Annotated in this window: 50 protein-coding genes and 1 riboswitch (1 of these 51 running past the window's edge); of the genes, 36 read left to right on the top strand and 14 right to left on the bottom strand. The window is 43.8% G+C overall.

Going from position 1 to position 57671, the window contains the following annotated elements:
* From BMX44_RS01635 to BMX44_RS01620, 4 genes are all read left to right on the top strand, one after another.
* Positions 1-371 carry the 3' portion of a PepSY-associated TM helix domain-containing protein gene (locus BMX44_RS01635; RefSeq protein ID WP_090627347.1) on the top strand. The gene continues 805 nt to the left of window position 1, outside the view, so only the last 371 of its 1176 coding nucleotides appear in the window; its start codon lies beyond the left edge, outside the window; the stop codon is at positions 369-371.
* Positions 372-622: 251 nt separating this feature from the next.
* Complete coding sequence (locus tag BMX44_RS01630) at positions 623-2695, top strand: TonB-dependent receptor (protein ID WP_090627345.1); 2073 nt, start codon at positions 623-625, stop codon at positions 2693-2695.
* 97 nt (positions 2696-2792) lie between these two features.
* Positions 2793-3563 carry a PEP-CTERM sorting domain-containing protein gene (locus BMX44_RS01625; protein ID WP_090627344.1) on the top strand — a complete coding sequence of 257 codons (771 nt, stop codon included), beginning with the start codon at positions 2793-2795 and terminating at the stop codon, positions 3561-3563.
* Between the two features lie 539 nt (positions 3564-4102).
* Positions 4103-4930, top strand: coding sequence for a calcium-binding protein (locus tag BMX44_RS01620; RefSeq protein WP_090627342.1), 828 nt, complete (start codon positions 4103-4105; stop codon positions 4928-4930).
* Positions 4931-5128: 198 nt separating this feature from the next.
* Here BMX44_RS01620 and BMX44_RS01615 read toward each other — a convergent pair whose 3' ends face one another.
* Complete coding sequence (locus BMX44_RS01615; protein ID WP_090627340.1) at positions 5129-6322, bottom strand: MFS transporter; 1194 nt, start codon at positions 6320-6322, stop codon at positions 5129-5131.
* A gap of 181 nt (positions 6323-6503) precedes the next feature.
* On the opposite strand from BMX44_RS01615, the gene BMX44_RS01610 reads away from it, so the two are divergent.
* From BMX44_RS01610 to BMX44_RS01590, 5 genes are all read left to right on the top strand, one after another.
* Complete coding sequence (locus BMX44_RS01610) at positions 6504-8213, top strand: IucA/IucC family protein (RefSeq protein ID WP_090627339.1); 1710 nt, start codon at positions 6504-6506, stop codon at positions 8211-8213.
* A 10-nt stretch (positions 8214-8223) separates the two neighbouring features.
* Positions 8224-9021, top strand: coding sequence for a GNAT family N-acetyltransferase (locus BMX44_RS01605; protein WP_218143905.1), 798 nt, complete (start codon positions 8224-8226; stop codon positions 9019-9021).
* Positions 9018-10754 carry an IucA/IucC family protein gene (locus tag BMX44_RS01600; protein ID WP_090627337.1) on the top strand — a complete coding sequence of 579 codons (1737 nt, stop codon included), beginning with the start codon at positions 9018-9020 and terminating at the stop codon, positions 10752-10754. Before BMX44_RS01605 ends, BMX44_RS01600 begins: the two co-directional genes overlap by 4 nt.
* Positions 10747-12030 carry a lysine N(6)-hydroxylase/L-ornithine N(5)-oxygenase family protein gene (locus BMX44_RS01595; protein ID WP_090627336.1) on the top strand — a complete coding sequence of 428 codons (1284 nt, stop codon included), beginning with the start codon at positions 10747-10749 and terminating at the stop codon, positions 12028-12030. The genes BMX44_RS01600 and BMX44_RS01595 overlap by 8 nt, the downstream gene beginning before the upstream one ends.
* Before the next feature lie 92 nt (positions 12031-12122).
* Positions 12123-12626, top strand: coding sequence for a low molecular weight protein-tyrosine-phosphatase (locus tag BMX44_RS01590; RefSeq protein ID WP_090627334.1), 504 nt, complete (start codon positions 12123-12125; stop codon positions 12624-12626).
* Between the two features lie 87 nt (positions 12627-12713).
* Here BMX44_RS01590 and BMX44_RS01585 read toward each other — a convergent pair whose 3' ends face one another.
* The 4 genes from BMX44_RS01585 to BMX44_RS01570 all read right to left on the bottom strand — a co-directional run bounded on the left by BMX44_RS01585 (position 12714) and on the right by BMX44_RS01570 (position 16815).
* Positions 12714-13493 carry a glutaminyl-peptide cyclotransferase gene (locus BMX44_RS01585; RefSeq protein ID WP_090627332.1) on the bottom strand — a complete coding sequence of 260 codons (780 nt, stop codon included), beginning with the start codon at positions 13491-13493 and terminating at the stop codon, positions 12714-12716.
* A gap of 74 nt (positions 13494-13567) precedes the next feature.
* Positions 13568-14734, bottom strand: coding sequence for a GNAT family N-acetyltransferase (locus BMX44_RS01580; protein WP_090627331.1), 1167 nt, complete (start codon positions 14732-14734; stop codon positions 13568-13570).
* A 25-nt stretch (positions 14735-14759) separates the two neighbouring features.
* Positions 14760-15938, bottom strand: coding sequence for a GNAT family N-acetyltransferase (locus BMX44_RS01575; RefSeq protein WP_090627329.1), 1179 nt, complete (start codon positions 15936-15938; stop codon positions 14760-14762).
* A gap of 163 nt (positions 15939-16101) precedes the next feature.
* Positions 16102-16815, bottom strand: a complete 714-nt coding sequence (locus tag BMX44_RS01570) for a DUF502 domain-containing protein (RefSeq protein ID WP_090627328.1) — start codon at positions 16813-16815, stop codon at positions 16102-16104.
* Between the two features lie 456 nt (positions 16816-17271).
* On the opposite strand from BMX44_RS01570, the gene BMX44_RS01565 reads away from it, so the two are divergent.
* From BMX44_RS01565 to ppk2, 5 genes are all read left to right on the top strand, one after another.
* A complete protein-coding gene (locus BMX44_RS01565; protein ID WP_090627326.1) occupies positions 17272-18750 on the top strand; it encodes a dynamin family protein in 1479 nt (492 codons plus the stop codon).
* Positions 18751-19001: 251 nt separating this feature from the next.
* Positions 19002-19271, top strand: coding sequence for a 30S ribosomal protein S15 (gene rpsO, locus BMX44_RS01560; protein WP_090627325.1), 270 nt, complete (start codon positions 19002-19004; stop codon positions 19269-19271).
* 91 nt (positions 19272-19362) lie between these two features.
* Complete coding sequence (gene pnp / locus BMX44_RS01555) at positions 19363-21507, top strand: polyribonucleotide nucleotidyltransferase (RefSeq protein WP_090627323.1); 2145 nt, start codon at positions 19363-19365, stop codon at positions 21505-21507.
* 391 nt (positions 21508-21898) lie between these two features.
* Positions 21899-22294, top strand: coding sequence for a YchJ family protein (locus BMX44_RS01550; RefSeq protein ID WP_090627322.1), 396 nt, complete (start codon positions 21899-21901; stop codon positions 22292-22294).
* A gap of 16 nt (positions 22295-22310) precedes the next feature.
* Complete coding sequence (gene ppk2 / locus BMX44_RS01545; RefSeq protein WP_090627320.1) at positions 22311-23069, top strand: polyphosphate kinase 2; 759 nt, start codon at positions 22311-22313, stop codon at positions 23067-23069.
* 24 nt (positions 23070-23093) lie between these two features.
* Here the strand turns inward: ppk2 and BMX44_RS01540 are convergent, their stop codons facing one another.
* Entirely contained in the window at positions 23094-24332 is a 1239-nt protein-coding gene (locus BMX44_RS01540; RefSeq protein ID WP_090627318.1) for a BaiN/RdsA family NAD(P)/FAD-dependent oxidoreductase, read from the bottom strand.
* A gap of 77 nt (positions 24333-24409) precedes the next feature.
* Entirely contained in the window at positions 24410-24595 is a 186-nt protein-coding gene (locus BMX44_RS01535) for a twin transmembrane helix small protein (protein ID WP_090627317.1), read from the bottom strand.
* 312 nt (positions 24596-24907) lie between these two features.
* Between BMX44_RS01535 and flhB the strand changes: the two genes are divergently transcribed.
* The 7 genes from flhB (at position 24908) to motD (ending at position 32731) form a co-directional block, all read left to right on the top strand.
* Positions 24908-26050, top strand: coding sequence for a flagellar biosynthesis protein FlhB (gene flhB / locus BMX44_RS01530; RefSeq protein ID WP_090627315.1), 1143 nt, complete (start codon positions 24908-24910; stop codon positions 26048-26050).
* 69 nt (positions 26051-26119) lie between these two features.
* Positions 26120-28204, top strand: a complete 2085-nt coding sequence (gene flhA / locus BMX44_RS01525) for a flagellar biosynthesis protein FlhA (protein WP_090627313.1) — start codon at positions 26120-26122, stop codon at positions 28202-28204.
* Positions 28201-29493 (top strand): flagellar biosynthesis GTPase FlhF, encoded by a 1293-nt coding sequence (gene flhF, locus BMX44_RS01520; RefSeq protein ID WP_090627312.1) that lies wholly within the window; start codon positions 28201-28203, stop codon positions 29491-29493. The genes flhA and flhF overlap by 4 nt, the downstream gene beginning before the upstream one ends.
* On the top strand, positions 29486-30379 hold the full coding sequence (locus BMX44_RS01515; protein ID WP_090627310.1) for an AAA family ATPase: 894 nt from the start codon (positions 29486-29488) through the stop codon (positions 30377-30379). The genes flhF and BMX44_RS01515 overlap by 8 nt, the downstream gene beginning before the upstream one ends.
* A gap of 5 nt (positions 30380-30384) precedes the next feature.
* The gene (locus tag BMX44_RS01510) at positions 30385-31095 is read left to right on the top strand and encodes an RNA polymerase sigma factor FliA (RefSeq protein ID WP_090627309.1); all 711 of its coding nucleotides are present in this window, start codon (positions 30385-30387) and stop codon (positions 31093-31095) included.
* A 41-nt stretch (positions 31096-31136) separates the two neighbouring features.
* The gene (locus BMX44_RS01505; protein ID WP_218143903.1) at positions 31137-31901 is read left to right on the top strand and encodes a flagellar motor protein; all 765 of its coding nucleotides are present in this window, start codon (positions 31137-31139) and stop codon (positions 31899-31901) included.
* Between the two features lie 38 nt (positions 31902-31939).
* Positions 31940-32731 carry a flagellar motor protein MotD gene (gene motD / locus BMX44_RS01500; RefSeq protein ID WP_090627307.1) on the top strand — a complete coding sequence of 264 codons (792 nt, stop codon included), beginning with the start codon at positions 31940-31942 and terminating at the stop codon, positions 32729-32731.
* A 9-nt stretch (positions 32732-32740) separates the two neighbouring features.
* On the opposite strand, the gene BMX44_RS01495 is transcribed toward motD, so the two are convergent.
* Both BMX44_RS01495 and BMX44_RS01490 read right to left on the bottom strand, forming a co-directional pair.
* A complete protein-coding gene (locus tag BMX44_RS01495) occupies positions 32741-33676 on the bottom strand; it encodes a GIDE domain-containing protein (protein ID WP_090627306.1) in 936 nt (311 codons plus the stop codon).
* Positions 33673-34245 carry a LemA family protein gene (locus BMX44_RS01490; RefSeq protein WP_090627305.1) on the bottom strand — a complete coding sequence of 191 codons (573 nt, stop codon included), beginning with the start codon at positions 34243-34245 and terminating at the stop codon, positions 33673-33675. Before BMX44_RS01490 ends, BMX44_RS01495 begins: the two co-directional genes overlap by 4 nt.
* 361 nt (positions 34246-34606) lie before the next feature.
* Here BMX44_RS01490 and flgM point away from each other — a divergent pair, with 361 nt between their 5' ends.
* The 13 genes from flgM to BMX44_RS01425 all read left to right on the top strand — a co-directional run bounded on the left by flgM (position 34607) and on the right by BMX44_RS01425 (position 48513).
* Positions 34607-34921: a flagellar biosynthesis anti-sigma factor FlgM gene (flgM, locus tag BMX44_RS01485; RefSeq protein WP_245738786.1), complete on the top strand. Its 315-nt coding sequence runs from the start codon at positions 34607-34609 to the stop codon at positions 34919-34921.
* Positions 34921-35370: a flagella synthesis protein FlgN gene (locus tag BMX44_RS01480; protein ID WP_090627303.1), complete on the top strand. Its 450-nt coding sequence runs from the start codon at positions 34921-34923 to the stop codon at positions 35368-35370. The genes flgM and BMX44_RS01480 overlap by 1 nt, the downstream gene beginning before the upstream one ends.
* Positions 35371-35833: 463 nt before the next feature.
* Positions 35834-36997: a methionine adenosyltransferase gene (metK, locus tag BMX44_RS01475; protein ID WP_090627302.1), complete on the top strand. Its 1164-nt coding sequence runs from the start codon at positions 35834-35836 to the stop codon at positions 36995-36997.
* 36 nt (positions 36998-37033) lie between these two features.
* Positions 37034-37111, top strand: a riboswitch (S-adenosyl-L-homocysteine riboswitch).
* Between the two features lie 17 nt (positions 37112-37128).
* Positions 37129-38562 carry an adenosylhomocysteinase gene (gene ahcY / locus BMX44_RS01470; protein WP_090627301.1) on the top strand — a complete coding sequence of 478 codons (1434 nt, stop codon included), beginning with the start codon at positions 37129-37131 and terminating at the stop codon, positions 38560-38562.
* Positions 38563-38945: 383 nt separating this feature from the next.
* On the top strand, positions 38946-39791 hold the full coding sequence (gene metF, locus BMX44_RS01465) for a methylenetetrahydrofolate reductase [NAD(P)H] (RefSeq protein ID WP_090627299.1): 846 nt from the start codon (positions 38946-38948) through the stop codon (positions 39789-39791).
* Between the two features lie 121 nt (positions 39792-39912).
* On the top strand, positions 39913-40587 hold the full coding sequence (locus BMX44_RS01460; protein WP_090627298.1) for a hypothetical protein: 675 nt from the start codon (positions 39913-39915) through the stop codon (positions 40585-40587).
* A gap of 24 nt (positions 40588-40611) precedes the next feature.
* A complete protein-coding gene (gene folD / locus BMX44_RS01455; protein WP_090627296.1) occupies positions 40612-41472 on the top strand; it encodes a bifunctional methylenetetrahydrofolate dehydrogenase/methenyltetrahydrofolate cyclohydrolase FolD in 861 nt (286 codons plus the stop codon).
* Positions 41473-41499: 27 nt separating this feature from the next.
* Positions 41500-44160, top strand: a complete 2661-nt coding sequence (gene aceE / locus BMX44_RS01450; protein WP_090627295.1) for a pyruvate dehydrogenase (acetyl-transferring), homodimeric type — start codon at positions 41500-41502, stop codon at positions 44158-44160.
* Between the two features lie 104 nt (positions 44161-44264).
* A complete protein-coding gene (gene aceF / locus BMX44_RS01445; protein WP_090627293.1) occupies positions 44265-45668 on the top strand; it encodes a dihydrolipoyllysine-residue acetyltransferase in 1404 nt (467 codons plus the stop codon).
* 12 nt (positions 45669-45680) lie between these two features.
* The gene (gene nadD, locus BMX44_RS01440) at positions 45681-46394 is read left to right on the top strand and encodes a nicotinate-nucleotide adenylyltransferase (RefSeq protein WP_090627291.1); all 714 of its coding nucleotides are present in this window, start codon (positions 45681-45683) and stop codon (positions 46392-46394) included.
* Entirely contained in the window at positions 46381-46701 is a 321-nt protein-coding gene (rsfS, locus tag BMX44_RS01435) for a ribosome silencing factor (protein WP_090627290.1), read from the top strand. The genes nadD and rsfS overlap by 14 nt, the downstream gene beginning before the upstream one ends.
* Positions 46702-46797: 96 nt before the next feature.
* Positions 46798-47622, top strand: coding sequence for an HDOD domain-containing protein (locus BMX44_RS01430; RefSeq protein WP_090627288.1), 825 nt, complete (start codon positions 46798-46800; stop codon positions 47620-47622).
* Positions 47623-48045: 423 nt separating this feature from the next.
* A complete protein-coding gene (locus BMX44_RS01425) occupies positions 48046-48513 on the top strand; it encodes a GNAT family N-acetyltransferase (protein ID WP_245738785.1) in 468 nt (155 codons plus the stop codon).
* A 129-nt stretch (positions 48514-48642) separates the two neighbouring features.
* Here BMX44_RS01425 and purD read toward each other — a convergent pair whose 3' ends face one another.
* The 4 genes from purD to dusB are packed head-to-tail and all read right to left on the bottom strand — an operon-like array spanning position 48643 to position 52795.
* Positions 48643-49953, bottom strand: coding sequence for a phosphoribosylamine--glycine ligase (purD, locus tag BMX44_RS01420; protein ID WP_090627286.1), 1311 nt, complete (start codon positions 49951-49953; stop codon positions 48643-48645).
* An 18-nt stretch (positions 49954-49971) separates the two neighbouring features.
* A complete protein-coding gene (purH, locus tag BMX44_RS01415) occupies positions 49972-51531 on the bottom strand; it encodes a bifunctional phosphoribosylaminoimidazolecarboxamide formyltransferase/IMP cyclohydrolase (protein WP_090627285.1) in 1560 nt (519 codons plus the stop codon).
* Positions 51531-51782, bottom strand: coding sequence for a helix-turn-helix domain-containing protein (locus BMX44_RS01410; RefSeq protein WP_090627283.1), 252 nt, complete (start codon positions 51780-51782; stop codon positions 51531-51533). The genes purH and BMX44_RS01410 overlap by 1 nt, the downstream gene beginning before the upstream one ends.
* On the bottom strand, positions 51779-52795 hold the full coding sequence (gene dusB / locus BMX44_RS01405) for a tRNA dihydrouridine synthase DusB (protein WP_090627281.1): 1017 nt from the start codon (positions 52793-52795) through the stop codon (positions 51779-51781). The genes BMX44_RS01410 and dusB overlap by 4 nt, the downstream gene beginning before the upstream one ends.
* Before the next feature lie 331 nt (positions 52796-53126).
* Here dusB and BMX44_RS01400 point away from each other — a divergent pair, with 331 nt between their 5' ends.
* Positions 53127-53852 (top strand): glycosyltransferase, encoded by a 726-nt coding sequence (locus BMX44_RS01400; RefSeq protein WP_090627280.1) that lies wholly within the window; start codon positions 53127-53129, stop codon positions 53850-53852.
* Between the two features lie 110 nt (positions 53853-53962).
* Positions 53963-54991, top strand: coding sequence for a sodium:calcium antiporter (locus BMX44_RS01395; RefSeq protein ID WP_090627278.1), 1029 nt, complete (start codon positions 53963-53965; stop codon positions 54989-54991).
* 64 nt (positions 54992-55055) lie between these two features.
* Here BMX44_RS01395 and BMX44_RS01390 read toward each other — a convergent pair.
* A partial coding sequence (locus BMX44_RS01390) for an Ig-like domain-containing protein (RefSeq protein ID WP_090627276.1) occupies positions 55056-57671 on the bottom strand: 2616 nt, incomplete at its 5' end.

Genomic DNA, 57671 nt, shown 5'->3' with positions numbered 1-57671 from the left:
TCAGATTGAAGTATCCAGGTGATTCACACCCTAATGGTACCAGTTATGTCGCATTGGACAGCTTTTCAGGTGAAGTATTGATGGCGCACGATGCTAAAAGCAGCGGGACAGGGCAGCAGATTGCTGACATGAAATATCCACTGCATATCGGAACGGCTGCCGGTGTGCCGGGGCGTCTGTTAATTTTCGTGACAGGATTTATACCAGCAATTCTTTTTGTTACCGGCATATATACATGGTGGTGTCGTCGCAAACAGACCCAGATTAAAACGGCGTCTTTTTCACGATCAGTCTCATTTGATTCAAATCTAACATCAGCGGAAAAGGAAAGTACTGTAATGACTGAGCACAATAGAGAAAATCAATCATGAAAGTAACTGTTCACAGCGCAAAATGACATTTGTTAAGGGTGGGTCAATTAACGCTGATTTTTCGTTTGGCGTCTGTTTGTTATGACGAAGAATTAAACCGAAGATCGGTTGAGCGCATTTCAGCGTTTTTCACATTAACAAAAAACTATCTTCAATAGTTTATCAAAAACATAACCAATATTAGCAGCATGTAAATAAATAATAATAGTAATACATATCATTCTAATAAACATTTATTAAAGGTAAGAATAATGGTAAAAATAAAATTCACCCACCTATGGCGAAAAACGTTCGTCACCCTGTTAATACCTGCTGGCTGTTTGCCCTTCGGGGTGGTGTTTGCGCAAAATAAAAGCATGGAACCGGTGGTGGTGACAGCCACGCGTACCGAAACACCCGTTTCTGAAACGACTCGATCTGTGTCAGTGATCACAAACGAGGAAATACAACAACAGGCCGGTTATGCGCGCAATTTAAGTGATGTACTGGCGAAAACTGTACCAGGTCTCGGGCCCAGTTCTGAAGCACTGTCCACTTTCGGTCAAACTCTGCGGGGTCGAGATTATCTGGTACTGATTGATGGTATACCTCAGTCAACTGCGCTGCGTTCTTCAAGTCGTGATCTGAATACGATCGATGTGGATGCGATCGAGCGTATCGAGGTGGTGCGTGGCGGAACAGCGGCTTATGGTTTCGGTGCAGCAGGGGGGCTGGTAAACATTATCACCAAACACGCCTCCAAAAAATTAAGGGAAGGCTTTTCGAAGGGCGGTATCCGTTTTTCAACGGAGCGGTTTGACGATGCGATCATGTGGGAAACGACACACCGGATATCCGGTACGAGGGAGAATATGGATTACCTGGTGTCTGGCACCTACGGTGAACGTGGTCAATTCTTCGATGCAAGCGGGGACCGCATTCCACCCGATCCGATTGGCGTACAGGGTGGTCTTGCCGATACCAACAACTTTAATATTCTTGGGAAACTGGGATTTAATTTCGACAATGACCGGCAGCGGGTGCAGTTTACGGTTAATCATTTCAATATCAAACAGGACACTAACTTTACCTTTGGTCTCGGTGATCCCGCAAATGGCATCAAGACCCCGGCAGTCCGCGGGCAATTCAATCCATTTAAGCCGGGTACCAAAAATACGCTGGTTGGTGTCGACTACATTAACAAAAATTTTTTTGGTAGCCATGTCTCGGTGAAAGGCTATTATGACGATCAGATCGCCCGTTTTGCCAAATTTCCAGGATTTGCTCAGACCGAAGTACGCGCTGAGAAATTCGGTAGTCGTGTAACGATAAACACTCCCATAACAGTTAAAAACTATGAATTCAGCGCAATCTGGGGACTGGATTATCTTCGCGATCAGGTTGTTCAGGCTGGTCTGGACGGACCGACAGTCGTTCCTTTTATGAAACAGGACGCGCTGGCGGGATTTTTTGAACTTGAACTGCCTGTAAGCAAGTACGGAATAGTTCGTGGCGGTGTCCGTCAGGAAGCTATTTCCGTCGATATTTCGGATGTGATTAATCGGGCCGGTGCCAATATCAGCGGCGAGGAAGTCAAGTATGACAACACGCTGTTTAACGGCAGCGCGGTTGTCTTTCTGACTGAGTATCTGGAGCTCTACGGCGGTTATTCACAGAGTTTTTCGCTCGCTGATATCGGTCGTGCCATCAGGGACGCAAATATCAGCGTGGTCAGTGCAGGTCAATTGGCGTCTGAGGCGCAAAAAGTGCACAACTACGAGCTTGGCCTGCGAGGCCGATACGGTCCGGTGCAGGCATCCGCTGTTGGTTTTTACAGCGAATCGAATAACGGCACCACGTATACCAGGGATTTAAGTATTGTCAAGCTTCCTGAGCGTATCTGGGGTGTTGAAGGCTCACTGGCATACCAGGTTACAGAGCAGGTTAATGTCGGTGGTACGGTCAGCTGGGCAGAAGGTGAAATTGACCTGGATGATGACGGTACATTTGACGAAGATCTGCCTAGCACCAGGATCTCCCCGGTTAAATTGACCGGATTTCTGGAATACAGTCCGTTTGAATGGTGGCGAAACAGGATGCAGGCGTTTTACGTCGCTGACCGTACCCCGAATTCAACGCAGTTTGGTGGGATGCCGATTGACGATTATGTGTTGGTGGACCTGTCAACCAGTCTTGCGGTTGGTCCGGGATATTTTACCGTTGCAGTGAAAAATCTGTTGAACGAAAACTATTTTCCACTGATCAGCCAGGCATCACAGACGCCGTACGGCTTTGCTACCGGTCCAGGCCGTATGGTTGGTGTGACCTATGCGTTTAACTGGTAATCAATGGTGAGACATATTCACAACTTCATACAATTGCATGCATTGGGAATGAAATGTATGCAGATCTATTCAACACAGTTTATTAGAGAATTGCAGCATGACTGATTTAACTTTTTACTCAATTAAATATTTTTTTACACTGATTGCCGTTTCATTGATGAGTGTCAGTATAAGCCAGGCATCATTAATGCTAAGAATTACGGATACGCCGCAGGCTGGTTCGCCTACAATAGTAACAGCGACGGACCAGATAGCCGGAGGTGTGGGGAACGTTGCGCCGGATAACAGCAGCATACCCGGTTTGCTCTCGGCATCGTTTGGAACGCCTAACTTTTTTCTGACCGCTTCATTAGGTACATCGAAACCGTATCCACCCAACAGCGAAATACTGGCCGATCTTTTTTTGCGCCAGTTGTCGATTTCTTCTACAAACGGTGGCACATTAACAATCGAGATTTCTGATAATGATTTCACACTGAACGGTATTGGCAATGAAGGTTTTTTTACTGCTGATATTGCTGGCACACTGGGGGCAGATCCTCTCAATTCGGTTGAAGTGGATTATTTTTACAATACTTCTAATATTCCCTTCGATACCGATGGTGCAACAATGGTCGGCAGCAGTGCCATCAGCGGTGGCCTGGGATTTGACGAAAGCTTTGGGCGGGTCGCTGTCAGCGGCATAGATCAGCCGTTTTCCATCACGCAGGTGATTAAAATTCACATGCAGCCAAATTACCAGATTTTGTCTTTTGATTCGGATTTGCGTGTGGTTCCGGAACCTAGTACTGCGCTACTGGCGGGATTGGCGTTGTTCATTTTAGTCATCGTTGTTTCTAGAAGGAGATCCGCAATACAAGTTTGGTAAACGCCCAGGCTTGAGCATGTATCGTGCGTTAATTGCGAGTGCAGTATGCCTGGCATTTGTTTTATTGACGCTATGATACATGCGTATCAACCCACCAGTTCACTCTTTTGTTTAGCATTATGCATTGTGGTTCTTCAGGCGGCAGTTGTCTGTTGGTGTATAGACTCGCAATGGTTAGCGACATCCGTATAAGTGTTTAGCCGCACGGCTGAATTAGAGTTTTTGTAAATACTGGTCAAACAATCCGGCTTCTCATGGCTGCTTGCAGCCATGCAGAAATTCGATACTTTATGGATAACTGAATCCTGAATATCTGGACACTGGTTATTCAATCATTTCAAAACCTAAAATTATGAAAAAATTAATTGTTGAGAATAAAAATATAAATGATTATAATTCTCATTAATGTGTTGGGTGTTTTATAAAGTGATTGTTGTTTGAAACTACATGAAACGTTAATTGCCCGGCACAGAAAACCCACGCGAGTTTAGTCGCGCAAAAACTTAATAACTGTTAACAAAACTCAATAGGAGTAAAGTATGACTGATATTATAAGAGGTACTGGCCTTTTCTTCGGATCTGATGATGGTGAAGTTATTTGGACGTATGGCTCATCCGTAGTACTTGCGGGTGGCGGTGATGATGGTTTGAGATTGGGTTATTCCAATGATGTTGCATATCTGGGTGACGGTGATGATGTTGCTTATGCTGAAGCGGGTAATGATTTGTTATTCGGCGAAGCAGGCAATGATCTGCTTTACGGCGGCAGCGGTAACGACTGGATTGAAGGCGGTACAGGCGATGATTTGCTGTGGGGTGCGACAGGTAACGATCAGCTTTTCGGTAATGAAGATAGCGATACGCTTTACGGTGTAACCGGCATCAATGCGCTCTATGGTTCGCTCGGTGGTGATCTTATCATTGGCGGCGACGACACTGATGTGATTTTTGGCGGTGAAGAGAATGATGTGATTTTGGGAAATGCCGGAAACGACTGGATTTCCGGTGGCTCAGGCGACAATCAGCTGTACGGTCAGGAAGGTGACGACCTGATTTATGGTTCTGGATCAAATTCCAACAATGACAGGACTAACGAAATCTTTTACAGAGGCAATGACGGCAACGATACCGTGCAAAGATTTAACGCCGATTCTGATCAGCTTATGATCGTGGCCGATATTAACGGTACCGGTATTGCAACGACGGAAGATCTGACTGCGAGCTTGACCGGCTATGGAGAAGCTGGCGGCGAAGACCCTTACGGAACTATCGTTGATCTGGGTGCTGGAAGCACCGTTGATCTGGTAGGCGTGTCAGTTGACGATGTTACGGCAAATCTTGCAGATTTCTTTACAGTTACTGCATAGTTCTTTTCCAGAAAAAACCCGGCGCAACCCTGCGCGCCGGGTTTTTTTATGAAGGCTCGGTAATCAATGTCTCTGGTCGCTTCCAGGTACGATCCACTTTCTTTGTTAAAAAAGTGAACTACGAATTATTTTTTCGCTTGGAATAAGTGCTTAACGCTTATGTTCGCCTGCATCGCTGATTGTCATGTTTACGCTCATTCAATGCTGTTTAATCAGTGCATTCCGCAGTTCGGCGCCAGCCGGTATGGCCATCAGTGCGATTGCAGCAGCAACAAACAGCGGCAGACCTGGCGCAATTTCAAACAGCGGGCCAGCAAAGGCGACCCCCAGAAGATGTCCAAGAATTCGTGCTATGTACAAATCAGAGCTTGCATGTGCTTGTACCCGGGTATCACGGTTAATGACGGCACCAGCAGCTGAAGCCGGTAACAGCAATGCAAATGATACTGCGATTAATATCAATCCGACGGGTAGAGTGGTCGGATAAATGGCTGCAAGCGCTGCACCGCAGGCCATACCGGCTGGTGACCATGCAAGAATCAGCTCGGGTCTGGGACGAAAATGCAGGCTTGTCAGTTGTACCAGTGCCATACAGACGGCAATGACTGCAAGGAGTAGCGCGGTGTATGTGAGTGTGCTGTTCAGTGAAATGTTCCATTCAAAAGCAAGATAAGGACCGATAATGAACTCCGAAAGCCCCAGGCTCATGTGTATCAGCAGGGTTGGTATTGCGATGGCAGTTTCAGGCCAGCGTGCTGCCGACCGTGTCAGCGAAATTTCTGTATTGTTTTTATATCGTGTGATCTCTTCGGGTAACACCAGAAGCGCCAAAAGCGGTAGTCCGATCAGTAATAGCAGCACTGTTACAGGTTGAAATATAGCCAGACATGCTGCCAGCAGCGGTACGACAATTCGGACAATGCTTACAGTTGCGCTCAGGTATGTCAGTATTCGATGCCGGGAACGCTCGCTATTTACGCATTCGTTGACCATCCAAACCTGAACGATGGGATAGATGCCTGAGACGGTCAGTCCATAGCAAAAACGCGTAATGAACAACAGGGATGCCAGAGTAATGGCACCGAATATTTCCACAGTGCCTGCGTATAAAATGAATACAAATAAAATTTGACTAGCAGTTGCCGCAATCAGGAGCTGCTTTAGAAGCCGACGGCGTCGACCGGGGACGGCTCGTCGCGGCCAGTAATAACCGCCGACCAGAAAGGCAAGTGCGGCCAGTCCCAGAACAGGGCTTATCAGGCCGATTTTCAATCCGGTTAATGCTGTGATTATCGGTAATGTGATTACCAGCAGGCTCTGGGTTGCACCTGTAATTGCAACAGGAAAAGCGAATTTCACAGACGGATCGATACCGGTTTTTTTGGGGTACATAAATGTAAATGTGGAAAAAAAGTATAAAGAAACCAACTGCCAGTTAATATAATGATAACATTAATAAGAATGATTAGTATTTACAATATTGGTTCTTTATCTTATTATCTGAATTTACCGAATGAGCGATCGCGGTGTTTAAACACACCTTGCTTTGCATCTGAATAACTGTAAATCGAAGATGAATCGACACACATCAAGTCCACAACAACTAGCTGAAAAGTTTTCAGCAACAGCGCTGATAAACTCTCTCTTAAGGGAATGGAACGGATTCGAGATTAATAACAATGAAATTGTTTTCCGCAATGAGCACAAAGCGATAAGTATCGTATTGGATAATTATTCCAAAGTCGGATGCCATGCCTTTAAAAACACGTTTTACAGAACAACGGGTATACAAAAGGAAATAATAAGTTTTGAAGTATTCGTACAGGAACTTTTCCGTATATTAACCAATGACGAACAAGATGCCGGTATGCGTGCGCTGTGCTCAAGAATTAAGGAAAGCTGCCAGAATCTGGTTGATATCCTGAAACACAGGCGGTCTGGATATAATGCGCTTTACCGAAAGCAGGGATTGTCTTTTATAGATGCCGAGCAGGCTCTGTTGCTGGGGCACAATGTTCATCCTTGCCCAAAAAGCAAATCCGAATTCAGCAGGCGTGACCACCGATTGTATGCTCCGGAATTCGGTAACGCTTTTTTTCTCAGATGGGGTTTGCTCAAGAAATCCTGTTTTTATCAGAATCATTCGAAATATTTTGAAGATGCCGACTGGTTTTCGGATCTTTATAAACGTGACCAGAAAGGTACCGTTGACAGTGAATATCTGCCCTTTCCGTTTCATCCCTGGCAATTCGAGACGCTGAAAAAAAGTGGCAAAATCAATCACCTTATAAACAGTGGAGATTTGATACCGATTAACAAGGCGGGGAAATTGCAATGGAAAGCAACGAGTTCTCTGCGATCTATTTACTGCGAAGATAGTGATTATATGCTCAAGTTTTCGCTTTCTCTGAGGATTACAAATTCGATCAGGCATTTACAGGCTGCCGAAGTTGTCAGGGGGGTGCAGGTTCATGAAGTAATGAATTCTGACAACGGCCGACAGTTTCTCGCTGCAAATAAAAACTTTTCGATTATGAATGAACCTTCATTTCTGGCAATCAAGTATGCACCGAAACCAGTTATTCTGGAGACCATTGTCCTTATTAGGGAGAATCCTTTCAATAAGTCAGCGGAGCAGGAGTCTATCGTTCTTTCGACGATAACCCAGCCAAATCCTTATGACGGCAATGGTTTTTTGGCATCGCGTAATATTGAGGCAGTCAAATGGTTTTCCCTGTATCTGGATAATGTGCTGAGTCCGTTCATCATGGCTCATGCCAACCATGGCATCCTTTTTGGTGCGCATCAGCAGAACATTATCGTGCAATTAATTGACGGTTATCCGTGCGGCGTAATTTTCAGGGACTGCCAGGGCACAGGTTATACCCGGCTCGGCTATGAAAAAATGAAAACTGAGGTTTCGTCGCTTGATCTGCTCAACGGCAACATTCTGGATGACTCTATGACGCATGCGTTGCTGGGATATTATCTTGTTATTAATTCGACCTTCAGTTTGATCAACGCACTTGCGACACAACGCGCTTGTGCTGAAGCAGAACTGTTGGACATGCTTTTTCAGTATCTGGCAGAGACAAAGAAAGGCAAGCTGTTAGACGCTTCATTTGTCGATTATTTGCTGCATTCAAGGACATTAAGACAAAAAGGGAATTTCTATTGCAGCTTGAAAGGGGTGAATGAAAATACAGAAAAAAATCCTCTGGCTATTTATAACGAAATCGAGAATCCATTGTACAAATTTTCAAAAAATGTTTGTCATGCATAAACCAAATTCAATGTTGAGAAATCTTTTTCTGGATCAGGAAAAACGGTTAAAAGAACATTTCAAACCAGGTGTTCAAGGTATTGATTTACAACTTCAGGATCGCGTGATGAAAATCAGTCGGAGCGAATTTTTTCAATTTTCACCTTTCTGGATTAAGTCGAACGAACGAGCCTTATACCCTGTTACCTGGGTGAGAACCAATAGTGTCTCGCATCCTTTGCGGCATAACCCGGAAAAAAACACACTGTTGTACAAGCGATATATTTATGAGATCGACAAAACAATTGCGTTCAGAGTAATCGACCCGGACAAAGATTTAACTGTTTTTTCACAATGGCACAATAGTAAGCGTGTATCGGTTTACTGGGAGCTTGAAGGCAGCATCGATCAGCACCGGAAGTATATTGAGAAGAATCTGGACGATCCGCATCTGATACCTGTAATCATGGAAATTGACAGTGAACCGGCTGGGTATTTTGAATTTTATTGGGTAAAGGAAGACAGGCTGGGGCCTTATTATGACAGTGATGATTACGATAGGGGATTCCATTTTCTGATAGGGAATCGGAAATTTCTGGGCATAAAAAATACAGATGCCGTGTTGAAATGTGTGGTGCACTATCTTTTTCTTGACGATCCCAGAACGCTAAAGGTTATGGCTGAACCTCGGTGGGATAATCAGAAGGTTCTGCAATATGTTGATTCCTTTCCGGTCTGGAGGAGAATTAAAGTATTTGATTTTCCACATAAACGTGCTGTTCTTCTGGAGTGCACACGGGAAAGGCTGTTTGCTGGTGAACACTTATGACCTGGGAAATCGCGAACAGGAACCTTATTGCCAAGGCAATCAGCGAGCTGTTTTATGAAGAAATTCTGTCAGATAAGGTAAAGCAGGTGGGTGAGAACACATTTACCTTAGACATAAGCGGTGAAGTCAGTTATTACTTTCGTGCATTCAAGGGGATATGGGGTGACTTGGTTGTCAGGCCGGATACGTTGAGACGATGCGACGGCCTGAAGCTGGAGGCCGCACTGTTTTTTAAAGAGACGCAGTATCTGACAAAAATGAGCGATATCACACTGGCGAATTTTATAGAGGAGATGCAGCGTACGCTGTACAGCGATCAAATTATGCTGCAAAAACCTGCTTCAGTGAATGAGCTTTATCAAATCGATTCTCTTGACATTGAATCTCGGCTCAATGGACATCCCAAACTTATCTTGAACAAGGGTAGAATCGGCTGGTCACCATGTGATCTGTCTGCATATGCACCTGAAAATGCCCGGGAAACTCAATTTCTTCGGATTGCAATCATGAAGAACCTGCTGACTATAAACTGTCAGCAACATAAATCGTTCGAAAATATTATTACTGCTGATCTGGCTGAAAGCGAGATTGGTTATTTACAATATTTATGTAAGAAAAATAATATTGATTATCATTCCTATTATATTGTTCCGGTGCATGTATGGCAGTGGGAACATAAAATTCAGTTTTTTTTCCAGAAAGATATCAATTGCAACAATATTGTTTTACTGGACAGGGCGGGTGATCGCTACAAACCGCATGTGTCAATAAGAACTTTCTCAAACTGCCGGAACAGGCTGGCTTTTGACATAAAACTGCCGATTTCGATTTTAAATACTTCATGTGTACGCGGTATTCCCGCGCGGTATATCTCGATCGCATCGGAGATTTCAGAAGGGATAGAATCCATCCTCAGTCAGGATGCCGTTTTTGTGACGGCCAATACTGATTGTTTAAAGGATGTGGCCGCTTTTAGTTATGTTTCATCAGATTATATTGACATAAAAAGTGCGCCATATCGGTATAAGGAATTGCTGGGAGCAATCTGGCGCGAATCCAGCTCATCAAAACTGGACGGTGATGAAAGATGCCTCATGACCGGATCATTGTCATATGTGGATCAGGATGGCAAGTCATTCATTGGTTTGTTGATAGAAAAATCAAAACTTTCTATAGAGCAATGGCTGGAGCACTATTTTAATAAAGTTGTGCTTCCGCTCTACCACCTTCAATCCCGATATGGAATCGGCCTGGTGGCTCATGGTCAGAATACATTGTTAAAACTCAAGAACAATGCGCCTTCAGGTTTAATCATTAAAGATTTTCAGGGAGATCTGCGGTTAAATCAGAATCTGCCGCCGGTAACGCGAAAGAAATTCTCAGAGAAAGTACTGAACAGACTGGATTATCTGCCATCAGGGCACATTATTTACGATCTGATTACCGGTCATTTTGTATCAGTGCTGAGATTCATTTCACAGTCGCTTTATATTTCGCATCGATTCAAGGAAGTGCATTTTTATCAGCTGCTGGGTTCAGTTATCGCTGAGTACGAGAAAAACTATCCAACGCAAGCAGACGTACCCAGCTTGCTGACACCGAATTTACAGAGAGTTTTGTTAAATAAGGTTCGTTTTGAAATCGGGTATCAAGATTCTGTTCAGCGACCCAAACCTCTACTGGGTAACCCGCTTGAAAATCCCCTGGTGAATAAAGAAAGTGCTTATGGATAATGTGTTGGATCTGGTCGGAATCGGAATTGGCCCCTTTAATTTGAGTCTGGCTGCTGTCTCGGAAAAAAATCAAACATTAAGAACGCGATTTTTTGATGAAAAGCCAATGTTTCAATGGCACTCGGAAATATTGTTTCCGGATTCTGATATGCAGACAGCGTTTCTGAAAGACCTGGTTACAGGTGTAGATCCCACCAGCCCATACTCTTTTTTAAATTATCTTGTGCAAAACGGACTATTTCATGCATTTATGAATACCAACCGTCAGGTGGTGACCCGAAAAGAATTTGAATTGTATTGTCAGTGGGTAGTCCGGCAGATGCCAAAAAAACTGTCGTTTAATTTCAAAGTTGACAGCCTAAGCTACGATGGCCAGTTTTTTATCATCGGCAATCATGCGAAGCAATTCAGGGCAAAAAACATCTGTCTAGGCACGGGTATCAGCCCCAGAATACCGGCCTGTGCGAAACCCTATATCAGTAACACCTGTTTTCACGCAAAATCTGCCTATCTGCAGCAGATTGATGTGCGAGACAAGCGTGTGGTTATCATTGGCGGTGGCCAGACTGGCGTGGAAATCTTCAGGAATGTAATCAAAGGGAAATGGGGATGCGCTAATTCTGTGTCGCTTGTTTCCAGCAGACCGAACCTGGAACCTCTCGATGAATCAGCATTTGTCAATGAGTATTTCAGTCCCAATTATGCAAAGGAATTTTTTGCAGTCGATGCTCAGTTGAAGAAAAAAATTGTCGACTATCAGAAGTTGACCAGTGACGGAAATACGCCGACCTATTTACAAAGCCTTTATAACGAGCTTTATTATGCTCAGAATGTTGATCAATTACCGGTTAAATTCAGGATTCTTCCTTACCGAAGGATGGAAAGCATCAGCCATGTCCGCAATCGTTATCAACTGAGCCTGTCAAATTATTTCACACTTAAAAATGAGTGTCTTGACGCAGACATCGTTATTTTATGCACTGGTTTTAAAAACAGTGTGCCTGCTTTTGTCAAAGCTATAAAACATCTTATTCGCTTTGATGAAAACGGCTGCTTCCGTGTTAACCGGGACTTCTCCGTACAATGGGATGGCCACGCGTGGAACAGAATCTTTGTTCAGAACTTCAGTCGTTACGAGCACGGGATATTTGAGCCACAGACCAGCCTGATGGCCTGGCGATCGGCGGTGATTACAAATGCCATTTCCCGGTACGAGATCTACGAAACTGAAAATTTTGCACCTAATTTTTTGAGCTATACCTGTATTGGACAGTGACGCTGCGAAATGACTGCAGGGTATGCTCAGATTGCAATTAGCATTGTATAATATCATGCTCAGAAACTTTCATTTATCTTGTCCTTCTGTCTATGAATCCATTATCCCAAAGTCAAACTAAAGTACTTTTCGTCTGCATGGGCAATATTTGCCGTTCTCCCACTGCGGATGCCGTATTCAGACATACAGTGAAAAAAGCTAATTTGGAGCATGCATTTTCAGTCGATTCCGCCGGAACGCATGCCTATCACGTCGGTAACCCGCCTGATCGCCGTGCTCAAGGTGCGGCTAAGAAGCGCGGTTATCAAATGAACGACTTGCGTGCACGTAAAGTTCACCCTGACGATTTTGCCAAATTCGATTATATACTGGCAATGGACCATGAAAATCTTTCGATTTTACAACAGCGCTGCCCCGACCGATTCACCCACAAGCTTGAATTAATGATGCGCTACAGTAAGGGTATCTATAGCAATCGTGAAGTGCCTGATCCATATTTTGGCGGTGATCAGGGATTTGAGACAGTGCTTGACATGATTGAGGAAGCCAGTCTGGGCTTATTGGAGCATGTGTGCAATCACGAAACGCAAGGGTAATTTCTTACTGTATTTATGTATCGTGCAATAAAAATATTAAATGATATGGTACCTTCGGACATGACCGGGGTAAGGAGATGGCCTGCGTTAAGGAATACGAATCTCAAATAATGTTGGCCAGTTCTTGCCGGTAACGTAGAAAGTTCCGGTACCCGGTGAGTATGCAATACCGTTGAGCATATCTTTGAAATTGCGCCTGCCCGAGCGGTAAATAATTCCCCGGCAATCTATTACCCGTTGCACTTTGCCCGTGAAACGGTCAATTTCATAAATATGATTGTGAAATTGGACATTTGCATAGATTTTATCGCAAACACACTCCAGATCGTTTATAAAATTAAGTGGTCGCCCGTTAATGGTAACTGGCAAGATGGATGCAACAGTAAACTGATTATTTCTAAAAACCAGTTCATTACTCCCGTTGCTCATAATTAAACCATCATCGCAACCAGCGAGCCCCCAACCTTCACCCTCATAGCTAAACCGATTATCCAGTCTTTCCAGCGTACTGATGTCGTAATTCAGTGTCTTACCGGATGTATATGTCAACTGGACCAGTTGATTGTTCAGGATTGCAATACCTTCACACCATTCCTGGTCAACCTTGATCTCGTGCTGAACAGCGCCATTACGGTAATCAAGATGGCGCAGCCGCGATGCATTCATAAGTCCGGTACTCTCATAAAGCTTGCCTTGATGAAAGACAAGCCCTTGTGTGCAAGCGTTCTTATCGTGCGGCAGAGTACGAACAATACAGGGTGTTATTTTGGGTAACCCGAAGGTTTGAAGCCGGAAATATATCCATCCCAGCGGTTTTTTTATGCCGAGAAAGTCGAAAAACTGAATTAGAGCATCACGATTGATCATGGCAACTTCCACGAATATCCCGATTCCGGTATGCGGTAGCAATTGCTGAAATCGCTAAACACCCCGGTTTGTGTTTAGTTTTTGCTGCACATTAATTTGTCCGCGTATTTGCGCAAATTATATTTATCAAGCAATCGTCCAACAGTCTCTGATATTTGGTCAAATGTACGCATTATTTTGACAGTCAGGTTATTTCGTCCATTTCGCGGGACGAGGTATACATAACTTTGAATTATCGCTGTCGTGCTAAGTCTTTTTTTATGCAGGCTGTCGTCATTTCCAAAATCGAATCGTTTCACCTTTTCATTTGATGCAATCAAATCAGGCAGAATCTCTGTATGAAGAAAAATACCCACCTGCAGCTTCGCCCAGTCAGGATCATAACCGATTTCCTGAGCATGATAACAACCGTTGTATAAATGGCCAACCTGAAAAGCAATGGGTTGTTGATCAGCAAAAAGAACGTAGCTGCGAAACCACCCATGTCTGGCTGTAATGCCGTATTGTTCTGCCAATTGCTGTCTGCTCCGTAATCCGCTTCCTAGTCGTGTGTACTGGTATGTGCGTGACGATATGGCCATGGCTGCGTCAAGAAAGTCATTAATTTGATCGGCGGACCGGTAGCAAACGGTTTGATGACTATTCACAGCAGCTAAAAATCGTTTGCGCGTTCGCTTCAGGTCGTTGCGGGTACTTGATCCCAATTGTTTTAAATACTGGTCATAATCTCCGGTAAAATCAATAAAGCGATGTGTGTAACGCTTGCCGTATTCAAAAATATGAAACTGTTCACGTAGTAATGAATTTTCTGTTAGCAGTTGTGCCAACGGTGAGTCATCGGTGACAGATTGCAAAAAAATTGCTTCATTCTTGCCAAGCTGGCTATGCGCCAACATAAACAAATTCTGCAGTATTTGTAGCTGATCCAGATCGACGCGGTTGTCCAGCAAAGGCGGGGCAAATAAAGTATAGCGGCGGATTCGATGGGAATAAAGTGTCCAGCCATTCAGGGTTACGCGCAGCGCAGACGGGTGAACAAAGAAAGTAGTCCAGCCTATCGGTTTGCCACGCTGTTCAAGTACAAATTGCTCCAGATACTTGTCGTCTCCATGGACGAGTGATGCTAGCCAGTGTTGATCCTGTTCTAGTGAAATCTCTAACTCAGAGTTATCAGTAGCGCCAGCGTTATTTCTTGAACTCTCTTGTGCTTGTTTTTTCCAGGTTGCTGGTGGGATTGACATATTCGCTTATCAATAAAATTTAAGATCAGGATTGTGTCTTTTTTCGACGAAGGAAGCGTCGCAGCTTGGATTTGATACCATATTTTTCTAGAAATTGACCAACACGACCGGTCGTTATATTGAACAAGCGTAATGCATATGCGATTGTCAATAACGGAAATGCACGCGGAACAAGATAAAAATTTTGCTCTTGATGGCTTTCGTTGCTTAATCTTTTTTTACTGCCATTGTCGCCATACAAAAAATCAAACTGTATAGCGCCTCTTTGAATCAAATGCTCTACTGTATAGATATGAGCGATTGTTCCTACAGACGATTTTGCCCAGTCTGGATCATACCCCATGTGGGTCAGATAATAGATATTTTCATAAAAAAAACCATGCTCGAATGCGACTGGCTTATCGTCGCAGAAAAGTATCAGACTTCTTAACCATCCTTTCTCAGCTGCAAAAGATAAATTACGATATGTTTCTTCATCCTCTGAAATCCCCAGATTGAGTAACTGATGCTGGTAGGTTTTGACCGAAATCGAATGTAATAATCTTACCAGTTCCGTTACTTCTTCAGGTTGCGTATAAACACGATATGTAACGGTTGCCTGTTTATTCAATTTTCTTATCGCGCGACGCACCTCATAACGTGTACTGTAACCAAGGCCACCAATATACTTTTCGAGATCATCCGGTAATCGAATTGTTCGTCTTTGATACGCATCGCCATATGGAAGCACCAGATATTTCCTTGAGAGTGCTTGATTGTCGATCATAAATTGCCCGAAACCGGATTCGAGTGAAACACCGAGGCCAAACAAAACATCGCGTGGATTCAGAGTCCTGCGCAATTCACCAAAAAGGCTTTCGAATAGTGCTTCGGGTGACAACTGGTTATTGGCCAGTAACGGTTGCGCCGTAATTGCATGGCGGTTAACACGATAGTCAAACAACGCTACGCCAAACAGACTGAAGCTTAAGGCAGACGGGTGCACAAAAAAAGGCGCATAACCATTGATCGAACCATCTTTTGCAAGATTGACAAAGACTTTTACAGATTTTCCAGGGCCGCATTTTGTCGTCAACCAGTCAAGATTGTGATCCATTCCGGCATCTGGATGGGTTTTAACAAAATGGCTAATCGAATTTTTTATTTTCTGGCGATCATCGGTATCGAATGTTTCAAGATCAAGCCATTTTAAATTTGTATCCATTGTTTCTGTTGTTTTTCAGTTGGGTCAGTCTGAGGGATACTTTTGGGATAGTTTGTCTTTTTCAATCCACAATTTTATCAGGGTTTAGAAGTTTTATTGTTAACGGCTGAAAATAACATTTTCTGAAGCAATTTGTCAGGTATTCCTGTATAGATATCGCGATTCAGTCTGATTCTCTGTGCTTATCTCTAGCGACATTGTCCAGACGCGAAAAGTGTATTTTCTCCGGAGAATTGGTTCCACCGGTAACAACAAATGTCATGGCTTCTTCAGTACTCCAGTCGGTCATAATAATATTCTTGATTGGTACAATTTCTATGTAGCCCGAAGTCGGATTGGGAGATGTGGGCACATAAACCGCTGCGAGTTTTTCGCCGGTTTCTGAGTCGTGCAGGACTTTAGTGATAAATCCGATAGCCTTCATCTCCGAAGATGGAAAGCTAATCAGAACGACTCTGCGTCCTGTGACGGGGGGCTTGCTCAATGTATTGAGAAAACGTTTGGTAGCGCCATAGATAGTTTGAACCAGCGGAAGCCGGGCCAGAATATCCTCGTAAAGGTCAATCACTTTTTTTCCAATTACAAACGAAGCGAGTAGCCCGATCCCGTACAATCCGGCAATGGTTAGCAGTGCGGCAACCCCTTGCTGGAAACTGGAGTCAAGCAACCAGTTGGCAATTGTATCCGAATGCGGGCGAACAGCGCGGGCAAGCCCTCTCAGCAAGGGTTCGCCCATCTGGGCCAGCATTTTCAAGACAAATTCAAAAACCAGCCAGGTTATCCAAAGTGGTGCGACTGTCAGTGCACCAATTAATACATAACGCCCGACGTGAGCCGAGCGTTCCTGATGCTGTGTATTATTTTGATCATTACTCATGGTTTGCCTTGTATAATCAGTCAGGGATTCTGAGGATCATTTAATCGTGAACAAGTGCACCGCAATTGTTTCTTTGTGTAAATGGGAATAACTAATAGGTTAAGAATATAGATTGTTAACAACAAAGAATAGGCATTTTCACAACAGCAGATTTTCAGCGCGACCAATTGCTGGTAAGCCAGGCTTGTTCTTGGTAGAATCGCATCGCTTGGTTCTTGAATTTTACTGAAATTTTACTTACTTAAGCTGTGTTGTTTCAAATATGAAACAACAATTATCCGATCTTCATGCGTACATGGTTTTTTTCACTAAAATAGAAAAAGTGAAAATGCCAGAAAATTCAAGTGTACAGATACATGCTATTCATTCGGTAATGTCAGTCAATAAATTTTTATTTGCGATTTTTTGTGGGTATCTTTAGCGTGATGCCTTTTATAAAAACGAAAAGGGGCTTATATGTCATATAGTTCAACTCAAATAAACAAACTTCTCAACAGCCTGGAAAAACATTTGGCTGATGAGCATCCGGATAATCCGGTGCTTGCCAAGGCCGTTAAAAGTTTTCGAAAAATGGATTATATTGCTTATAGCATGGGATTGTTAAACCGAGATGAATCATTTGCTACTTGCGTAACCTGGTGGCCTATGATTGCCGTTCTGGGTACATTTTCGGCTGGTAAATCAACGTTCATCAATTCACATTTGGGCATGAAGTTGCAACGAACGGGTAACCAGGCAGTCGATGATAAGTTTACCGTCATATGTTACAGCCGCCATAACGAAGCAAAAACGTTACCGGGAGTAGCGCTTGATGCGGATCCGCGTTTCCCTTTTTTTCATATTAGTAAAAGTATTGAAGAAATTTCTGAAGCAGGGCAGGAAAGAATCGACGCATACCTCCAGTTGAAAACCTGTCCATCGGAAAATATTCGCGGAAAAATTCTGATAGACTCCCCGGGTTTTGACGCTGACAGTCAGCGCGCTTCAACGCTACGCCTGACCCAGCATATAATCAACCTTTCCGATCTGGTGCTGGTATTCTTTGATGCACGCCATCCAGAACCCAAAGCAATGCAGGACACGCTTGCTTATTTGGTATCGGCGAGTGTAAACCGCGCAGACGCCAACAAATTTCTCTATATTCTTAATCAAATGGATGTAACCGCCCAGGAAGACAATCCTGAAGAAGTGGTATCCGCCTGGCAGCGCTCACTTGCTGAAGTCGGATTGATAGCAGGCCGTTTTTATCGAATATACAATCCGGAAGTGGCGGTACCCATCAGCGATCCCAGAGTAAAGGAACGGTTTGAAAAAAAACGGGAAGAAGATTTAAAAGATATCTATACGCGCATGCAGCAAATTGAAGTGGAACGCTCGTACCGTATTGTTGGCAAACTCGAACAGACAGCAAAATCAATTAAAAGTCAGGTTGTCGTAAAACTGACAGAGATGCTCACTGAATGGAAAAATAAAGTGCTATTGTTCGATGGCATTATCATTTCAGCGCTTGCCCTGATTGTCGGTGGCGGCCTGCATTTGTCTGATTCATGGGGTTTATTGGGTACATTGGTGCCTGGAACTGAATCTTTTTCGGAAACCACATTAATTGCAGGGTTGTTCGTCCTGATTTTTGTTCACTTTACAGTGCGTAAGCGTGTGGCTGACAGGATCAAAAAGAAACTTGCCGAGGATATGGGAAGTGATCACGAAGCATGTAAACAATATATCGGTGCTTTTAGTAAAAGTACTGCTGCTTATCGGTCTATGCTTTTCAAAAAACCAGCCGGGTGGAATGAAGTCACGGAGCGTACGATTGATGAAATTGTCGATGAATCGAATGATCATATACAGGAGCTGAACGACCAGTTCACCAACCCTTCCGGAAATGATGAAGAGGAAACTCAGGTTTTAACTGAAGAGACACAAACAGGTTAACACCAGAAACGACAGATTTACCATCGTTAATCGTTTTTATGCGCAATAAGTTTAGGCCGGTATAGTTAGAAAATTGAATAAGTAAAAATGAATTACTAAAGCCTTGCCGCCCGATTCATGCTGCTAGCAGAATTTTTAAAATTAAAACTCCCGCATTTTGAATGTTGATCTGTTTTGGACAAGGTTTATATTAAGGAGTAAAATTCACCATTTTTACAAAATTTTTACATTTGTTTTAACTGGAGAAATGTATGTCAGTAACAACTGATCAAAAAGCGAGTGTTATGCGGGATTTTCAAAGAGGGGAAGGCGATACCGGATCTCCGGAAGTACAGGTGGCGTTGTTAACCGCTCGCATTAACGATTTAATCGACCATTTTAAAGTTCATGTCAAGGATCATCATTCGCGACGTGGCTTACTGCGCATGGTCGGTCGTCGGCGTAAGTTGCTTGATTATCTTAAACGCCAGAATATTAACAGTTACAAAACGCTGATTGATCGCCTTGGCCTACGAAAATAGACACACCAGAATAATAACTACACGCTCAGGATGACGCGTAACATGAATACGCCCATTTCTGTCAGCGTTGAATTTACAAAAGGACTGTTAATTGAAATCGATTAAGAAGAGTATTACATACGGACGACACCAGCTCACTCTGGAAACAGGTGAAATCGCTAGACAGGCGCACGGCGCGGTGATGGTGTCTATGGATGATACTGTTGTACTTGTGACGGTTGTAGGGGCAAAACAAGTAAGCCCGGGGCAGGATTTCTTCCCGCTGACTGTTGACTATCAGGAAAAATTTTATGCTGCTGGGAGGATTCCTGGCAGTTTTTTTAAGCGTGAAGGCCGTCCATCAGAAAAAGAAACATTAACCTGTCGTCTCATTGATCGTCCGATACGACCGCTTTTCCCCGAGGGTTTTTATAACGAGGTGCAGGTCGTAGCTACCGTTTTGTCATCCAACGAAGACGTAGATGCCGATATTCCTGCAATCATAGGAACATCTGCGGCACTGGTTCTGTCAGGAATTCCGTTTGAAGGACCCATTGGCGCCGCGCGTGTTGGCTATATTAATGATGAATATATTTTAAATCCGACAACGGATGAATTGAAAGATGCTCAGTTGAATCTTGTTGTTGCCGGTACTCAACGCGCTGTGTTAATGGTCGAGTCCGAAGCCATGGAATTATCTGAAGACGTCATGCTGGGCGCCGTTGTATACGGTCATGAACAGATGCAGGCAGTGATAGATGCAATTAATGAACTGGCAGATGAGGCCGGTGTTACCGCCTGGGACTGGACCCCACCAGAAAAAGATACGGCTTTACAGAAAAAAGTTTCAGAAATCGCCGAAGCTGCATTACGAGAGGCTTTTCAAATCAGGCAGAAGCAGGCGCGGACGGAAGCGATTGCATCTATCCGTCAGAAAAGTATAGAAACGCTTGGGGTTGGAAATGAGGATGGGCCGGAACAAAGTGCTTTTGAGCAAGCTTTTTTTGCGCTTGAATCAAGTATTGTGCGTAATCAAATCCTAGATGGTGAGCCCCGAATTGACGGTCGCGGTACACGAACAGTCAGGCCCATCACCATTCGCAGCGGTGTTTTGCCGCGAACTCATGGTTCTGCGCTTTTTACCCGCGGCGAAACGCAGTCATTGGCAGTGGCTACGCTTGGTACGGCACGTGATGAACAAAAAATAGATTCGTTACAGGGAGATTATTCTGAGCGTTTTATGCTGCATTACAACATGCCCCCGTATGCGACGGGTGAAACCGGGCGTGTCGGTTCCCCAAAGCGGCGAGAAATCGGACATGGACGTTTGGCGAAACGCGCGCTAGTGCCTGTGCTTCCTTCACAGGAAGAATTCGGTTATTCACTGCGGGTTGTTTCGGAAATAACCGAATCTAATGGCTCCAGTTCCATGGCCTCGGTATGCGGTGGTTGCCTCGCATTAATGGATGCCGGTGTGCCATTAAAAGCACATGTTGCGGGTATAGCCATGGGGTTGATTAAAGAAAGCAACCGCTTTGCGGTGTTAACCGATATTCTGGGAGATGAAGACCATCTTGGGGATATGGATTTCAAGGTGGCCGGAACGGATAAAGGCATTACTGCTTTACAAATGGATATCAAAATACAGGGCATTACCAAAGATATTATGCATGCAGCGTTGCTACAGGCACGTGAAGGACGCATGCATATACTCGATATCATGAAAGATGCCATGCCGGTGACACGCGACAGTATTTCAATTCATGCACCACGCATCATCAAAATAAAAATAAACCCTGAAAAGATTCGTGATGTGATTGGAAAGGGTGGCGCGGTAATTCGAACGTTAACAGAAGAGACAGGTACAACGATCGACATCACCGACGATGGACAGGTTACTATTGCTTGTGTCAATGCAGAAAATGGTGAGCTGGCAAAGAAACGTATTGAGGATCTGACAGCAGAAGTGGAAGTTGGGCGGATTTATGATGGTACCGTATTAAAGTTGCTTGATTTTGGGGCGATCGTCAGTGTATTACCTGGCAAGGATGGTTTATTACATATTTCTCAGATCGCTAATGAGCGCGTAAATAACGTTACCGATCATCTGAGTGAAGGTCAGTCTGTTCGTGTCAAGGTTCTAGAAGCAGATGATAAAGGTCGACTTCGTTTGAGTATGAAAGCAATCGCAAATGAAGAAAATGAAGCTGGATCGACGGAAAATACCGCTGAAATCACTGATACAACGGAGAATTAAGATATAAATTAATATGTTGTTCTGATTTATTTAATACAGCTGCTAGTTATTACAAACACCAATCGATTGTACGGGTGGAACGATTGATTTACGGATCTGCCTCAACAATGATTACCATATGCGTTTGCGAATTTTGTACATTCGCCAGAAAACAACAAAAAACGCCATGTGAATAGTACCATTATGGCGTGACTGCAATGTTTTGGGTCTGACTATTAGAAATAATGAAACACAGATTTCATATGTGTATATTCTTGAATGATAGTTTGATTTCACATTTTCTATTGTAGTTAATCGATTGTGATTACAGACTTACATATTCCTTAGAATAAGCCATTTCCGGCGCTGTTAATGATTATCCCTGTGCTCTTTAAGAGGGAGTGTTTGGAACATGAAAATAAAAACGGGCGCCAGTTGCATATGCGGTCTCAGTACAGTTTATGTTAATTGTTGTGGCCGTTATCTAGACATGGGGCAAGTGCCAGAGAACGCGGAAGAATTAATGCGCTCTCGTTATTCGGCATACACCTTGTGTCGTGAGGATTATCTGTTAGAGACATGGCATCCTGAAACACGTCCCTTGTCATTAGAATTGACTTCTCGACAAAAATGGTTGAATCTTTCTGTCAAACAACATAAACAGTTGTCACCGAAACTTGCGCTTGTTGAATTCATAGCGCGTTACAAAATTGCCGGGCGCGCTTATCGGCTGCACGAAATTAGTCGGTTTGTATTTGAAAAAGAACGCTGGTTTTATGTTGATGGTGATTTTGTAAAAAAACCGTAATGTTGAATTGAATATCGTGGACAAGAGACTATACAAGCAAGAACTGTATACACTACAGGTAGAACTGGTTAAGTTTCACAAAAGCGTAATCGAGAGTGGCCGTAAAGTTTGTTTGCTTTTTGAGGGCAGAGATGCAGCAGGTAAAGATGGAACCATTAAGCGGTTCAGCGAACACCTGAGTCCCAGAGAAGTACGAACAGTTGCATTAGGCGCACCGTCGGACCGTGAGAAAAGTGCATGGTATTTCCAACGTTTCGTTCCGCATTTGCCAGTTTCTGGGGAAATCGTTTTTTTTAACCGTAGCTGGTATAACCGGGCAGGTGTTGAAAAAGTAATGAAGTTCTGTCGAAAAAATGAGTATTTGAAATTCATGAATGAAGTGGCTAATTTCGAACATTTATTGACACATGCTGATTTGGTGTTTTTTAAGTACTATCTCGATATTTCAAAACAAGAACAGAAAAAACGGCTCAGCGCACGGCGAGAAGACCCTCTTAAGCAATGGAAGATAAGTCCTATTGATGAGAAAGCACAGGCGCTATGGCAGGCTTATTCTGAGGCCAGAGATGCAATGTTTGCTAAAACTAATTTTGTTTTTGCGCCCTGGCATATTGTGCATAGTGATAATAAAAAACGTACGCGTATTAATGTCATGAAACATTTCCTGAGTCATGTGGATTATAAGGGCAAAAATAATGAAGCATTAATTTACGATTCTTCTGTCGTATTTGAATTTGATCCTGTATGTTATGAAAAGGGTATGATTGCTTCGTAATCAAACAAGCGCAGAGTAGCGTGTTTATACTACCTGACCTGCAGCGTGACCCGATGACCAGGCCCACTGAAAATTAAAGCCACCCAACTGTCCTGTAACATCCACAACTTCCCCGATAAAATAAAGCCCGGGAATTTGTTTGACTTCCATCGTGCTCGACGACAAAGCGTGCGTATCAACGCCTCCTAGAGTTACCTCGGCTTTCTTATAACCCATTGTTCCGCTCGGAGAAAATTCCCAGTTGTGTATCAGCTCGGTTATTTGAGACAAGGCGGCATTGCTAAATTGACTGACAGGTTTATCCTTTAAATGCGAAAGTGATAAATGCTCCAGAACAAAATCACACCATATTTTTACAAACCGTTTTGGCAGGAATTCGGCGAGCAGATTGTGCAATTGTTGTTTGCTATGTCGCTGTGTAAGAAAAATTTCCTGCAGATTATTTTGCGGCAGTAGGTCGATAATGATTGTCGTACCGGGTTTCCAGTATGAAGAAATTTGCAGAATTGCAGGTCCGCTAAATCCACGGTGTGTTAACAGAAGATTTTCTCTAAATGAAATCTTCTTTCGCCAGCTTACTTGAGAATCAATCGCTACCCCCGGCATATTTTGAAAACCGGGGAGCTTGTCTGACGAAGCCGTCAGGCCAACCAGTCCGGGTCGTAACGGTGTAACTGGAATATTAAACTGTCTGGCTGTCTGATAACCAAAATCACTCGCACCAATTTGGGGTAGTGATAAGCCCCCAGTGGCAATGACCAGAGAATGTGCAACTAACGTATTGCGCTCTGTCTGAATCACAAACCGTTTGTGCCTGCTTTGACCGGAGAAACCGCATTCGGAATATTCTATCTTTGACACTGTTGAAGGTGATTGAAAGGAGACTCCGGCAAAATGACACTCATACATGAGCATCTCTATGATCTGTTGAGCGCTGTTGTTACAGAAAAGTTGTCCGAATTTCTTCTCGTGGTAATGTATATCGTGTTTTTCCAGTAATGCAATAAAATTATGCGGTGTATAACGCGAAAGCGCCGAACGACAGAAATGCGGGTTATTTGACAGGAAATTGTCAGCGCCGGTATGTAGGTTTGTAAAATTACACCGTCCTCCACCTGAAATACGGATTTTTTCGGCTGGCTTTGAGGCATGGTCAACCAGCAGAACAGAACGTCCACGTTTACCTGCTTCAGCGGCACACATCATCCCTGCTGCTCCGGCTCCAATGATGACTACATCCATATTTCGGATGGTTTTTCTCATTTTCTTGGGGAACCGGTGAGTGGGATCGTTTTTTTTGTATGAATTAACTTAAAACCTAAGAATCAATGATTGTTTATTCAGGCAATATGTTCAAAGTAAGTATAAATCATCATGATTATAAACAGCAGCAAGGAAACGCCGATGCGAATACTTAATGATTTAACCATGCGCGTCGAATTGCCTGTATCTTTGTACATGTAATATAAGGCCGAGCCAAGACTGTACAAAATTACGAGAAATAATATCGCTGCTAAAATTTTCAATGGCTTTCCTCCAGATTGACAAAAATTTTGTACCAGACCAACAGTTTATCCGAGATTGACTTTTTATCCAATGGGAAATTCTATAACTGTATTCAAAAACCTTTATTGATCAATTGCTTGTGTGAATGCAGATTTCAGAACCTGTTTTGAATAATCTGAAGTGTGGCACGAATTGAGCTAATTCATTTGCTACCTAATTCCAAAAGTGTGTCATCCCAGCATTAACAAATTAACGGGATGAAACTTCCCTTTTCTCCACATCAAATTTTGAGCATCGTGCGCATAATATGGATGACGGTAATTGGAGGAGAAATGGCTGAAGACAGTGATTTAGAACGTACGGAAGAAGCGACGCCACAGCGTATACAAAAAGCGCGGGAAGAGGGGCAAGTTGCCCGTTCACAGGAATTAACCACGTTTGTTTTGTTGCTAACAGCCGCCGCCGGTCTGATTTTTATGGGTGGAAGACTGGTTGAACATCTGACGGATATTATGCATGCAGGTATGCAAATAGATCGAAATATGGCTTTTCATACGGATTTGATGGTTAAGCGCCTAAGCCAATTATCGATTGAAGGTCTCTGGTCATTAATCCCCCTGTTAATTCTGTTGATTGTTGCAGCGTTTACCGCGCCCATGCTACTCAGTGGTTGGCTGTTTAGCTCCAAGGCGCTCATTCCCGATTTCAAGCGTTTAAATCCGGTCTCAGGGTTTGGTAGGATTTTTTCAATGCATGGGTTGACTGAATTACTGAAAGCAATTGCCAAAACACTGGTCGTTGGCAGTGTTGCTGCTTTGGTGATATGGGGTAACAGAGATTCAGTATTGTCATTGATTGCACTACCAGTGATGTCAGGTGTTACCCGAACAGGTGAGTTGCTGGTCTTAAGTTTTTTTCTGATTACAGGCGCGATGATATTAATCGTTGCGATTGATGTGCCTTTTCAATTATGGAGTCATGCCAAGAAATTACGTATGACCAAAGAGGAAATCCGGCGCGAGGCCAAGGAGAGTGAGGGAGATCCTTTGGTTAAAGGGCGTATACGAAGCTTACAGCGTGAGGCCGCTCGGCGCAGGATGATGTCTGAAATACCTGAAGCAGACGTTATTGTGACGAACCCGACTCATTATGCAGTCGCTTTACGCTACAAAAGCAATTCGATGCGTGCACCCAAGGTTGTTGCCAAGGGAGTACATTTACTTGCTGCGCGTATACGTGAACTGGGCGAGGCTCATCATATACCCATACTGGAGGCGCCTCCGCTTGCGCGTGCGTTGTATCACCACGCCGAACTGGATGCTGAAATACCGGAAAAACTATATACCGCTGTTGCGGAAGTTCTGGCTTACATTTTCCAATTGCAGCGTTATCAGAATTACGGTGGCGACAAACCCGCGCCGCTTGGGGAAATCAATGTGCCGCAAGAACTGGATGTACTTTCGCCTGATAATTAATGAATAAGCAAGGGGATTTAGGTGTTTATTTACCGATGCTCGTATCGGATTTTAATGTAACTTACCATCATGAATACAACTTTGACATTTTCTAGTTTAATGACTGGAAACAACCTGAAAGCACTGGCCGGCCCGATATTGATCATCATGATCCTCGGGATGATGGTGTTGCCATTACCGCCATTCATTCTGGACGTTTTATTTACATTCAATATTGCGCTGGCCATTATTGTTTTGATGGTGAGTTTATATACCAGAAACCCTCTCGATTTTGCGGTATTTCCTACTGTTCTACTAATAACGACACTGTTGCGCTTATCTTTAAATGTTGCTTCTACTCGCGTTGTTTTACTGGAGGGACATACAGGACCGGATGCGGCAGGAAAGGTCATAGAGGCTTTTGGGCATTTTCTTGTCGGCGGTAACTACGCTGTCGGTCTGGTTGTTTTCATTATTTTAGTGGTGATCAACTTTGTTGTGATTACCAAAGGAGCAGGGCGTATTGCTGAAGTAAGTGCTCGGTTCACATTAGATGCAATGCCCGGTAAGCAAATGGCAATTGATGCTGATCTGAATGCAGGTTTGATAGGAGAGGAAGAGGCGCGCAATCGCCGGTCGGCCATTTCTAAAGAAGCCGATTTTTTTGGTTCGATGGATGGTGCGAGTAAATTTGTCAGAGGTGATGCTATTGCCGGCGTAATGGTCATGTTGATTACCATCATCGGCGGGCTTGTCGTGGGAATGTTGCAACATGATCTGGACCTGGATACGGCTGCTCGAAACTATACACTTTTGACCATTGGTGATGGCCTGGTTGCACAGATTCCGGCATTGGTAATTTCAACTGCAGCCGGACTGGTGGTTAGCCGCGTTACGACCGATGAAGATTTAAGCGAGCAAGTATTAGGCCAATTGTTTACACAGCCACAGGTGCTTGTGATTACGGCAAGTATTCTTGCGGTGATGGGTCTTGTGCCAGGAATGCCGCATTTTGTTTTCCTGTTACTGGCAAGTACGCTGGGGCTGGGTGCGTATTTTATGATAAAGAGTGCTCAAGAGAGCGAGGCAGAACAGACGGAGCCCGCCGCCGTACCCGTGATCGAGCAGCAGGATGCAAGCTGGGATGATGTGACCCCAATTGATACGCTGGGTTTGGAGGTGGGTTACCGACTCATACCGCTTGTCGATAAGGCACAGCAGGGTGATTTGCTCAAACGGATTAACGGTATACGCCGAAAATTCGCACAGGATATTGGCTTTCTACCGCCTGTAGTACATATCCGGGATAATCTCGAACTTCGACCTAACGCCTATCAGATTACTTTAAAGGGATCAGTAATTGGACAGGGAGAATCATATAACGGAATGTATCTTGCGATTAACCCGGGAAGGGTAACCATAACGCTGCCGGGTACGCCAACAAGTGATCCTGCATTTGGCCTGCCCGCAGTTTGGATAGAAGCCTCGCTTAGAGAACAGGCGCAGGCAAACGGGTACACCGTTGTCGATGCCAGTACAGTCGTAACAACGCATATCAATCACTTAATTCATTCACATGCTTCCGAATTACTGGGCCGGCAGGAGCTTCAACTTTTACTGGATCACCTGAGCGCTAAGTCACCGAAATTAATTGAAGATCTGATTCCAAAACTGCTGCCGTTGTCTTCTGTACAGAAAGTGCTTCAGAACTTGCTGATGGAAAATGTGCATATCCGCGATATGCGTACCATCATTGATGTACTGACCGAGCATTCACCTGCTACTCAGGATGCCGTGCAGCTGACAGCATACGTACGCGCCGCACTGGGGCGCGCAATTGTCGAACAGTTCTTCCCGGCTAACACAGAGCTGCAAGTAATTAGTTTGCATCATGAGCTGGAAAATATTCTGATGCAGGTTGTACAAACCAGCGGCAAAGAGGGTGGCGGGATAGAACCCGGGCTGGCAGACATGCTGCTGAAAGAAGCTGCTGCTGCCGCTAATCAGCAGGAAAAACAAGGCCTGCCGGCTGTTATTTTGGTACCTGGGCCAATCCGTAATCTGCTCTCCCATTTTCTGCGCAGAGCCGTGCCACAGATCAGAGTTCTTGCGCATGCAGAGGTCCCTGATACCCGGAAAATTAAAGTCACTTCCTTAATTGGAGGTAAGTCATGAAAGTTAAGCGATATTTAGCTGCTACATCGCGCGAAGCGCTGCGTAAAGTCAAGGCAGATCTGGGTGCTGAAGCCATTATTTTATCCAACAGACAGACTGATGCTGGTGTTGAAATAATGGCGCTGGCTGATACAGATATGACTAGCCTGATTGATGCTCAGCAGACGGATCAATCAAGACCGCAGCAAAAAAACAAGCCAGCACTGCATGAGATCAAAGCAGATTTTTATTCTCCTGCTCAAGTGTCACAAAGTGATTTGCCAAAAACAGAGGATACTACGGCTGCCGCTATACCAGAAAATATCGTGTCCGAAGAATTTGTTCAGGCCTTGATGAAGGAAATTCATGCGATGAAATGCACGCTTGAAGATCAGCTGGCAAATGTGGCATGGGGCAACAAAGCGCAGCGTAATCCTGAAAAAATGAAGGTGCTGCGTGCGTTATTAAATGCTGGTTTCAGCCCTTTATTGTCGCGACGCCTGGTTGATAAATTACCGGAAGAGCTCGACTATGTTCAGAGTATGAAGCAGGCGGTTTCAGCTTTAACGTTCAATCTGCGTACTGCATCTGATGATGAAATGATTAAACAGGGCGGTGTATATGCGTTGATCGGTGCCACGGGGGTTGGCAAGACTACAACAATAGCCAAGCTTGCTGCAAAAAGTGTAATTAGACACGGTGCTGAGAAAGTTGCGTTGCTTACTACAGATAGCTATCGGATTGGCGGTCACGAGCAGTTACGAATTTATGGCAGATTGTTGGGTATTTCGGTGAGAAATATACAGGATGCAGACGATCTCCAGCTTACATTATCAGAACTCAGAAATAAGCATATCGTTTTCATAGATACCGTTGGCATGAGTCATCGTGATCAGATGCTGGCTGAACAGATTGCAACCCTGAGCAGTTCCGAAACGAATATTAACAAAATGCTGGTGGTAAGTGCTACCTCAAGCGACAGGACGCTCGATGAAATTATTACAGCTTATCGCAAGTTCGACATTCTTGGTTGCATCATAACAAAGGTGGATGAGGCCGCCGGCCTTGGTGTGGTGCTTGATGCGGCAATTAGACGCAAGCTGGTGCTGCATTATGTGACCAATGGCCAAAAAGTACCGGAAGATATTCATGCAGCAAATCCAAGGTACCTTTTACATCGAATTTTTAGCGCAAAACCAAGTGATCCGGCATTTACACTTCAAGATGCTGAATTTGCGCTAGTCATGTCAAAAAACACCAACTTGGATAATCATGAACTAAAAATGCGCGCAGGTACTAAACATGACTAATTTTTCACATGATCAAGCGGCAGGGTTGCGTAATCTGGTTGCTTTGCAAACAGACAGCTCGACACGGGTCATTACCGTTACAGGTGGGGCAAAAGGCGTAGGGAGAACAGAAGTAACCGTTAATCTGGCGGCGGCATTAGCCGAACAAAATAAGCGGGTTTTGCTGATTGATGAGAATGCATATCCGCATAATATTTGCACAAGACTCGGATTAAAAGCGCGTTTTGATCTTGCGCATGTGATACGGCAAGACAGAAAGCTGGAACAAGTTATTGTTCCGGGACCGGATAATATATTTGTTCTGCCTGCTCAAAGAGGCATTCATGCTTTGACCGGACTGAACAGGGCAGATCAGCAAAGACTCATTACGAGTTTTAGTCAGATTACAGAACCAATCGATTTTATTTTGATTGATACAGCCATGAATGCTGAAACACAAGTGCTGCCATTGAGTCTTGCATCAGAGCAGGTCATGGTTGTCATTTCAGGCTCGGCAGTTTCACTGACAGGTGCCTATGCATTAATCAAAATAATGAACAGGGAATATGCAAAGCGTCACTTCTTGGTATTTATCAATAAAGCTGAGACAAAATTAATTGCGCAGAATGTGTTTGAAAACTTTGCTTGTATTGTTCAAAGGTATCTGGGGATATCGCCCGAATTTGCAGGATTTACTGAACTGGATGAAAAAATATCTCAATCAAGACGATTGTGCAGGCCAGCACTAAGCTTATTTCCAGATTCACAGACCGGCAATAACTTCAGACTTCTGGCAGAAAATGTTCTGTACGCCCCGCGCAAAGATTATTTTAACGGGTTGGTAGAAAGTTTTATGCAGCGCCTCATTCACACGAGTCATTTGAGTATGACAAATTTAACGGTTTGATAAATATGTATACAGCGACTGGAATTAAAAGTAAGGAAGATTTTGTTGGTGAATTTTCACCTTTGGTTAAGCGTATCGCTTATCACATGATGGCTAAACTTCCGGCCAGCGTTCAGGTGGATGATCTGATTCAAGCTGGAATGATAGGTCTTCTGGATGCAATTAATCGCTACGAAGGGTCTTACGGACGACAGTTTGAGAGTTATGCCGCACAACGGATTCGCGGGTCAATTCTGGATGAATTGCGTGATGCTGATTGGCTGCCGCGCAGTGTGCGAAAAAAAATGCGACAAATTGAAGCCGCAGTGAACGCCCTGGAACAACGAAACGGCAGTGTTCCCAGTGAACAGGACCTTGCCGAAGAATTAAATATCTCGCTGGATGAATATCATTCGACACTCCAAAGCGCTCGGGGTGCACAGTTGATATATTACGAAGATTTCCAGCAGGATGATGAAGAACCATTCTTGGATCGATTACTTGCGGATGATAAGAGCAATCCGTTGGAAACACTTGTCGATGAAAATCTGCGAACGCTGTTGGTACAGGCAATAGAGAATCTGCCGCCACGTGAGAAAATGGTTATGGGTATGCACTATGAACAGGAGATGAACTTGCGTGAAATTGGAGAGGTCCTGGGGGTGAGTGAATCACGTGTATGTCAACTGCATACACAGGCCATAGCAAGATTGCGAAGCCGCATGAGAAATCTTTAACGCCTGAAACATATTATTCACAGGTGGTTTCGGGACAAATGATGAGTAATAAAACTAAGATAGACGTAAGCAGTATTGCCGGAATTGCTCTGGCATTAGCGGCAATTATGGGCGGACAGATGCTCGAAGGCGGCCATCTGGGTGCATTATTGCAGTTCGCGGCTTTTTTTATTGTCGTGGGCGGTACTGTCGGTGCTGTTCTTTTGCAAAGCCCGGTAAAAGTGTTAATTAATGGCGTCAAAATGGCTAAATGGATTTTTTTCCCGCCGAAAAGACCGACTCAGATCCTAATCAAACAAGTTGTCGGTTGGTCGTATCTTTCACGCAAAGAGGGCCTGCTTGTTCTTGAAAGACATGCAGAATCTGCGACTGATCCCTTGACAAAAAAGGGGTTGTTGCTGCTGGCAGATGGAAGCAAAGCTGAAAAACTGCGTGAAATACTGGAAATAGAGGTTGAAGCTGAAGTTTCATTTCAGCGTCAGTCTGCAAGAATTTGGGAAGCAGCCGGTGGTTATGCTCCGACCATCGGTATTCTTGGTGCAGTTCTCGGTTTGATACATGTCATGGAGAACCTGACTGAACCCAGTCTTTTGGGTAGCGGGATTGCTGTTGCATTTGTCGCCACAATTTACGGTGTCGGCCTGGCAAATTTGTTTTTTCTGCCGATAGCGAACAAACTGAAAAGCATTATCAATGAGCAACTGGTTTTTCGTGAAATGTTGATCGACGGATTAGTTGGCATAGCGCATGGTGAAAATCCGCGGTTAATAGAGAATCGCCTGATGAGTTATTGTGTGGAAAAGTAAACTTGCGGCTTTAAGTTGATTAACATCGATAAATGAATATGGCTAGAAAAAGATTCTGCTCAAATGAAGAAGTTCATGAGAATCATGAACGCTGGCTGGTTTCGTATGCTGATTTTATTACCCTGTTATTTGCCTTTTTTGTGGTTATGTACGCGGTTTCCTCCATCAATGAAGGCAAATATAAAGTGCTGAGCGGGTCATTAGTAAATGCTTTTAAAAATCCAGTAGTCAAGCCTGAACCAACACAGCAATCTCAGGCGCCTTTACTGATAAAAAAAGAGATGCAGCAAGAAAGTCTTATTAAGATTATTGAAGAAAAAAAGTTTCAGCGCAGTAAAAAGCAGGAAGTAATGCAGTCCATGGCGAAAGATGTGCTGAAGGTGCTGGCGTCGTTGGTTGATAATGGGAAAGTCAGAGTTACACAGAGCAATCTGGGTATTACAGTAGAAATTAATGCCAGCGTACTTTTTTCTCCTGGAGAAGCACAATTATCGGATGATTCAATTGATACGTTACAGGCAGTGGCGCAAGTGTTAAAAAACCACGATCATGAAATTCAGGTTGAAGGACATACAGATAATCTGCCGATTCACAATGTATTTTTTCCATCCAATTGGGAATTATCAACTGCACGAGCAAGCAGCGTTATTCGATTATTTATAGACAGTGGTTTGGAAGGACAACGATTAACGGCAATTGGTTATGGAGAGAACAGGCCAGTAGACACTAATGACACCATCGAAGGTAGAATGCGCAATCGGCGGGTGGCTGTAATGATCTTGTCAAACGAATCGGAAAAAGAGACAGAAATTCCTGTCAGTCTGGATTAGTCATATATTCTATAAATAAATAGCCTGCGTGTCTGTATACTGTGTGAAGGCAAGTATGGTGAATACGGAAAGACCTATCAGACTGAGAATTGCAAACTGGCGATATTTTTTGACCAGTTTTTGTTGACCGAAAGTTGAGAGGATAAACGGTTGTTGTTTCTTTGTTGTATTCCCGAGTGAATAAACCGTTGGGAGCCGCGATAACTCTTGCCTGCGTTTTTCAGCTTCATGACGGGCGGCTGCTCTTACTTCTTCCCATTCGTTCATGTCTATCGTTCCGTTTTTATCTCGATCGAAATGCTTTAAAATTTGCTTGTAATTGTGTCTCCATTCACGAATTACTGTACCAGTCATCTGGTGGATACCTGGTACATTACGCCCCCCGCCCTTTGTCTTGAAATCACCGAGTGCATAAAGAATATCGTCAGCCTGTATGATTCTTTCTATGTAACGATAGCGCTTGCCGATGATTATATTGAAAAAATTGTTTGATTTATTTGCCCGGGATGGTTTTTTTGTATGGCCATACCAGGTACGCGAGTAAGTCGTTTGAACTTCTGCGCCTTCGGGATCAATTACACAGGTCCCGGTATCATCTTTAATAAGAAATTGCTCAGTACTCGTTTTTTCTTCAATTGTCGACCAGTGGCTGCTTTTACCTGTGCGTCGATATTGCTGTATTTTATATGTAAACCAGACGCACGTAGTACCTGAAAGGGGCGCAGAAAGCATTTGGTTGCTGACCATTGATACTGAACCCATAATTTCAACATAGCCTTGGGCGGCAGACCGAATTTTTGAAGTTGGCGTATCTTCAATGAGTCGTGCGCGCTTGAGGTAATAAAAAAACAGCCAGAAGCAAACAAGTGCCATTAGTGTGAAGGCAAACAGCAAAAAAAGCTGGTTGTCTTCGTTTAATAATGCATTACTTTCGATCGATATCATTGGAATAACAGGCTTACGTTCACATCTGCCTTGTCGGATTCGGAAAACTCCAGTAAATCAAATGGTTTAAATCCAAAGATTTTTGCAATCAATACATCAGGAAACTGTTCAATACGTATATTGTTGATATTTGTAGACTCGTTATAAAATTCACGACGGTCGGCTATATCATGTTCCAGTCCCGTGATACGGGTTTGTAAGTGTTGAAATGATTGATTGGCTTTAAGTTCTGGATAGGATTCTGCCAGGGCAAATAGATTTCCCAGACCCAAGCGTAATTGTGTTTCCGCTACGCCTAGTGCCTTGATGTCCGAGTCTTGTTGCGCATGAGAAACAGCGGAACGTGCCTCAATAATGGCTTCCAATGCACTTTTCTCATATCCCATATACTGCTTACATGTTTCAACAAGTTTGGGAAGTTCATCGTGTCGTTGTTTAAGCAATACGTCAATATTGGACCAGGCCTTGGAGACATTATGCTTTAGCTGAACCAGATTGTTATAAATCAAAATTATATAGACCAATATCAGACTTAAAACAATCAGTATTATTATCGTGGAATAGTCCATCTTAGTTCCTTTTTGTTAAATATGAACAAAATGCCAATTAAGCGTCTTGGATGTAAAAAAACACGAAAAGTAGTGAGATTTAACGGACTATACGAATAAAAATTGAATCAGTTAAAAAAATTGTCAACAACCATTGGTAATAAACGTATGTTTTCAGATAATTTGCATTCAAAATCAGAATGAATTTTGGTTTTTCCTTGCATTAGCTTTATCTCAACGTTAGTATCTGAGCTAACACATGCTCACAAAATTTTATTGAAAGTGGAAAATTAAACGTTCAATATCATTGTTATTCTGGCTAAAGTTTTTTTTCAGAGTGTCGATGAGACATTTAACTAAAATAATTGATAGGGAATCCAAATTGAAAATCGACAATTCTATACATTCAGTAACGAATGTTTCAGGAGGAGATGGCAAGAAACGACCAGAAAATGCCTCTGCTTCTGGCATTAATCCTGAAGATACAAATAATGCAGTTCACATCAGCGCACAAGCGATAAATTTGAAATCGTCGGAACGCATATCCAACAATGACGGTGTAGTTGATATGTCTCGTGTCCAAGAGATAAAGTCGGCGATTAGTGAAGGGACTTTTAAAGTCAATCCCGATGTGGTTGCGGATCGTTTGCTCGAAACTGTGAAAGAATTGATAAACACTAAAGAAGGCCGCTCTTAATGAATGACTTACAAAGCCTTGAGGGTTTCGCAGCTATTATTGATAGTGAGATTTGTACAGTTAAAAATTTTATAGAAGTACTAAAAAAAGAAGAAGATGCGTTGATTCAAGGGCGGATAGATGAACTAGACATGCTGGTTTCTGATAAATCCCGCTTGGCAGAAAAACTTGAAGATTTATCTGACCAGCGGTTACGATATTTATCAATTTCGGGTTGTTCACCCGACAAGAGCGGAATGCAGTCATGGTTGGCAAAACAGCCAAAAAAAGAGTTAACAGCAAGCTGGTTTCAATTGATAGAACTAGCGAAGTCCGCTCAGCAGATTAACCAGACAAACGGAAAAGTGATTTCTACCCGATTGCAGCACGCTCAACGTGCTCATCTCTCATTGCAAAGCGCAGCTGGAAATATCTCTTTATATGGCCCCAAAGGGCAGGTTTTTGTTTGAAGCTGGATTGCAGTAAAGCAATATTGCAGTAAAGCAATAAAAAAACTATTTCCTCAATTTTTCATAAAACAGCAATTGTCGTTTTAAACTTTTCCTCTATTCCTCCGGCAAAGCTTCAGTCACCAGAATTCAGCAATATTTTCAGATAGATATGTTTGGATAAAAATCCCTGTAACAAGATTTTTTTCAGGGCATATCCATAGTTTTTTGCTTCCACAACATCTCAGAATTTCCGTGCTTACTTTATCGCAAAGGTAACGATTGTAGAACTGTCAGAAATCGATTTTTGTTCTATGAGATGCTGATAGTGCCACACTAAATTCAAGGTGGCCAAAAGATATAGAATGCTATTGGTTTTAAAGACAAAAAAATGGCATGACTACTTTGTGATTCAGGTTCGGGGTTTATAAGATACGGATAATTTGGTATTATTTAAAAATTTTATAAATAAATAAGGTAGATCATGAGCGATTATCTTTTTACATCCGAGTCGGTATCAGAAGGTCATCCGGATAAAGTTTCCGATCAGATATCAGATGCTGTGCTTGATGCAATTTTAGAGCAGGACGTCAATGCAAGAGTGGCGTGTGAAACATTGTGCAGCACCGGATTAATTGTTTTGTCCGGTGAAATAACCACAAATGCAACAATAGATTATAATGTCATAGCACGTGAGACAGTTCGAAATATAGGATATACCAGTTCGGATATAGGGTTTGATTCAACGACGTGTGCGGTATTAACGGCGTTTAATAAGCAGTCTCCCGACATTGCACAAGGTGTAAATCGAACAAAAGAAGAGGAGATGGACCAAGGTGCGGGTGACCAGGGGTTGATGTTTGGTTATGCCTGTGATGAAACGCCGCAACAGATGCCTATGCCCATTTACTATGCGCATCGTTTGGTTGAACGGCAGTCAGTTTTGCGAAAAAACGGAAAATTATCTTGGCTTCGCCCCGATGCAAAATCCCAGGTATCTGTCAGATATGAGAATGGCAAGCCGAAATATATCGAAACGGTAGTTATTTCTACTCAGCATAGCCCTGATATTTCCCATGATGTCCTAACAGAGGCCGTAGTAGAGGAAATAATCAAACCTGTTCTGCCACAAGAAATGCTGAGTAATCAAACCCAATATCTGGTCAATCCGACCGGTCGTTTTGTTGTCGGTGGCCCAATGGGGGATTGCGGGTTGACAGGACGCAAAATTATTGTTGATACTTATGGCGGTATGGCGCGCCACGGAGGCGGAGCATTTTCCGGCAAGGATCCTTCGAAAGTTGATCGTTCTGCGACTTATGCAGGGCGTTATGTAGCCAAAAATATTGTGGCAGCAGGCCTTGCAGGTCAGTGTGAAGTGCAGGTTGCGTATGCAATTGGTGTGGCAAAACCTGTTTCTTTAATGGTTAATACCTTTGGAACGGGAAGAATTCCAGATACTAAAATTATTCAACTGATTGAAAAGCACTTTGATTTACGGCCACGTGCAATCATCCATACATTAGACTTGCTACGCCCGATATATTCCAAAACAGCTGCATATGGGCATTTTGGGCGTGAAGAACCTGAATTTTCCTGGGAAGCAACAGATAAAGCTGAACTTCTGCGTGCTGAAGCAGGTATCTAAACACACACTTCATTTTTAATTAGTTATTTGGTTCACAACGCTGAGGGGCGCTGCAGCGGAAATTATTCCGTGAGGCTCAGCTTGTGGATATCAATAAAACGGCGCTCGTTCGATGTTATAGGAGAAAGACTATGAACGCTGTGCTTAATCCAAACGGAAGTAATTTTACAGATTATAAAATAGCAGATATAGCCTTGGCCGAATGGGGACGAAAAGAAATTGCAATTGCTGAAACAGAAATGCCCGGTTTGATGGCAGTTCGTGAAGAATATGCAGAACAGAAACCATTAGCCGGGGCGCGTATTGCCGGATCTCTGCACATGACCATCCAAACAGCAGTGTTAATTGAAACACTGGTTGCGCTGGGTGCTGAAGTACGCTGGGCTTCTTGTAATATTTTTTCAACTCAGGATCACGCTGCTGCAGCGATCGCAGCTCAAGGTATACCGGTATTTGCTTATAAGGGAGAATCTCTTGAAGAGTACTGGGATTATGCACATCAGATTTTTGAATGGAAATCTGCAGATCAGTCGCAGAATGCAAATATGATTCTGGACGATGGTGGCGATGCTACTTTACTACTTATACTTGGAAGCAAGGCAGAGAACGATATTTCTGTTATTGCTAATCCGTCGAATGAAGAAGAAGAGGCATTGTTCGCATCGATCAAAAATAAACTGGCAGTTGACCCAAATTGGTATTCCAGGAAACTGGAGAGTATCAATGGTGTTACAGAAGAGACAACCACAGGTGTACACAGGTTGTATGAAATGCAAAAGAACGGAGAGCTTCCATTCCCTGCATTCAACGTAAATGATTCTGTCACGAAATCAAAATTTGACAATCTTTATGGGTGTAGAGAGTCACTGGTTGATGGTATCAAGCGTGCTACTGACGTCATGATTGCTGGAAAGATAGCCTTGGTATGTGGTTATGGAGATGTTGGTAAAGGATGTGCCCAATCTCTACGTGGACTAGGTGCTACCGTTTGGGTTTCTGAAATAGATCCAATTTGTGCATTACAGGCAGCAATGGAAGGTTTCCGGATAGTGACTATGGAGGATGCCTGTGATAAGGCTGATATTTTTGTAACAGCAACAGGTAATGTGAGAGTCATATCTCACGATCATATGCTGAAAATGAAGGATCAGGCTATTGTTTGCAATATCGGGCACTTTGATTCCGAGATTGATATAGCTTCTGTCCAAAAATATCAATGGGAAAACATCAAGCCGCAAGTGGATCATGTGATTTTTCCAACAGGGCGCAGAATCATTGTACTGGCTCAAGGAAGGCTGGTAAATCTTGGGTGCGGTACGGGACACCCTTCTTTTGTTATGTCAAATTCATTTACCAATCAAGTGCTCGCACAAATGGAGCTTTGGACGAATGGAAAACAATATAATAAAGAAGTGTATGTCTTGCCTAAGCATCTCGATGAAAAAGTTGCTCGACTGCATTTGAAGAAGCTTGGGGTTCAGTTAACAGAATTAACTGACGAGCAGGCTGTTTATTTGGGATTGAACAAGAACGGTCCATTCAAGCCTGAAATGTATCGTTACTAAGTTACTCAAGAACTGGCTGGAAAAAGTTGAACAAGTTCTTTACATCAAAGTATCAGAGCTTGTTCACCCTGAAATTTTAAAATACAACAGCCAATAAAAACGCTCAAAAATTTGCGCAACTAATTAAGTCTTTTAACTAGTTGTGCAGGTTTCAAATAGATGTGTATTTTCCCATAGCGCCTGTTTTATTTTCACTGGCATTGTGCTGTCGGGGAAAGCATATCTGAGTAATATGATTCTAGTTTTGTGTTTTAGAAACACGATTTGCAAGTACATTACATCACCGAGAATTCAGGTGTCTTGAAGTCTGCCATTTCTAAACGCAAGAAATATCATCATATTTCTCTGTTAGCGTAAATTGTTATGTTTCCCAATTATCCACTATGGAATCACAAAAAAAGTTTTCTCCCACTTATAGTTTTGAATTATTTCCTCCACAATCAGAGTTAGGTGTTGAGAAATTGAGAGTAGCGCGCAAAAAACTTGCGCAGCTTAAGCCAAAATTTTTTTCAGTAACCTTTGGTGCAGGCGGTTCGACTCGGGAACGCACACTCGAAACTGTACTTGAAATGCAGTCTGAAGGATATAGTGTTGCTCCGCATATTTCCTGCATTGGTTCCACCAGGAAAAATATTTGCTCAATTTTGGAAACATATCAGGCTGCAGGTGTGCAGCAGCTAGTTGCCTTACGTGGTGATATTCCATCAGGCATGGCGCAAGCAGGTGAGTTTCGTTATGCAAGTGAACTCGTCAAATATATTCGGGAAGCATTTGGTCAGGCCTTTCATATTGAAGTAGCAGCATACCCTGAGTGTCACCCGCAAGCCCGTTCTTACAAAGCAGACTTGGAAAACTTTCATCGTAAGATGGAAGCTGGCGCCGATTCCGCGATTACTCAGTATTTTTATAATGCGGATGCATATTTTTATTTTGTCGAATCATGTGAATCAATGGGGTTGTCAGTTCCAATAGTGCCAGGCATTATGCCTATTAATAAATTCTCACAATTAGTGAGATTCTCAGATGCTTGTGGGGCTGAAATTCCTCGCTGGATTCGAAAAAAATTGGAAGGGTACGGAGATGATACCGCATCTATCCATGCTTTTGGTTTAGATGTAGTAACGGAAATGTGCGAGCGCTTATTAAAAGAAGGTGCGCCGGGTTTGCATTTTTACACCATGAACAGTTCTGAGTTGACGTCGAAAATTTGGCAACGCTTGGGCATCTGATAAATAACGCCTGTCTGAATATCTTGTGCGTTTAATCAGCTGGTTCTTCTTTCATCCCTGCTAGCCGGTATATAATACGTGATATGAAAAAGTCGTCATAAATAATTAAGGTGATTGCAAGATGGATGAGAAACCAAATAATGTGGAAATGAACGGCGAAGAAAATACCATGTCTGATAATTCACCCGTTGATGCCTGTATTGATTATGGGCAAGATGTACTGGCTACTCAGCTTGGGTTCGTCAAAGATAAAAATTATGACTTTGCTCCTCAGTTCAGGGATTTGACAACACAATTGTATTTGACTGGTGTCATGTGGAAGTATGCTGAGGGGTTGGAGCAAGTTCAGGATCCGCGTGAAACGGCATTTGAGGCAATGGAAGCAATGCTAATACGGGATGGAACCAAGCCAAAAGAAGCCGGCAAACGTATAGAGTTTTTGAAACGAATGGCGCAAATGGATGATGGTAGCAATGCTTTGGCTGTCGCCGTTGGTTATGAATCACAACCGAATGATCAGAGCCTGGTAGAGGTGTTTGAACATTATACCGATGATATTCAGGTCTCAGGAGCTTTCTGGCGTCTATATGACCGGGGCAAGAAAACAATGCTTTATGGCGGATTATTTGTTGCGTTTGTTGTAATATGGTTCGTTACACTATTTATGCCAGGTAATAGTACGATAGCCATACTGGCCGCGGGGCTGATTTCAGCAGCGTTATTTGTAATACCAGTATTTTTGATCGGATTATTGATTTATTATCTGAAAATCAAAAAAAACAAGCAATCGACTTAAATTAGAAGCACGGCTGCCGATTAAATGAGCGCATATATTATCGATGGAAAACTGATTGCACAGAATGTTCGTGCAGAATGGAAGAATCGCGCAGCAAAATTAACTAAACAGGGAACAAGGCCTGGGTTGGCGGTCATCATCGTTGGCGATAATCCCGCTTCAGCAATTTATGTGCGCAATAAGGTCAAAGCCTGTAGTGAAATCGGCATTCATTCCGAAGTACATCAATTTTCCTGTAATGCCGAGCAGGACGAGATACTGGATTGTATCGATGCCTTGAATCAAAATAATCATGTTCACGGTATATTGGTGCAATTGCCGTTACCGTCACACTTCGAAAATAACAAAGTAATTGCTTCGATTGGAGTTGAAAAGGATGTTGATGGTTTTCATTTTTGTAACGTAGGCGCTTTAGTTACCGGCAATACTAATTTTACACCTTGTACGCCGTATGGAGTGATGGTGATGCTGGACAAGAGCAAAGTTGCAATTGAAGGGAAACATGCTGTTGTTGTGGGGCGTAGCAACATTGTAGGTAAGCCGATGGCAATGATGCTTCTGGAGCGAGGTGCCACTGTTACGATTTGTACGTCAAAAACCAAAGATCTGGCGCAGTTTACACGATCGGCTGATATTCTGGTGGTCGCCACCGGTCGACCGGGAATCATAACCGCAGACATGGTAAAGGCTGGTGCGGCTGTTGTTGATGTTGGTATTAACCGGTTGCCGAATGGGAGTCTGTGTGGTGACGTCGAATTTGAGACAACTAAAGAGGTGGCAGGTCATATAACCCCTGTGCCTGGAGGTGTGGGTCCAATGACAATTACAATGTTATTATGTAATACTATACTTGCGGCAGAACGTTCTCTACAGAATGCACGATGACTAATTGATGTCTACCAATTGAATAACATGGATTTACATCCCGATATAGATCCGCAAGAAACGCAAGAGTGGCTTGATGCTCTGGAATCTGTGTTGATAAGCGAGGGCCCGGAGCGCGCTCATTTTCTACTGGAAAAACTGGTTGAAAAGGCACGGCGCTCGGGCGCATACCTGCCATATAGTGCCAATACGGCGTACATTAATACTATACCGACAGGAAGGGAAGTGCGTTCGCCGGGTGATAATGCAATAGAACATCGTATACGCTCATACGTTCGCTGGAATGCTATGGCTATGGTGCTCAAAGCCAATCGCTCTACGAATGTGGGCGGGCATATTGCAAGCTTTGCTTCCGCAGCAACGCTGTATGATGTTGGATATAATCATTTCTGGCATTCGCCCAGTGAAGAGCATGGAGGCGACTTAGTGTATGTACAGGGGCATTCATCACCAGGTATTTATGCCTACGCCTTTCTTGCCGGAGAGTTGACTGAAGAACATCTGAACAATTTTCGCCAGGAGGCTGGTGGTAATGGTTTGTCCTCATATCCACACCCCTGGCTGATGCCTTCATTTTGGCAATTTCCGACTGTATCCATGGGACTTGGGCCTATCATGGCCTTATATCAGGCGCGCTTCATGAAATACCTTGGGAGCCGTGGTCTTGCAAATACGGATGGACGCAAAATATGGGCATTCATGGGCGATGGAGAAATGGATGAGCCTGAGTCCCTGGGTGCCATAACGCTGGCATCACGTGAAAAACTGGATAATCTTATTTTTGTCGTCAATTGTAACCTGCAACGCCTGGATGGACCAGTCAGAGGAAACGGTAAAATCATTCAGGAACTTGAAGCTGCATTTCGTGGTGCTGGGTGGAACGTCATCAAAGTAATTTGGGGTTCTTATTGGGATCCACTGCTTGCCAAAGATACCAAAGGATTGCTCCAGAAGCGCATGATGGAGTGCGTTGACGGCGAATACCAAAGTTTCAAGGCTCGAGATGGTGCATATGTGCGAAAGCATTTTTTCGGCAAGTATCCCGAGTTGCTGGAAATGGTAGCAACCATGTCGGATGATGATATCTGGCGTTTGAACAGAGGTGGACATGATCCGCATAAAGTGTATGCAGCTTATGCTGAAGCTGTGAAACACAAGGGGCAACCTACCGTAATCCTGGCCAAAACGATAAAAGGCTACGGAATGGGAGAATCGGGAGAGGCGCAGAATATTACCCATCAGCAGAAAAAAATGGGAACAATATCCTTAAAGGCATTTCGCGATCGCTTTGGTCTCAATATACCTGATGACAATATAGATGACGTACCTTATCTGACATTTGAGAAAAATTCGGCTGAGGATAATTATATGCGTGAACGCCGTGCTGCTTTGGGTGGTTTTTATCATCGCCGCAAGCGCCAGGCTGAGCCCTTGAATGTGCCACCGTTGAGTGCATTTGAATCCGTGTTGAAGGCCAGCGGTGAAGGACGGGAATCCTCAACGACAATGGCGTATGTGCGTATATTGAATATTCTGACTAAAGATAAACAGCTTGGTAAACATATTGTACCGATTGTTGCTGACGAATCACGTACTTTTGGTATGGAGGGTATGTTTCGCCAACTGGGTATCTGGTCGTCCGTTGGCCAGCTCTATACACCTCAGGATGCAGATCAGTTGATGTATTACAAGGAGGACAAAAATGGTCAGATCCTGCAGGAAGGTATCAATGAAGCCGGCGCTTTGTCTTCCTGGATCGCGGCTGCAACTTCCTACAGCACGCATGGCATTCAAATGATTCCTTTTTTTATTTTTTATTCCATGTTTGGATTTCAGCGCGTTGGTGATCTGATCTGGGCTGCGGGCGACATGCGGTGCCGTGGTTTCTTGATAGGTGGAACGGCTGGTAGGACCACGCTCAATGGTGAAGGTTTGCAGCATGAAGATGGTCACAGTCATATCGTGGCATCCACAATTCCTAACTGTGTATCGTATGATCCGGCTTTCTCTTACGAGCTGGCTGTGATTGTTCAGGATGGTCTGCGCCGTATGTGCCAGAATCAGGAAGATGTGTTCTATTACATAACAGTAATGAACGAAAACTATTCTCATCCGGAGATGCCTAAGGGGATGGAACAATCTATCCTTAAAGGGATGTATTTGTTCAGGGCAGCTGCAAAACGCAGTAAAGATCCGCATATACACTTGCTCGGATCGGGAACGATTTTGCGAGAAACAATTGCCGCTGCAGATATTTTGAAACGCGATTATGGTGTAAATGCGGATATCTGGAGTGTTACCAGTTTTACCGAATTACGGCGTGAGGCCTTGAAAATCCATCGATGGAATATGCTGCATCCTGAGAAAAAATCGAGAATCTCACATATTGAAGACTGTTTGAAACAAAAAGAGAGTCCTGTAATTGCTGCGACAGACTATATGAAAACCTATGCAGACCAGATTCGTGAATTTGTTCCCGGTACCTACCGTGTATTAGGTACAGATGGTTTTGGCCGTTCCGATACTCGTGAAAAGTTGCGCCAGTTTTTTGAAGTCGATCGATATTATATAACTGTTGCGGCATTAAAGGCACTGGCGGATGAAGGTAAAGTACCGGCCAAAACAGTCACGCAGGCTATCAAGCAGTTAGGTATCGATCCGGAGAAACCGGACCCTGTGACCCTTTAAGATTTATACTGCAAGTGGCGTAATAATGATATCCGAAAGGTATAATTTCTATGGGCTGTCAGTACCCCAATTTGCTTTTTTAAGAAAAAATCCAGGGAAAGCATATGAGTGAACTTAAAACAGTGCATATTCCGGATATCGGGGACTTTTCGGATATTCCTGTCATTGAGGTTTTTGTTCAGGCTGGCGCTGAGGTAAATGCTGAAGATTCTTTGTTGGCGCTGGAGTCGGACAAGGCAACGATTGATATCCCGTCGCCTTACTCGGGTATTGTCAAAGAGCTCAAGGTCAAAACAGGTGACAAGGTTTCCGAAGGTACACCTATTGCTGTGATAGAAGTGATGGAATCAGCCGAAATTTCAGAGAAAAAGGCGGATTCTGTTAATAACGAACCCGATAAAGTTGAAACAGCCGACAAACAACCCGCTTCCCGGCCTGAGACTGAACAACAGAAAACAACAGAAGCAGAACCTGCTGAACCTCAAACACAGGAAGGATCGAAGAAGGAACAACCGCAAGGAGAACTGACTAAGGAAAAACCTGCGACACCAGATCCGCTTTTAACAGAAGAAACTTTGCCTTCAAAAGCACACGCTGGTCCATCTGTACGGCGATTCGCACGTGAATTGGGCGTTAATCTGGATATGATTACAGGTAGTGGACGCAAACAGCGGATTCTAAAAGAAGACGTTCAGGCATATGTAAAAGCCAAGCTGTCACAAATACAAATGGACAGCAGGAGCGCCACAACGGGTGCGCCGCTGGATTTATTGCCTTGGCCTCAGGTAGACTTTGCCAGGCATGGCCCTGTAGAAGTTAGATCACTTTCACGCATCAAGCAAATAGCTGGTGCCAACTTGCACCGGAACTGGGTGATGATTCCGCATGTAACGCAATTTGATGAAGCGGATATTACTGATCTTGAGGCATTGCGCAAAGAATCTAATGCAACAAATAAAAAAGACACAGTCAAATTAACGTTGTTATCATTTTTAATGAAAGCATTAATTGCATCATTAAAAAAATTTCCAGAATTTAACGCATCACTGGATAAAGCTGTCAATGGCGAGACCAGTTTGATTGTTAAACATTATTATCATATCGGTTTTGCTGTTGATACGGTCAATGGTCTCGTAGTTCCTGTAATACGGGATGTCGATCAAAAAGGCGTAGTGGCTATAGCCCGGGAACTTGGTGAATTGGCTTCTCTGGCACGAGATGGCAAACTTAAACCAACGCAAATGCAGGGTGCCAGCTTTACTATTTCCAGTCTTGGCGGAATAGGTGGCACAGCATTTACTCCCATCATCAATGCGCCCGAAGTTGCCATTCTAGGTGTCTCCAAAGCCAGCCACAAACCGGTCTTCAGAGATGGTCAGTTTGTGCCACGTTTAGTCTTGCCACTTTCGTTATCTTATGATCATCGCGTTATTGACGGTGCCGCTGCTGCACGGTTTACCTCACACCTGGTAGAAGTATTAACAGATATGCGTTTGGCATTACTGTAACCTGTTTGTTGTATGTACGCTGATTTATCATGTTCCAGCGGACGACCAACAGAAAGACCAGTACTTATTGGTATTTATGGCGGAACATTTGATCCCTTACATTACGGACATCTTCGCGTAGCTGAAGAACTGATTGATACCATCTGCTTCGATCAGTTTTTTTTTGTACCCGCCGGCGAACCTCGTTTACGCGATTCACCGGGTGCATCCAAACATCATCGTGTCCAAATGGTGTCGCTTTCCATTCAGAATAATATCCGATTTTCCATGGATGACCGTGAAACAAAACGTTCAGGCGTGAGTACCACAGTGTCAACCCTGCAAGAGTATCATCAGGAATATGACGGTAAAGCCGTGCTCTGTTTTGTTATAGGTGCAGATGCTTTTGTGAAAATTCATTGCTGGCATCAATGGCGTAAACTGTTTCAATTATGTCACTTGATTATTGTTGAACGGCCCGGTTGTATTCGTGTATCAGACTCTTCTCAGCTACCACAAAAGATATTGTCTGAATGTGCATCACGATGGACAACCGATTCGCGAGACCTGGTCAGGCACTTCAATGGTATGATTTATACTGCGAATACAACATTACTGGATATTTCTGCAACTCAAATTCGTAGCCTCGTTAAAGCTGGTAAAAGTATTCGTTATCTGTTGCCCGATATTACTTTAGATTACATTAAAACACATAACCTGTACTCAGGAAAAAATGAATTCAGATAAGCTGGTTAAAATTTCGGTGGATGCACTTGAAGAAGTTAAGGCATCTGACATTAAAGTATTAAGCGTCACCAAATTAACGTCAATGTTTGATTATATTATTATCGCAAGTGCAAGTTCTTCACGGCAGACAAAAGCACTTGCTGACAATATTCAGGAGAAAGTCAAAAGCGCCGGCGGTAGCATACTGTCACAGGAAGGTGAGCAATCCGGTGAATGGGTGTTGGTAGATCTGGGTGATGTTATCGTTCATATTATGCAACCGGAAACGCGTAAATATTATAATCTGGAAGCGTTATGGATGAGCTGATTAAAAGAAGAAGCTTTTTTTGCCCGCTATTCTTAACGAGAAATTTTAATATATCATGATATAAGTCAGTATGTTAATTTGTGCTGTACATTGATCATGGTAGAAGAAAACAATTCAAAACTAGACCATTGTGTCACATTCTTGGCACAGGCTGAGATACCCATTCTAAAACAGACCGCGCGAAAATTGTCTGCTGTTACTGAGAATGTTGATCGTCTCAGCGCCCGAAATATCGCTCAGATTATTAAAAACGATCCATTGATGGTGGTGAAACTTATGCGATATTTGCAGCTTAACAGAGGTCGCTCGCAAATTCATGAAATTTGGGAGGTAGAGCAGATACTGTTGATGCTCGGTCTGGAAAATACTATGAAAATTGTTTCTGCTAAACCATACGTTGAAGATTTTTTGGGAATTACCCATAGGGAAGCCCTGGTTTGTTTGCTGAAAGTAACGCAGCGTAACAGAATGGCATCAGCTTATGCGTATGATTGGGCCATCCGTTTGCAGGATCTGCATTATGAAGAAATACGAATAGCTGCATTAACGTATGATATTGCGGAAATATTGATGTGGTGTTATGCGCCAAAAGCAATGCTGCAAATTCAGCACATACAAACGAAAAATAAAACCATTCGCAGCAGGCAGTTACAAGAAAAGTTACTGGGTTTCTCGCTGTACGCACTCCAGTATGCGTTGATTACACGATGGAAACTACCTGAATTGTTGATAACCCTGATGGATGATAATTGCCACGATCAGCGGCGTGTGAAAAATGTAATACTGGCTGCCAATCTGGCGAGGCATGCTGCCAATGGATGGGATGACGCTGCCTTGCCCGAGGATTATGAACAAATTGGTCAATTGCTGCATTTAGATCCAGAGGAAGTAACAACTGTTATCAGTCTCAAAAAATCTTAGGTCAGCAATGTCATTTTTATAAAATATGTATGGCTGACTGATTAAACACTGCTCATTCATCATCCGGGAATATGTCTTCGTTCGGATCATCAATTTGTATATAGCCATTTGTGACAGCCGGGTTCACATAGATATCTCCCAGTATGTACGCCATGACCGGCTGATCTGCGGGTATTATTCATCCCAGCGACCGGCAAATTGATCCAGTGCCAGCAAGGCTTCTTCCCCGGTTACAGGCTGGTAGATGCGTTCTAAACCGGAGCTTATCGTATAAGCTAAATGCGTTTAAAATAAGTGTGTTTTAAAAAAAACGTATGACTGAGAGTATCGGAAACAGTCAGCACAACTTTTACCACCAGAAAAATTTAACAATTTTCAAAAAAAAGGTGTAAGTTGTTTGTTCGATTGAATGAAAATTTACAATTGAAGTTAGCAAATATAACCATTTTATTGATGACAATCCGGATTAGACCCGCTGAAAAAATAGATTATGATTGGTTGCTGGATTTGCACCATACCGTTTACCGGGAACTGATCATTGAGGAGTTTGGATACTGGGATGATGATGAAGAATTCGGATTGTTTTTAAAATCCTGGGAGACAAAAAAAATCGAGATTATCCTGAAGCTGGAGAAACCTGTGGGTATGTTTATAGTTGAACAGCAGGGAGACTATCTGTGGCTGGATGAAGTTCAAATCGATCCTCAGTATCAGAATCAAGGCATAGGTAGCGAGATCATTTTGCGATTGATTTTTCGGGCGCGTAAACTGGGCCTGCCGCTGAGGCTACGGGTATTGCATGCCAATCAGGGTGCCTTTCGTTTGTATCTAAAGATGGGGTTTCAGCAAATCAATTGTGGAGAACATCACTATCTCATGGAGGTGATTTAGACACAAATTAATCGGAAGCAGATCAAGCTTCAAGTAAAACCACAATGGATAGTGCTGATTGCGCAATTAGAATTGCACAAAATAAGTTTCAGTATTGATTCGTTTAGTTTCCGGCGCCTGATTGACCCACTACGATTTGTAGATGAAGTCTATGCCATGATAACCAATATCGTGGCGCATGCAAGAATTATCAAAGCGGATATGTTTGGCAATATCATAAGCGTGCTGCTGGGCAAGCTTCAGATTGTCACCAAGGGCTGTTACACACAAAACACGGCCACCAGCGGTTACAAACTCCTGCTGACTATTATTCTTTATCAACGCCGTACCGGAATGAAAGATATGGAAGTCGTCCACGGTATGCTGCCTGGTCATCAGGTCAGATAGTCCGTTTATGACGTCGCCTTTCCGAGGATTTTCAGGATAGCCCCCGGCAGCCATAACGATCCCCAAAGCGATGCGTCTGTCCCAGTCTGTCTCAGCTTTATCTAGCGTACAATCGAGTGCTTGTTCGATTAACGTGGACAGATCACTTTTAAGACGCATCAGTATTGGTTGTGTTTCCGGATCGCCCATACGACAATTGAATTCCAGAACGCTTACGTGGTTGTCTTCAGTAATCATCAAGCCGGCGTATAGGAATCCGGTGTATGGAGTGCCTTCTTCTGCCATACCATGAACTGCAGGATATATGACTTCACGCAGAATTTGTGAATGTAAACCGGGTGAAATGAACGGAGTCGGTGAATAAGCTCCCATGCCTCCGGTATTGGGACCTGTGTCTCCGTCATGTAGACGTTTGTGATCCTGACTGGTGGCTAAAGGCAAAACATGCTGTCCATCACACATGACGATGAAACTGACTTCAGTGCCCTGGAGAAATTCCTCGATAATGATTTCTACACCCGCCTCACCAAAATGTTTTGATATAAGAATCTGATCAATTGCATCATGTGCTTTCTCCAATGTTAGTGCCACGATAACACCTTTACCTGCGGCCAGGCCGGCGGCTTTTATAACAATCGGTGCGCCTTGTTGCTCAATATATTGATGTGCAGCTTGTGCGTCGGTAAACGTTGCATAGGCAGCAGTAGGGATGTTATGACGATACATAAAGTCTTTGGCAAAACTTTTAGAAATTTCCAGTTGCGCCGCTTTACGGGTCGGACCAAAGATTTTCAATCCTGCATCAAGAAATGCGTCGACTAGGCCCTCTGCCAGTGGTAATTCAGGACCTACAACGGTAAAAGCTATTTTCTGACTTTGGGCAAAGTCGATCAACGCTGGAATTCCAGAGATTGAAATATTTTCGAGTCCGTGTTCGTTTGCAGTTCCGGCGTTTCCGGGGGCAACGAATACCTTCTCGACGCGTGGTGACTGAACAAGTTTCCAGGCTAGTGCATGTTCTCTGCCACCGCTGCCGATTACCAGTAATTTCATATCTATCAGTTAGGCTGTTTAATGTCTGAAATGCCGAACACTCGTGAAGACCATTGCGATATTTTGCTCATTTGCTGCAGCAATGACCTCTTCATCGCGTATGCTTCCTCCAGGCTGGATGACAGCGTGCGCTCCTGCTTCCACAACAATATCAAGACCGTCCCGGAAGGGGAAAAATGCATCTGAAGCAGCCACTGAACCGGATAAATCCAGTCCCGCTTGGCGGGCTTTTATGGATGCAATTTTTGCGCTGTCGATGCGACTCATTTGACCAGCGCCAATACCGAGCGTCTGATTATTCGAACAGTAGACAATGGCGTTGGATTTGACGTATTTGGCAACCCGCCAGGCAAACAGTAAATCGTTCATTTGTTGCTCGGTTGGCATTTTACGGGTTACGACTTTGAGTGCTTCCCGTGGTAATTGATAGTTATCCGGTGATTGCACCAGCAAACCTCCGCCGATACGTTTCAGATCATACTGATGGCTTGCGTGGTCCAGAGGAAGTGTTAGGACACGGATATTACTCTTTTGCGCTAATAATGTACGCGCATCACTGGTCACATCAGGTGCTATGATTACTTCGACAAATTGCTTGAGTATTGAGGCGGTAGTTTCGGGGTCTAGTGGCCGGTTAAAGGCAATAATACCGCCAAATGCAGAAGTTGGGTCAGTCGAAAAAGCGCGTTGATAGGCTGTCAGTATATCGTTTGCAACTGCGACCCCGCAGGGGTTGGCATGTTTGATGATGACGCAGGCGGGGTCTTCGAAAGATTTAACGCATTCCCATGCTGCGTCAGTATCAGCTATATTATTGTAGGATAACGCTTTACCCTGTATTTGATGATAGCTGGCCAGACCGCCAGGTACGGGGTGTAAATCGCGATAGAAAGCCGCTTTCTGGTGTGGATTTTCGCCATAGCGCATGAATTCCACCATGTTGAAGTTCAGGTTCAATGCGCCAGGAAAATCGTTGTGGTGCCCATCTTCATCAATTGCTGTCAAATAATTGCTGATAGCGCTGTCATAGGCAGCAGTGTGAGAGAACGCTTTTTGGGCGAATTTGAACCGGCTGATAGCACTTGTGGTGCCATTATTTGCCGCTAATTCATTGAGCAGTGCCGGATAATCTTCTGGATCCGTTATGACAGTAACCTTCTTATAGTTTTTTGCGGCCGCTCGAACCATGGCAGGTCCGCCTATATCGATGTTTTCGATCGCATGGTCCAGCGTACAGTCTGGCTTGGCTATTGTCTGTGTAAACGGGTAGAGATTGACGATAACCAGCTCGATATCTGCAAAGCCGGTTTGTTCCATGGAAGATGCATGGTCAGGTGAATCTTTTCGTGACAGTATGCCGGCATGAATTTTTGGGTGCAGGGTTTTGACGCGTCCGTCGAGCATTTCGGGAAATTCGGTGTATTCACTGACCTCGGTGACCGGAATGCCGTTTTCCTGCAATAGCGTGGCAGTGCCGCCTGTTGAAATTATGGTGATTCCTGATTGATGGAGTGTGCGAGCGAGTTCGGTTACCCCTGTTTTATCTGAAACACTGATCAGTGCCTGTTTGATAGACATTATATACCTTGTTTGATTTGATACCGCTTAATTTTCTGACGCAATGTATTCCTGTTGATTCCAAGAAGCTCTGCGGCCTGTGTTTGATTTCCGTGAGTGTATTGCAGAATGACTTCAATGAGTGGTTTTTCCACGCTTAAGATGACCATATTATGGATAGGGCAGGGTTTTTCGCCATCCAGATCGCTGAGATATTTTCCAATTGATTTACGTATACAGCAAGAAATTTCATTTTCATTAATGGTATTCATACAGCGACCGCCCCTTCTTCTTTTATATATTGCAAATATTGATTGTGATCAGATAACTGTGTAAAGAAGCTGTTTGTCTCAGATAGCTGTTCCTCGCAAGTTTTCAATTGATTCATCTTTTGTCGAAATCCCGCTGAGCCTGCCAAACCCTTTGTATACCATGCGATGTGCTTGCGAGCGATGCGCACACCCGCATATTCACCATAAAACTGATATAAATCATTTAAATGCTGCATAAGTACAGCATGAATTTCACTTACTTTGGGCGGCGGCAGATATTCACCGTTATTCAAATAATAATCTATCTCCCTAAATATCCAGGGTCTGCCTTGTGCAGCACGGCCAATCATTATCGCATCTGCCTTGGTGTATTCAAGCACATGGCGTGCTTTCTCGGGCGTAGAAATATCTCCATTAGCTATGACCGGAATCTTTACAAGGGATTTTACGGCTGCAATAGTATCGTATTCCGCGTTCCCCCGATACGCGCAGGCACGTGTACGCCCATGAATGGCCAGCGCCTGAATACCGTTATTTTCCGCTATTCTGGCAACGGTCAGTGCATTTTTATTTTGTAGATCCCAGCCTGTCCTGATTTTAAGGGTGACTGGAATATTTACAGCATCTACAACCGAATGCAGAATTCTATCGACGAGTTTCTCGTTTTTCATCAGCGCCGATCCGGCCATGACATTACAGATTTTTTTTGCTGGACACCCCATATTAATGTCAATAATCTGTGCTCCTTGATCAGCGTTATATTGTGCTGCGGCAGCCAGCATTTCTGGGTCCGCTCCGGCGATCTGTACCGAAATTGGTGAAACTTCGCCATCGTGATTTGCACGGCGTTTTGTTTTTTCGGATCCCCATAATAACGAATTACTCGTTACCATTTCAGAAACAGCCATCCCGGCCCCCATTTTTTTGCATAATTGACGGAAAGGACGGTCCGTGACGCCGGCCATGGGTGCAACAACAAGATTGTTTTTGAGTTTATAAACGCCGATTTGCATGCTGTGAAGATATTGGTTTTACTGAGTAATGAACAAAAGTGGACAGGATAGCAGCTGCGTGAATGGAGATTATCTGAGGTGTTGTATCGCGAGCTTGACCACACATCCATCCGCTATTATATAAAGATAGTTTTTCTGTAAGCAATAAAGCGTATAAAAAAAACAAAATCTTCAATTGATTTAAGCTAAAATATTCCCATTCCAGTTATCGGCCGGTTAAGGTTGAATTCTTCTATGTATCGTATATATATTTTGATTCTGAAGACTGAATCTTGACCAAACGATACCGTCAGTATCTGGTATTACAGCAGGTGGCTTCACTCGTATATTTATGCGTCTTTCAATTATTATTCCAGCATTTAATGAATCACGTTTGATTCTCCACTGCCTTGACTCGGTTTCAAAATCATTGACTGCCAATCAGAGAGCCGGGTTTGGATTTGAAGTGATCGTAGTGGATAACAACTCGACCGACAATACTGCTGAACTTGCCGGGAAGGCTGGTGCCAGAGTCGTTTTTGAACCGATCAATCAAATCGGACGAGCGCGTAACGCCGGTGCTGCCGTTGCAAAGGGTGACTGGTTTTTATTTGTCGACGCAGACAGTTTATTGAACCCGGACATGATTGCAGATATTCTGAAATTGATGGATTCTGGAAAATTTGTTGGCTGCGGCAGCGTTATGCATATGCCCGGCTCTCCATGGCTGGGTACATTAATATTAAAAATCTGGACTGTAATCTCGGTTACTTTTGCCTGGGCGTCGGGTGCATTGATTGTTTGCCGTGCGGATGCGTTTCGGGATGTCGGTGGATTTAATCTGGATTTGTATGCGGCAGATGAAATAGATCTGAGTCGTTTGTTAAAAAAATGGGGGCGCAAGCACGGATTGAAGTTCACTATACTGAAACGCTCTCCTTTAATCACTTCAGCCCGCAAGTTAAAATTGTATACTGCCCGCGAAATGGTCAATCAATTTCTCCAGGTACTTTTTCATCCACGCAAATCTCTGCAAAACAAAAAGAAACTGCCGGTCTGGTATGATGGGCGGCGTTAAATCCAGAATCAGCGCATCACTTGACCCATTACGTTGCTGAATTGAACGCGTTTTGTGCAGGCGGTAACGGATTATCGGGTTTCACTTCCAAGAGCAACTGACCTCGCTTCATGTTAACAGCACATTTGTTTATTTGGTTTAAGTTTCTTTTGTGTGCAGTTCTAATTGGAATAGCTGGCACAAAACTGACGCGGTATGCGGACGTTATTTCCGACAAGACTGGATTGTCAGGTAACTGGATTGGGCTTATCTTTTTATCCACAGTAACGTCCCTGCCTGAACTTATGACCAGTATCAGCGCATTAACTTTGGCCGTAGTTCCCGATATTGCTGTGGGAGGAATCATGGGCAGTTGTGTGTTTAACCTGGTCATTTTGGTGATACTGGATTATCTGATGCGGGGACAGTCAATTTATCACCGTGCCAGCATCAATCACACCCTGTCTGCCGCATTCGGTATCGTACTGATCGCCATTGCCGGGCTGGGGATTTTAGTTTCCAGTTTTAATATTTCATCATTCATAAGTTTCTCGTTTATGAGCGTGTATACCCCAGTTATTGTCGTATTATATCTGGTTGCAATGCGTGGGATATTTATTCACGAGCATTCCCAGTTCGAACAAGCTGTCAAGCAGGTTGCCAGCCGTTATCCACATATCACCATTGTTAGAGCAACAATAGGCTATCTGTTGAGTGCGTTGGTTGTAGTTGTCGTTGGTTTTTACCTGCCATTTGTGAGTACTGAACTTGCCGATGATATGGGGTGGAGTCAAACGTTTGTCGGTACATTGTTTGTTGCTGTTACCACATCACTACCAGAACTGGCTGTTACAATTGCAGCCCTGCGCATAAATGCGCTGGACATGGCGCTTGCAAATGTTCTGGGTAGTAATCTGTTTAATATTGCAATCCTGGCATTTAATGACCTGATTTATTTACGAGGTTCTTTGTTTGCCGATATTTCTCCCTACCATGCGGTATCAGCTTTTACTGCTGCTGCAATGACGGGTTTGGTCATTATTGGACTGGTTTATCGACCCAGATCGCAGTTATTTATGAATATCGGCTGGGTCAGCTTGAGCCTGTTGGCGCTTTATTTTGCCAATGCTTATATTCTGTATTATCAAAACAACAGTTAAATAAACAGCCCTTCGGAAATACCGAGGGGCTGTCGAGTTTGGTTTTTCGATGTAAACGAGTCAGTTATTTATAATAGACTTTCACTGACTTTGTTGTGGTGTTGCCTGCGCGATCACTGGCAGCGACAGCAATCGTATGCAATTGAGTTTTCTTTTTTCTTGCAGTGGATACATTGAGCAGATAATTCAGTGACTCATTATCGCTTAACATAACCGTATTTCCATCAATGGATAAAGCGATTTGAGAAACACCCTGATCATCATTCGCTGATATATTGACCACCGTATTAGATTTAAGTGTCACACCATCGTTGAGGTTAAAACTGCTGATGACCGGTGCAGTAGTATCAGATGCAGAAACATTGTTAACTGTAATGTTTCTGTAGAAAGAGATACCCTTGTTGCCTGCAGCGTCATACGCGTAAGCCTGCAGATAGCCATATCCGTTCACTGATTGCGTGGTATCCCAGTCTATGCTGAATGGAGCATTTGTGCTGGAACCGACGTGAACATCATTGGCGTACAGATCGACACGGACGATACCGACATGGTCGAATGTTTCGAATTCCACGCGGGTAGTGCCCGACACTTTTGCCCCCGATGATGGCGATGCCACCGTAACGATCGGAGCCTCCTTGTCAGTTGATTCTGCAACAGCATTCTGCACAGTTACGGAAACATTTGCGGATACGCCCTTGTTATCGGCTTCATCGAATGCGTGCGCGGTCAGGGTATAACTGCCGTCGGCGACGGTTGTTGTATCGATTGTAAAGTTAAACGGAGCCTGGGTGCTTTTACCCAACAGCTGGCCGTTGACATATAAATCTACCGATACGACACCTACATTGTCAGTGAAGTTGAAATTGACAGGTATGGTTCCCGATACCGTGCCACTGGCTGGTGAAGCGATATTGATAGTCGGCGCTTGCGTATCAGCCGGTGTTGCAGTCTCAGAATTATTGACTGTAACATTTCTGTAGAAAGAAACACCTTTATTACCGGCGGCATCAAATGCCTTTGCCTGCAGGTAACCATATCCGTTCACTGATTGCGTGGTATCCCAGTCTATGCTGAATGGAGCATTTGTGCTGGAACCGACGTGAACATCATTGGCGTACAGATCGACACGGACGATACCGACATGGTCGAACGTTTCGAAATCAACACGGGTAGTGCCCGACACTTCAGCACCCGGAGACGGCGACGCAACCGTAACGATCGGAGCCTCCTTGTCAGTTGATTCTGCAACAGCATTCTGCACAGTTACGGAAACATTCGCGGATACGCCCTTGTTACCGGCTTCATCGAATGCGTGCGCGGTCAGGGTATAACTGCCGTCGGCGACGGTTGTTGTATCGATTGTAAAGTTAAACGGAGCCTGGGTGCTTTTACCCAACAGCTGGCCGTTGACATATAAATCTACCGATACGACACTTACATTGTCAGTGAAGTTGAAATTGACAGGTATGGTTCCCGATACCGTGCCACTGGCTGGTGAAGCGATATTGATAGTCGGCGCTTGCGTATCAGCCGGTGTTGCAGTCTCAGAATTATTGACTGTAACATTTCTGTAGAAAGAAACACCTTTATTACCGGCGGCATCAAATGCCTTTGCCTGCAGGTAACCATATCCGTTCACTGATTGCGTGGTATCCCAGTCTATGCTGAAAGGCGCATTTGTGCTGGAGCCGACGTGAACATCATTGGCGTACAGATCGACGCGGACGATACCGACATGATCGAACGTTTCGAAATCAACACGGGTAGTGCCCGACACTTCTGCACCCGGAGACGGCGACGCAACCGTAACGATTGGAGCCTCCTTGTCAGTTGAATTGTTAGCAGCATTCTGCACGGTTACGGAAACATTCGCGGATACGCCCTTGTTGCCGGCTTCATCAAATGCGTGCGCGGTCAGGGTATAACTGCCGTCGGCGACGGTTGTTGTATCGATTGTAAAGTTAAACGGAGCCTGGGTGTTTTTACCAAACAGCTGGTCGTTGATATATAAATCAACCGAGACAATTCCAGCTTCATTCGAGTAATTGAATTCAATCGGTATAGTTCCGGATACTTTTCCACCAACAGGTGAGGATATACTGATTATTGGTGTGTCAACAGCTGGTTTGTCTGTGGCCGTACCGTTATCAACAGATACCGTGATACCTGACGATCCCTGATTGCCTGCTGCATCCAGTGCTACCGCATTGAGCGTGTTATGACCGTCATCCATGGCGGTTGTATCCAGTGAAAAGGTAAAAGGTTCCTGAGTACTTTGACCGTAGTGTTGCCCGTTTACATACAGATCGACGGATACGACACCCACATTGTCAGAATAGCTGACTTCGACAGGAATAACGCCGGATACGACGCTGTCACTGCCCGGGCTGGTAATCGTAATGCTGGGTGCTTTACTGTCTCCGGTACCTGGGCTGCCGGAGGTATTGTTTAAAAACCAGTCAACCGTGCGGTAGACTTCAGTGGTATTACCGGCCATGTCCTGAACCCGTGCGTAGATTTCCGTATCCGGATCGCTCAGCGCAGCACCGAGATTGACGACGGTAACACCGTGTTTTTCAGCGGTGCCGGCGAGATTGTTACAGCTGCCGCCGGCGCCCAGGACGCATACGACCAGGCTGTTGGGGTTAATGCCGCTGCCAAGATCGACAGTGCCGACGCG

It is taken from the genome of Nitrosomonas marina (assembly GCF_900110145.1).
GTDB lineage: Bacteria > Pseudomonadota > Gammaproteobacteria > Burkholderiales > Nitrosomonadaceae > Nitrosomonas > Nitrosomonas marina.
The sequence above is the reverse complement of the archived record's forward strand: the minus strand, read 5'-3'. Positions and strand labels throughout refer to the sequence as shown.

What these genes read in the sequence shown, in the direction of transcription:
- BMX44_RS01630 (WP_090627345.1), top strand. Translation starts at nt 623, where the DNA reads ATGGTAAAAATAAAATTCACCCACCTATGGCGAAAAACGTTCGTCACC.
- BMX44_RS01625 (WP_090627344.1), top strand. Translation starts at nt 2,793, where the DNA reads ATGACTGATTTAACTTTTTACTCAATTAAATATTTTTTTACACTGATT.
- BMX44_RS01620 (WP_090627342.1), top strand. Translation starts at nt 4,103, where the DNA reads ATGACTGATATTATAAGAGGTACTGGCCTTTTCTTCGGATCTGATGAT.
- BMX44_RS01615 (WP_090627340.1), bottom strand. Translation starts at nt 6,322, where the DNA reads ATGTACCCCAAAAAAACCGGTATCGATCCGTCTGTGAAATTCGCTTTT.
- BMX44_RS01610 (WP_090627339.1), top strand. Translation starts at nt 6,504, where the DNA reads ATGAATCGACACACATCAAGTCCACAACAACTAGCTGAAAAGTTTTCA.
- BMX44_RS01605 (WP_218143905.1), top strand. Translation starts at nt 8,224, where the DNA reads ATGTTGAGAAATCTTTTTCTGGATCAGGAAAAACGGTTAAAAGAACAT.
- BMX44_RS01600 (WP_090627337.1), top strand. Translation starts at nt 9,018, where the DNA reads ATGACCTGGGAAATCGCGAACAGGAACCTTATTGCCAAGGCAATCAGC.
- BMX44_RS01595 (WP_090627336.1), top strand. Translation starts at nt 10,747, where the DNA reads ATGGATAATGTGTTGGATCTGGTCGGAATCGGAATTGGCCCCTTTAAT.
- BMX44_RS01590 (WP_090627334.1), top strand. Translation starts at nt 12,123, where the DNA reads ATGAATCCATTATCCCAAAGTCAAACTAAAGTACTTTTCGTCTGCATG.
- BMX44_RS01585 (WP_090627332.1), bottom strand. Translation starts at nt 13,493, where the DNA reads ATGATCAATCGTGATGCTCTAATTCAGTTTTTCGACTTTCTCGGCATA.
- BMX44_RS01580 (WP_090627331.1), bottom strand. Translation starts at nt 14,734, where the DNA reads ATGTCAATCCCACCAGCAACCTGGAAAAAACAAGCACAAGAGAGTTCA.
- BMX44_RS01575 (WP_090627329.1), bottom strand. Translation starts at nt 15,938, where the DNA reads ATGGATACAAATTTAAAATGGCTTGATCTTGAAACATTCGATACCGAT.
- BMX44_RS01570 (WP_090627328.1), bottom strand. Translation starts at nt 16,815, where the DNA reads ATGAGTAATGATCAAAATAATACACAGCATCAGGAACGCTCGGCTCAC.
- BMX44_RS01565 (WP_090627326.1), top strand. Translation starts at nt 17,272, where the DNA reads ATGTCATATAGTTCAACTCAAATAAACAAACTTCTCAACAGCCTGGAA.
- rpsO (WP_090627325.1), top strand. Translation starts at nt 19,002, where the DNA reads ATGTCAGTAACAACTGATCAAAAAGCGAGTGTTATGCGGGATTTTCAA.
- BMX44_RS01550 (WP_090627322.1), top strand. Translation starts at nt 21,899, where the DNA reads ATGAAAATAAAAACGGGCGCCAGTTGCATATGCGGTCTCAGTACAGTT.
- BMX44_RS01540 (WP_090627318.1), bottom strand. Translation starts at nt 24,332, where the DNA reads ATGAGAAAAACCATCCGAAATATGGATGTAGTCATCATTGGAGCCGGA.
- flhB (WP_090627315.1), top strand. Translation starts at nt 24,908, where the DNA reads ATGGCTGAAGACAGTGATTTAGAACGTACGGAAGAAGCGACGCCACAG.
- flhA (WP_090627313.1), top strand. Translation starts at nt 26,120, where the DNA reads ATGAATACAACTTTGACATTTTCTAGTTTAATGACTGGAAACAACCTG.
- flhF (WP_090627312.1), top strand. Translation starts at nt 28,201, where the DNA reads ATGAAAGTTAAGCGATATTTAGCTGCTACATCGCGCGAAGCGCTGCGT.
- BMX44_RS01515 (WP_090627310.1), top strand. Translation starts at nt 29,486, where the DNA reads ATGACTAATTTTTCACATGATCAAGCGGCAGGGTTGCGTAATCTGGTT.
- BMX44_RS01510 (WP_090627309.1), top strand. Translation starts at nt 30,385, where the DNA reads ATGTATACAGCGACTGGAATTAAAAGTAAGGAAGATTTTGTTGGTGAA.
- BMX44_RS01505 (WP_218143903.1), top strand. Translation starts at nt 31,137, where the DNA reads ATGAGTAATAAAACTAAGATAGACGTAAGCAGTATTGCCGGAATTGCT.
- motD (WP_090627307.1), top strand. Translation starts at nt 31,940, where the DNA reads ATGGCTAGAAAAAGATTCTGCTCAAATGAAGAAGTTCATGAGAATCAT.
- BMX44_RS01495 (WP_090627306.1), bottom strand. Translation starts at nt 33,676, where the DNA reads ATGATATCGATCGAAAGTAATGCATTATTAAACGAAGACAACCAGCTT.
- BMX44_RS01490 (WP_090627305.1), bottom strand. Translation starts at nt 34,245, where the DNA reads ATGGACTATTCCACGATAATAATACTGATTGTTTTAAGTCTGATATTG.
- BMX44_RS01480 (WP_090627303.1), top strand. Translation starts at nt 34,921, where the DNA reads ATGAATGACTTACAAAGCCTTGAGGGTTTCGCAGCTATTATTGATAGT.
- metK (WP_090627302.1), top strand. Translation starts at nt 35,834, where the DNA reads ATGAGCGATTATCTTTTTACATCCGAGTCGGTATCAGAAGGTCATCCG.
- ahcY (WP_090627301.1), top strand. Translation starts at nt 37,129, where the DNA reads ATGAACGCTGTGCTTAATCCAAACGGAAGTAATTTTACAGATTATAAA.
- metF (WP_090627299.1), top strand. Translation starts at nt 38,946, where the DNA reads ATGGAATCACAAAAAAAGTTTTCTCCCACTTATAGTTTTGAATTATTT.
- BMX44_RS01460 (WP_090627298.1), top strand. Translation starts at nt 39,913, where the DNA reads ATGGATGAGAAACCAAATAATGTGGAAATGAACGGCGAAGAAAATACC.
- folD (WP_090627296.1), top strand. Translation starts at nt 40,612, where the DNA reads ATGAGCGCATATATTATCGATGGAAAACTGATTGCACAGAATGTTCGT.
- aceE (WP_090627295.1), top strand. Translation starts at nt 41,500, where the DNA reads ATGGATTTACATCCCGATATAGATCCGCAAGAAACGCAAGAGTGGCTT.
- aceF (WP_090627293.1), top strand. Translation starts at nt 44,265, where the DNA reads ATGAGTGAACTTAAAACAGTGCATATTCCGGATATCGGGGACTTTTCG.
- nadD (WP_090627291.1), top strand. Translation starts at nt 45,681, where the DNA reads ATGTACGCTGATTTATCATGTTCCAGCGGACGACCAACAGAAAGACCA.
- rsfS (WP_090627290.1), top strand. Translation starts at nt 46,381, where the DNA reads ATGAATTCAGATAAGCTGGTTAAAATTTCGGTGGATGCACTTGAAGAA.
- BMX44_RS01430 (WP_090627288.1), top strand. Translation starts at nt 46,798, where the DNA reads ATGGTAGAAGAAAACAATTCAAAACTAGACCATTGTGTCACATTCTTG.
- purD (WP_090627286.1), bottom strand. Translation starts at nt 49,953, where the DNA reads ATGAAATTACTGGTAATCGGCAGCGGTGGCAGAGAACATGCACTAGCC.
- purH (WP_090627285.1), bottom strand. Translation starts at nt 51,531, where the DNA reads ATGTCTATCAAACAGGCACTGATCAGTGTTTCAGATAAAACAGGGGTA.
- BMX44_RS01410 (WP_090627283.1), bottom strand. Translation starts at nt 51,782, where the DNA reads ATGAATACCATTAATGAAAATGAAATTTCTTGCTGTATACGTAAATCA.
- dusB (WP_090627281.1), bottom strand. Translation starts at nt 52,795, where the DNA reads ATGCAAATCGGCGTTTATAAACTCAAAAACAATCTTGTTGTTGCACCC.
- BMX44_RS01400 (WP_090627280.1), top strand. Translation starts at nt 53,127, where the DNA reads ATGCGTCTTTCAATTATTATTCCAGCATTTAATGAATCACGTTTGATT.
- BMX44_RS01395 (WP_090627278.1), top strand. Translation starts at nt 53,963, where the DNA reads ATGTTAACAGCACATTTGTTTATTTGGTTTAAGTTTCTTTTGTGTGCA.